Origin of the sequence: Halomonas sp. HAL1 (genome assembly GCF_030544485.1) — a bacterium.
Classification (GTDB): domain Bacteria; phylum Pseudomonadota; class Gammaproteobacteria; order Pseudomonadales; family Halomonadaceae; genus Vreelandella; species Vreelandella arctica.
On record NZ_CP130610.1, the window covers coordinates 2351239 to 2408909 of the forward strand.

Here is a 57671-nt window from a genome sequence, read left to right on the forward strand (position 1 = left end):
TACTCAACTCAATGCCGCTGGTTTAGCAGTTTGGTTTCAAAAGCCGACAATATTAAGCCCGCAAAGAAGCTGATTAGTAAGCTCGGTGCCGTTGATAGTCGGGAAATAGAGATGAAACAGGGAAATAAGGTGACGAGGATATTGGCCTGGACATTTATGTGAGAAGTTCTTGAGAAGCCGCATGATGATGCGAAACCTGCCGTGACATATGGATTCTGTCCGTCACCCGCGCACCGGTTGGCCCGCTATTTACAGTGATTCGGAGCGGGTACGGTTACTTGAACTCGTCCAAGAGGAAACTCATCAAAAGCGAAATAACGTCATGCAGGTGGGGAGGTAATCCCCCCGAAAAATAATCGCGGTGATAAGTGGAATTTTGTACTCTGAACAGACAGGAGATTCCACATGCGAAAATCACGTTTTACCGACAGCCAGATCATGGCGATTCTGAAGCAAGCCGAATCTGGCGTGCCGGTTCCTGAACTTTGCCGCGAGCACGGTATGAGCAGTGCCACGTTTTATAAATGGCGTTCGAAGTATGGCGGTATGGACGCGTCCATGATGAAGCGCCTCAAGGACCTGGAAGACGAAAACCGTCGACTCAAGAAGATGTACGCCGAAGAGCGCTTGAAATCCGAGCTTCGCCAGGAGGCCCTTGAGGGAAAGTGGTAAAGCCATCTCAACGCCGAGAGATGGCAAAAAATGCAGTTGATGCCGATCGCTGCAGTGTACGGCTGGCCTGTGTGGCCTTTGGTATCAGTGAGACCTGTTATCGCTACCGGGCAAAGCTGAGCCATGAGAACGCGGTGATTGCCGACTGGCTGGTGCGTTTAACCCATAACCAGCGTAACTGGGGGTTTGGGCTGTGTTACCTGTATCTGCGCAACGTGAAGGGCTTCGGCTGGAACCATAAGCGCATCTACCGGATTTACCGGGAGCTGGAGCTTAACCTGCGGATCAAGCCCAAGAAGCGACTGGTGCGGAAAAAGCCGGAACCCTTGTCGGTACCGCAGGTTCTGAACGGCTGTTGGTCTATGGACTTCATGCACGACCAGTTGGCAGACGGCCGAACGTATCGATTGTTCAACGTGCTCGATGACTACAACCGGGAAGGTCTGATCATCGATGCAGACTTCTCGCTGCCGGCAGAGCGCGTAATACGCTCTCTCACGCAGTTGATCGAATGGCGCGGCAAGCCAAAAGCCATTCGCTGTGACAACGGCCCGGAATACATCAGCGGTAAGCTCGTTACCTGGGCAAGGCAGGAAGGCATTGAACTTCGATATATCCAGCCGGGGAATCCGCAGCAGAATGCTTATGTTGAACGCTACAACCGAACAGTCCGTTATGATTGGTTGAGCCATTATCTTTTCGACTCGATCGCTGAAGTACAGGATTTTGCCACACGCTGGCTCTGGACGTACAACCACGAGCGACCGAACATGGCATTGGGTGGGATAACACCGAAACAGAAGGTGGCCATGGCGGCCTAACCAACTCTACTTATCGCTTCGGTTATAAATGGGGGGATTACCGGGAGCCTGTTCCTCAAAAACAACAACCGATGCGTGGGAAAACGCACTGGTACATTTCTTTGGAGGTATGCCCGTGATTTCTTCTCCATTCCGTTTGTGGGAAGGTTTTTCTGGGGCCACCGTGCAATCAAATGGCGTGCTGTTTGAAGGCCTCGACCGTAAGCTGTCGCCATTGCCTGAAAGCACAGACGCGCCGGTACATAATCCGTCGCTCAACCTGGCCATGCGCTTTCAGGTCTCCGGTGACTTTGCGATCAATATCACCGCTACGCTGACTGCCGCCAACTCCACCTACTTCCTGTTCCACGGGGTTATCCCGATGGTGCAGGATGAGTGGTACTACGCGCAGAGCACCTTCAAGGCCCAGATCGTCAATGGTGACTGGTGTTACTGGACAATGTATCACCCTGATAATACAGAGTCGGGAAATGCTGCTGCCAGTGTCGGCACCAATGTGATTTACACCTTCAAGCGTGAGGGCACCGAGCTTGTGTTCCTGACCAACGGTGTGGAAGTAACCCGTCAGTCGGATATGTGTCTGTTTGCCGATGGGGTGGTTTATCTAAGCCTGGATGAAGCGAACGTGGGGGCAACGTTCCTTGTCACTCAGATCACCACGACCGGTACCGTGGAAGAGACGCCAGTGCGTAGTGTGCCTAAGACAGCGGGCACCTTGCGTGACAAGGCCGGTAAGTTCCGCATCGGTACTGCGGTGGCCACGTACCCGATGGTGTTCGATGAGCAGTACCGCACGATTCTGGGCAATGAGTTTAACCAGATCACCCCTGAGAACTGCATGAAGTTCCAGTTCATCCAGCCTGCCCGTGGCGTCTACGACTTCTATGAATCAGATAAGCTGATCGACTACGCCGAACGTAATGGCATGGAGGTGCATGGCCACACGGTGGCATGGAACGAAGCGACCCCGCAGTGGCTGTGGGATGGCTGGCTCGATGGGTCCATCACCGCTAGCGAAGTAGGGGAAATCCTCGACGAGCATATCGAGAGGTTGTTTGGCCGCTATAAGGGCCGCATGGTGTCGTTCGATTTGATCAACGAGCCGTTCCTGGACTGGACAGACCAGCTCCGTGATTCCGTCTGGTACCAGGCATTAGGGCGTGGCTACATTGAACGGGCATTACGTAAAGCCCATGAAGTGGATCCGGATGTACTGCTGTTCATTAATGAGTGGGGGTGTGAAGAGGCGGGTGACAAACAGGACTTCCTGTTCAACCTGGTGGTCGAGTTGCAAACCGCCGGCGTGCCCATTCATGGCATTGGCTTGCAGATGCACGAAGACGTGAACGCTGATTACCAGGCGACCTGGCCACGCAATACTTCGTCTGTGACCAAGGCACACTTGAAGTCGGCCATTGCCCGCTTCAAGTCGCTGGGTATCGAGGTACGGGTGTCGGAGCTGGACATTAACCAGTATCAGAACTATGCCGCTACCCCAAAGGCCGTAGCCGATTGGTATGCCCAGTACTTGGAAGCGTGCATCGAAGAGGGTGCGCACTCGTTCACCATGTGGGGCTTCACCGATCGTTGGTCGTCACTTAATGAGTGGTACGACTATTACAACCATGGTAACGGGCTGATTTATGATGCCCAGTATCAACCCAAGCTTTCCTACCAAGCGCTTTCCAATAAATTGGACGAGATGGCAAGTTCTCTTACTGTAGGAAGATTGTTCTTTTGATAATACCCATAGATTTTACCTCAATTAGCTAACACCGAAGCACACAGGTGGTTTTGAGGTAGCGAAGCGTAGACTAAAGTATCCGAGTGATACATCTGCTTAGCTATTCTCAAGCATATATGCACGAAGCTGCCGCTCCTCTCGCATGACATAAAGGACGAGAACCCGCTGCTCATCCTCACGATAAAAAATGCGACACGGTGGAACCGCTACCTCTCGGTATACCGAATTAGGGAGCTCCGGTGGAATCCGCCCGTATTGGGGAAAATTCTCCAAACGTTCGGTCTTATCGAAAACGTATTGTACTAAATGACTTGCGGCAGCAGGATTATCCAGTGCAATGTAATCAGCGATAACATCCAACTCTTGAAGCGCGGGCTCCGTCCAGATTACTTCAGCTATTTACTCATTTTCTCCCTGGCCTCGCTTTGGCTGTAGGTTCTTCCCTCAAGCACAGCACGCTCACCCCGAGAGAGCCCTTCAAGCAGCTCAAGTCGGCGCTGCATAAATTCGTAATCCTGCACATCGACAAGGTAGACGGATGGCTGACCATGCTCCGTGATCAGTACCGGCTCTTTGGAGAGATGCAGGTCTGCCAAGATTTTTGTGGCTTGGCGCTTTAGGTTTGTAACAAGCTCTACTTTCATGGGCTCACCCTGATCCGAACTAATAGTTATACTATAGTATCCCTATTGTGGGTGAGGCAATCAGAGCTAAGGCTGCGCTCACCGGGGTAAATCCATGAGTTTGATCAAGGTGTCCACTGAAACGGAGGAACTACAGCATCCGACAACAGCCACTTGTATTGGGCTTGCTAATAAACCAATTGATACAGTTAATGCCTAGCCAGAAAGGACGAGCACTGCTCTGACAAGAGAATCAGCTCCTCGCCGCAGATCTTCTTAGCGTGAATTAAATTCTTATAAGCTATATATTAATTATTTATCGGCGCTAAAGTTAAATTATGTTTCAGGCGTATCTGATGGTGGAGCTTTCGTTAGTGATAACTTCGTAACTGCGAATAGCACTACGACCGAAATGACTAGCTGGGCGATATACATTTCCTCCGAATGTTCCATGTAATACGAGAGGCTCTTGAATGGTATGTAAAAGGAGATCACTGCCCAACAAGCCACGAAACCTACTATGAGGCGCATGATGCCCGGTTTGGGTTTTAAAAATAATGTCAGTGCGAATAGCGCGACGAGATAAATAATAATCATACTCACCAATGAGTATGCAGCTGCACCTATCAGCATTAAAAAATGTTCATTAGTCATTTGTTCTCCTTCTTGGTGACTAACACGCGAAGCGCACCGGCGCACTTTTAGTGTCCGACAGCCTACACTTTTTAGGAATGAGCGTTATTCGCAACGCCAAGTCGAAATAACATCTGGCCCATATTGCGTCGAAGCTCCGTTATAAGTTGCAACTTTAACCATAGAGGCGCAATGTTCATCAGTAAACCTAAACGCAATCTTTTTACCCCAGGTACTATGCTCAACCGTAATTCCATTTTCGTTTTTGCTAATAATCTCAGCGCGCTGGGTGCCGTTAGGCTCGTCATCATAGTCAGCCGGCCCAATTGCGCAACCACCAATTACAAACATAAAGGAATAGAAGAGAATTCGTAGATAGCGACATTTCTGAATGTTTATTTCTCGAATCATGATCTTACCCGAACTAACTGTCGTTTTCAGAATTTATACGGTTTTTGGCTTCAGCACACGCGGCATACTTGGCTAAGTCTTTACTTTCGAGAACGGTCGAATAGCGCCCTTGGAACAGGGCATCCTCATTGCCCCAGATTGTAAATTCGTAGATTCACCCGGCATCTCGCTGAAGCAGAAGGACGTCGTACATGAAATCCCCGTATTCAGCGACAAAGGCCTGATTGTAACTACTCATTGTTGTCTCCTTTGTTTTTCCTAATGCTAAAAGCGGTGCCTCACGCATCAACCTTCCGTGACTTGCTAGACTTCAGTTTAGTATCAGCATGCTAACAACAACCCCTGAAGCTATACCGAAAACAGCTGGTAGGATTATAGACACAAGTGTGCCGATTTTAGGCTGCAGCCAAAAATAAGAGCCTATCGTAACGAGCGCACCGACCAACCCCAGCGTTTTTGCTAAAATCAACCCTATGAGCGCAGGAATTACCCAACCCCAGGAGCTCGCAGCTTTTACCTCTGCTTTACTCTCTTCTTGCCCATGCCCCATGTAGCTTCTCCTTGAGTACGGCAATCGAATCGTTTTTAAAAACGCTTAGCATGGCCAGGAAGCCTAATTTTTTCAGGTGTTGTATAACCATACATATGTAATCGCAAAAAAAACAAGATACACGATAGAACTCGCTATATAGTAGATGGTCGTTTTCGCCGCCGACCTGGCCATGAATCGGACTGCATCAGCATCGTCTCCAGCAAGCTGACGCATTGCCTCCGCGCTCTTGCTTTGTTTCTTGCCAACTATGAATAGCAAAGTGCCGGTCAGAGCTAATTGCCACAGAAAGAACGGATGCAATTCAAGCGCGAACAGTGCCCACCCAACCAGTCCGGCATACCCGACAAGAAGCGGGAGTGATGGCCAGAAATACCTGTGATAGGTCGTAAGGCGAAATACCTGCATCACACCGAAGTGGCTGAATACCAGGAAAACGATGAATCCGGCGACTTCCATGATCACCTCAAACATCTAACGCCGTTCAGCACGCGCGGTTACGGAATGGAGGCGTAGCCGCAAAGCCGCAAAGCCGCAATGCAGTAACCGTCGCCGTGACTGGCATGGTTAGGCCCTCACCCCAGAACTGAGCCCTCACGCTCAATGAAATCGAGCCATTTCTTGAAATCTTTTTCCGACATTTGTCCCAAGCGTTCAATATCCTTATCAGAATTCACGACCCCAAGCATGTTGAAAAGTGCTGCAAATGCGGTAACTTGATAATAAAAAGATGCCCAAGCAGGACTCTTTAGCAAGTCCTGTTTTGCTGAAATCGGTGCGCCTTCCAGGTATTCGTCCGGAAGAGGAAGACTGGCGGGAACACAGCTCTCGATTCCGTGAAGCAAATCATGACTATGCTCCAGCGCGTACCGAAGCTTCTCCCCCACATAGGAAAGCGGCGGACCGTTTCTTGCTTCGTTTTTCTCATAGGCCGGTCCATTCGTGCTTTTCATGAAGTCATCGATATCCATGTTTGAACCTCTTTCGTTTACTGGCCTAACGTAGAGTTTTGCGGCAATTTTGTAGCCGCGAAGCGGTGAAGAAATTGTCCGGCAAAAGCGAATGGTTAGGCACTGGCTCGGATTTTAACAGGGCGCATTGGTGATCGAGTGATACTCAACATCTGAGGCAAACCACTTTTGGCCAGCATCATCAACGTAAACTGTTTCTCCACTTTCTTTTGCCGGGCTGCTTTGGGGACTTCCTTCGAGTTCAACCACGCTCTGCATAAGCTCTCTATCATAAGTGAAGCTTACAGAACATAGCGATCCATCTCTGAGAAGAATTCCGACGATTTTCGTATCAGCTGGAGATATGAGAGGGATGATTCTTGTAGCCATGCTGCTTTTCCTTTTTATCCGACTGATTACACTACCGGCGGAACTTAGCGATCATAGGGTGATTTAGTAGGCCAGTGCTATTTTGAATTGAACCATTATTTAGCTGCGTATTTGTACATAGAATCTGGCTCATCGACGGTATTGGTTACCATGGCCATTTTTCCAGGTTTTCCCACTTAGAGTCTGTATCAAAGTCGGATTTAAACTTTTTGCAGGCCTCAATTACGGTCGCTTTCATTTGGCTTGGTGAGGGGTTTGGCGGATACTCGAACTTCAACCCATCTTCGTACATAAGTGCTGCCCAAGCATTGCCCTTTCCAATGGTATTCTCAGATCTAAACTCATTAGCCGAAAGGTTCTTAATGACATCGCAGCTATCTAGGATTCCAACAGCAGTTTCAGCAGGAATCGCGTTTCCTTGGAAATTGAGACAAGCAGCCATCCCCAGTGCACATTTTAAGGTCATGAATATCACGCTAATTGCCTAACGCCTCAAATACCGGCTTGGTGAAGTTGGCGACTTTTTTGGAACAAAAAAGGTGACAGGTTTTCCAAGTCCGAGTGCTTTGACTTGTTAGGGGATTCACACAAGTTGCTTGAATTCCCAAAGGTGTCCGTACACGTCCGCAATTTCACGTGCGTACTCCTCAGGAAACCCCTCTTTACGGAGCAAGCGAGCCATATCTTCTTTAGCAAGTGGCTTGCGCATACGGCTGTTTCGCACAAATTCATAAAATCGTTTCCAATCTAAAGGATGCAAAGCGGTTTTATTTGCCAGATTCGTAAAGCGCTTAAACAACTTATGGCTTTGAGGTGGCAGCTTAGGTTCAAGCTTCTCTTTGGCTGGGACCGTCAAGCGATGACGCGTACCTGCTCTCCGATTATATTCGGAGAGCAGAGGGCCAATTAGGGCCTTCGCCTCTTTAACATATGCTTCATAGGTGGGAGGGTCCTGGGGGCTCCAGCGCTCAGCCCTGATTTCAACAGCTATTTCTTTCTTTGAGTCAGGCTGAATGATTAATTGGGCACCCAGTCCCTTGTGTTGCTTGGACTTCTTGAGCCTAAAATTGGCTACGCTGAATCCATCGATGCCCATAGCATCATGCTCGATTTCGACATCAAACCTTTCAGACTTGTCAGCAATAGCGGCTATCTTCTCCAGAAAAAGGGACAACGGTCCGCTCACATTTATGTGAATTGGAGGCAGATAATCGCGCATGAAACCCTTCTCCTAACACCAGTGGTAATGGGCGGCAACGGAGCGCAGCGTAGTTGGCGTCCCGTTGACCATATTGTTACGTGTTGTTCCGACTGTTGAAATAGAAGGCAGTAACACTGCCAATCAATGTACCTGCGAAGGCTAGAAACTCGGGGAAATGCGGATTTTTGATGAGAGCCAGAACGAACACGAAGATAAGAACCAGAAATACGATCCCCATGGCAAGCAACGGCTTGGTTCGTTTATTTAATCGCTCAGTCATCGGTTCAGACTGCCCCAGCCCGCCACAAGTACCGCATGCCAGTCCAACGAATTCTTTTCCCTTCAATTCGTGATATTTCGCACAGGCCAGGCAACTAGAACCATTTAGGCCAGTCTTACAGACACCCGTTTCCTCGCAGTGCCGACAAGGGTACAAATTAGACCTTACTTCCTGCATTCAGATACTTCCTTGCACACGTAACGAGGCTGTAGAAAAACCCGATTTTGAGCCATCTCAACCGGCTGTGATCCTAATTTATTTACCCAGCTAGTCATCTGGCTGGATAATATTAATATCGGCATTCAGCCACTAAAGTGCGCGCCTAAGGCCAGTTAAGAGGACTATTTGGCTCTTATGTAGCAACTTACCCCGCTCTAAGCCCTTCATGAAGCGGCCAAATGACCATAATTCGCTAACTTCTCAATATGGTGCACCAAGCAGTAAAGCTGCCACTGGCCTTGCACCTTTTTCTTACCCCGAAGGCTGAAGCGGTTCAGCCTTTTCGTTGTGCCAATGTTGCCGAAGACGGGCTCTACGACTGACATGCGATGGCTGTACATTTCTTTGCCCTTTGAGCTATCAACTCGGTGCTTCATCCAGTCCGTGTAATTGGGTAAGCGCTTGTTCTCGATAATAAAAGACACTTGTCGCCCTGCTCCGTTGCGGTGGTCGGCAGAGCTTGGGTTCTGCATGCATCGGTATTTCTTTGGGCAGTGCCGACATTGCAGCAAACGCCCTTCAAAGTGTACCCGGATCTTGCCATTATCTGTTTCTCGTTGCCCGCGATAGGACAGCTTTTCACCGGCGGGGCAGATACACGTTAGGTTTACAGGATCAAACTGGAACGCGCTGGCGGGCGTCGTCTCTCGCCAGCCTTTGTCCGGCAGGTTCTGGTGGCGCTTGCCGTATTTGTTTTTCTGGTCGGTGAATTTCGGATCTCGGCTGCGGAACTGGTTATCGGGGATGTAGCCATTAATCCATCGCTCGTGAAGGTACTTCATATTGAGTTTACTCGTCTCATCCATGAGACTCGCCCTTCGGGCCAGCCTGCGGCTGTTCAAATTTATTCCCGATAAATTTATCATTGGCGAAGCCAGTATCGGCGGTGACGACGGTGCCTTTCTGATAAATGTTCTCGGCGATACCCAGCTTCTTAAAACGCGCTTCGACCATTTCCAGTACGGGCTGCAAGGTGTGATGTTCCTGGCCTTCGCCGAAGGCCTGAGCGTCAATGACGATCTGGTGCTTTTTATCCACCGTGGCGACGCCGTTATAGCCCTGGATCGTGCCCTTGCTGGTGGTCATTTTGGCACTTTCGTTATCGGTCAGATTGCTCTTCACTTCCTTGATTCGCTTCCCCCGGCCCATCCTTGGGCTGTGCGTCTTTAGGAAACGATCCACTTTGTTCATGGCGGCATCTAGGGAGAGAATCATCTTGGCTCGGCGAATGTCGCGATCCAGGTCGGCTTCCGTTTCGGCTTCATCACGCGCGTAGTGCTCTAGTAGGTGATGCCGAATCAGGCCTCTCAGTTTCTCCCGCTTCTCGCCCAATTCTTTGAACGTACCCGACCATTCCTTAGAGGCATCGGAGGACATCTTGCAGCCGTCAAAGGCAAAGAGTTCGTTACCCAGCAAGCCTTGTTCGTGGCACACCAGCAGCACTTGTTCGAACAGCGCTTCAATCTCATCGGCATGGCGACTGACGAAGCTGGCCAGTGTGGTGAAATGGGGAACGGTATCGCAGGAAAGGGCTTTGAAAATAATAGTGGTCTCGCAGCACCACTGAATTTCACGACTGGAGGTGATGCTTTTTGAGTAAGCAAACAGGATAATCTTAAGCAGAATAGCCGGATCATAGGCCAGCCGACCGGTCGCATCGTTGCGGTACTTGGGATAGAAAACGAATAAGTCGAGCTTGTGCTCGATCAGGTAGTGCACCGCGTGCTCAAAGGTGCCGGGCTGGGGCTGATCTTGGTAGTTGATCACCACCATGGCATTTTGATCGTAGTTATAAGCCTTGAAGCGCGGCATGCTGACCACTCCTCGTCTGTTTCCTTGATCCTACCAAAACTTAGCCGTCAAAGGGGTTTTTCTACAGCCTCAACGCCTGCAGCATGCGCGGCTTTGGAATGTAGGCGAAGCCGCAATGGAAAAGCCGTCGCCGTGCCTGCGATTGTTAAGCAACATAGAGGGTAACCACGACCCCTGCGACAAAAAACAACAAACTTATTAGTGCAGACCTTATTAACGACTTCGAACTCTCAGCTCGGAGCTCTCCTCGCAGCGTTTGAGCTACCGCTTCAACCTCTTCCTCTTTAAGGGTGGCAAGCTTCTCGTACCTTTCAACGTCAGCCTGCAATTTGGTTGCCATCGAATGGCGCTGCTGAATCTCGCTCTCGATTTCGTTTGTGAGCGCGATAGATTCTTTTAGGGCCTTGGATAGTCTTTCGATTCGCTCGCCAGTCGTTTCCCCTCGCTTTTCTTTTATTTTTCGCTCAACTTTAATCTTCAAATACTCCATCCCCACAGCAAAAGCACCAGCTGCCAAGACCATTGGGAGAAGAGCAAAAAACAATTCTGAGGTTGGAAACGAACTCATTTCTATCCTTACTGCTTAACGCCCGTGTAATGGGCTGGTTTGGAGCGCCAGCGGAAAACCAGTCCCAATTGACGCGCTTTTTACATGCTTATTTCAAGTACATACGCAACTTACCTAATTCGACGCTAAGCATAAACGCGAATGTAGCAATACCACCTATAGCTTTTAGATCTTCATTTGCAGCCTTAGCATAAGATGCTGACAAATCAGGTCTAAATTTAGATACAAACGCGTGAACCTGATTTAAATCTACGCTTGATGGGCTGATGACAGTTATATCATGCGCCAATGTATCTCTAAGCTTCTTAATTTGTTTAAGAGGAGCAATCATATTTCTATAGTGCTGGGCGTCGATATCATATGGACACGTTTTTTCGACCTCTTTTATGAAGCTTGGCCGCAGAAACTGAGTGCAACACCTAAGAATTTTAGTAAGGTGTTGGATTTATGTCCTATTCAGAACTCAGCATCGAAGAACGTGCCACCATACAGGTAAGCCTCAGGCAAGGCATGAGGCTCCGCCAGATTGCTCACATGTTGAGGCGTTCTCCGTCTACCCTCAGCCGTGAAGTACGGCGCAACCAAACTCAGTCAGGTGCCTACTGTGCTCATAGTGCGCAGACGCACCGCTGCGCTCGACGCATGGTTTGTCGCCCAAAACGTAAGCTGCTGTTGGGGAGTGAACGCTTTGAGCTGGTCATTCATATGTTTCGCAACCGCTTGTCTCCAGAACAAATAGCAGGCAAGCTCAAACGCATGATGACGCCCAGTTTTGAAGATGCTTACGTCTGCCGTGAGACGGTCTACAACGCCATTTACGCCTTGCCTGTGGGCCAGCTTAAGAAAGAGTTGATTCACTGCCTGCGCCAAGGCAAATCGACCCGTAAGCCTCGCCGTGGTCAGGTCGATCGCCGTGGCCAAATACCCGACATGGTGAGCATTCACCTTCGTCCACCGGAGATAGAGAAGCGCGAAATGCCAGGCCACTGGGAGGGCGATTTAATCAAAGGTAAGAACAATGCCTCTGCCGTCGGCACGTTAGTTGAACTCAGCAGTGGCTACGTCATCCTCGCCAAATTACATGACGCCACAGCGACCTCAGCTGTTGAGGGATTTAGCGCAGCACTCAACCGAATGCCACTAGCCGCACGCAAGAGCATGACGTATGACCAAGGCCGAGAAATGGCTAAGCATGCACAGATTACCCAAGCAACGGGTGTTGCAATCTACTTTTGTGACCCTCACAGCCCATGGCAACGCGGTAGCAATGAAAACATCAATGGCTTGATACGGCAGTATTTACCGAAAGGGACGGATCTGTCGCACCACACCCAAGAGGAACTTGATGCCATTGCATTACAGCTGAATATGCGGCCTCGAAAGCGCTTTGACTTCAGGTGCCCAGTTGAAGTGCTGGGCGAAATATTGGCGAAACACCAAGAAAGCCCACCAGCCATTCATTAAGTAGCGTTGCACTCAGAGACTGCATCCACCAAGTCTTTAAATACTTGGACTTTTTGCCCAAACATCCGAGATTCAATATCTGGACAAAAACCCGCTAAAAGCAGAGAGAGCTTATGTTCAATAAGAAGAAAGCAAGAAAATAGATGCCCCAGCATTTCTGCGCTTTCTTTAGTTCTGGCTCTTCCCCACTCATTACCTTCCGCAACGAGTTCTAGCAGTTTTTGAGAGTTTTCATCTGGGGTGCCTGGTTGTGAGTACGCTATTTTCTGATACTCATTACCTTTATTTTTGGAGCAACGCTTCAACCATTTAAACAATGTCTGATTCCCTGGGGCATGTAACGCTCCGCTAATGTGCGCCGCCTGCGGCGTCACCATTGAGCGGCTTGTTAGCAGATTCTGCCTGAAGACGCTCCACCAGCCACACCTTGATGATCGATTGGCGGGTAACGCCTATGCGCGCAGCCTCACGATCCAACGACTCGACAACCCAAGCCGGGAAATCGACGTTGATTCGCTTTTGTTCCTGATTAACGCGGCGAGCAGAGGACATATCCAGGTCATCAACAATATCTTCCTGACCTTCCTCAAACTTTTTGTCGAAGTCTTTAGCTTTCATAGAGCTCAACCTCGGCGGGAACGTCTGACTGAAATCAGACGAATACGAGCATCCCTGTATGTGACGACAGCCGACCAGTGCTTTTCACCAATCTTGCCTATCAGCAAAAACCTCTGCTCATCCTCTGATTGAGCGCGGACCTCCAGCAGGTATGGATCTTTCCTCAGCCCTTGGGCAGCAACGAAATCTATACCGTGCTTGTCCAGGTTAGCTTGGCTTTTGGCTTCGTCGAATTCAAACTCATCCATGAGTAAAAATTATTTCTTTTTTTACTCAATCCGCAAGATTTTGAGGGAGCCTTAGCTGCTAACGCCACACTCACCGGTAAATTAGGAGCGCAGCAAGTAATTTATCCGTGTGGAATGATTTGATACTCATTGAGCCTTCTCTACCCCCCGGTGTGCTGAAACAGGGTGTCTGCTGACTGATTTTGAGATCTGAAACCCGACTTCTACACCCAACCAGAAGCCCGTCGCTTTGATTATCCATCCTGCTGGTGTGCATCAACACCCTGAGCGAGTGGGCTTACACCGGCGCTGAACCTGAAACTAACTGGGACTGTAAAGTAACCTGCTGTTTGAATAGGACAGATGCTGGTTAACCGATGAATGTCTAGCGCCCCAGCCCCACCTGCAAGGAGCAACGCGGTCTGGCAGTGGTAAACCACCACGTTAAGAGAGCCTCAATAGGTGTTTGCTGTAAGCCACCAATAGCCAACGATGACAGATGAAGTAGGATCACTGGCTCAAGGACTTGATATTGGCCGCTGACGCGGCCAATAAAAAACACTGCGGTCTATTGACAGAGAGAAGGCTCATAGGTGTTAGCCTTTATTTGCTCGTTACTACAATTAGACGTTCATCAATCGAAGGCCCGCGTGAATAAGTGTATTTCAGTACAAAGCCATCAGATTCAATGGTTTTATTGCTGTTTGCCCAGAACGTTTGTTGAACCTCGCTGGCCTTTTGAGGTGCATACATTTGGATTAGTGCCTCTAGAGCTTTTTCAGCTTCTCGTTTATCTGCATGCAGCCCATATCCAATATTTTTAAACCAATCGTTCCACATCAACTTGATATTCTCGACGCGCCCTGTGTCTGGAATTTCATTTATGAACCATTTGACTGTTTCTGCTTTTCCCTGAATGCACCCGTAGAGCGCGCCCATACCATATGATGCTGGGGTGACTTTTGAATTGCGGCAATTCAGTGCTTGTGTTGCGGCACTTGACTCTGAGGAAAATGATTGAAACCCCGCACCGAAAGCAGTGCCAGATACCAGAATGAAGCCTATAACAGACAACGCTAACTTCCTATATGTTTTCATTAATAAATATCTCTCAGTTAGGAAGGCTGCATGTGGCAATAGTGTTACCGTTGCTAAATGGTGAGTAGATTCTTATTTTCCACCCACGATCAAAGCGGATGTTCTTTTGATCCATCATGTCTGCGACACCTAAACATATTTTCCTTGCTTCTGACGAATTTGTATCTATTGAAACATCTACTGCCTGATTCCAGCCTGAAACATCGCATGGCTTGCTCAAGAGTCCTGTGCCATCGAATACGGAACAGAGCCTATACGCGTTATCAACGGTATCAGCAAAAGTGAGTGGTGCATTTAATGCCAGAGCGGCAATAGCAGCTATCAATACTTTTTTGTTCATCTTCGTTTTCTCCTTTTTTGGGGCTAACGGGGTGGCGCGTCAGCGTTGACGTTGGCTGTAGCGTAGTGTTATGCATTTTCCGAGATCACCGTTGTATTAAAATCCTCATCAGAGGTCCTGAAACTGACACACCATACTCTTTACAAAAACGATGCGTGGCGGTTAACAAGCTAGAGAAAGCAATTATATTAGGCGTCTGCTTTTTATATGCACTTTTCCCTTTAACTGATATTAGGGTGAAAATATCTGGGTTGGCTATTGCGTAGCTTAAGCCGGCAGTAACAACTTCACATGCTCTTTTATCAAAGATATATGGAGCCTTTTCCAACAGATCCCTACATACTCCAAGTTCATATCCATGCAATCTTTCCAGCTCATTCTCAACACAATACCTTTGTATGATAGGAGAAACTTTGGACTCGATTTCTCCAACAGATATTACAGCGCCTTGGTAGTAGAGGGGGGATTTCTCGCTAAATATCTCTTTCCCAGAGTGTCCCGACTCGTCAGCATATATGAAAGCACCTTCATTCCTTTTACTCATAAATACTTTTGTTTCATAAACTTGAACCGAGAATATAATGCTTGAGTTGAGGGGCTTTTGCGGATCAGGCGCAGCCTGCGTAGCAAAAGTCCCGCTCCAACGATTTGTTGGGCATCAATCTCCTCGGTTTTTCCAACGCTGCCATAATGCTCGTAGATTTACGCCGATACCGTAAATATTAGGGCTTAGTTGGATTATTTCTTCCAGGTTTTTCTCGGTCTTTTCTGCTTCTCCTGGCTTCGCCAAGAACATCTCGCCTTCGTAGGTCAAGCCGCCCCTGACTATGACGAGGTCATACCAGCCATGAGGGCTATCGCTTTCCTTATGGGGAACGCAGCTCTCAAGGAAGTTGTTTCGGTGAGCGTAGACAAGAATTTTCGCTATAGGTTGAAAATCCCACATATCCTGCTCTTCGCGAGAGGCTGGGGCAAAGCTCGTAGTACCCGGCTGCACTTCCTTTAATATCGATCTGAGAGTGTCCACTAGACTATCCTTGATACCCAACAGGTATTAGACGGCGCGTCCTATGATTGGATGAACGCGAAAGCATGTTTACTTAGCAAATGTAGCCTACTTTTTCGTGCATAACCACATGATTTTAAATTAAATTAATATTAATTAGGCTCTATTTGCAGAATTCGCATTCTTGCGCATTTTGCCAAGCTCAATAATTTTGTATACATATCCACAATCAGGAGACAGACACCAAATGGATATGCGAAGCAGGCCTCCGAAATTAATGGATCGTGTGAAAACTGTTATGCGGGTAAAGCGCTATAGCCCACGTACTGAAAAAACATAGTGTTACTGGATACGTTACTTCATTCGTTATCATGGGGTGCGACACCCTGCCAGTATGGGCCCTTCTGAAGTCCAAGCTTTTCTGGAGCACCTTGCCGTAGAGCGATATGTGGCTGCGGCTACAAAACCAAGCGCTTAATGCTTTAGTATTTCTGTATCGTCATATCCTTGATATGCCACTGGGTGATATGGGCACCTTTCACGAGCTAAACGCCCGCGTCGATTACCTGTCGTGCTTTCTCACGAAGAGGTTATGCACGTGTTAAATCGAGTGTGGGGGACTATGAATTTGATAGCCATCCCCTGACCTGAGGAAGGAATTTGCCGGTGTGCGCTGCCCTTTGGGCTAATGAGCTAAAACGAAACCACGCTACCGCTACGTCACACCTAGTTTACGAAAACGCTCCAGTTGCAAACGTGTTTGAGTTATTAACCTTACCTTATTCATAAATTTGGATTAGGTCACGTATCAATGAAAAAAAAGTGTTCCCTCTCTGAGGGCAACGGCTCGTTAGTTGCCTTGATCTGGCATCGCTTCGCGATGCTCCCGCGGGTGCCTCATTTGCTCGTTCCTCGCAGATTCGTTACCACGCGCTACAAAATGAGGCTATGCAACTAGTGGTGCCAATTCTTCTCACGTGTACAAAATGCTCTTGCTTCATCACTCGTTGCCACTGGCCTTCCTCCGCAAATCCGATTAGCCTGCTAATTCACTATTAAGGGTTTGGCATGGAAGAGACGACTCCTCGGCAGCGCTTGGCGGGCGTGCTGATTCTGCTTGGTTTGATCGCACAGATTATTGGGTTTACCGGCTGGTTGGGCACCGCTAATGCGGTGAGCTATTTGCTGTGGGCGGCGGTTGTGTTGCTGTGGCGGGATATTCCTAAACGTTCGCGGATTCAGGCGGGCGTATTGATTGCACTAGGCGCGAGCATGCTGTTGGTGGCGCGGTTTGTGTATGACGCTGAGGTGGATTGGCCCGCGATGTTGCAGGGCAATTCGTTTGTGGCGGCGATGCTGGTCGGCGTTAGCTTTATTTCGCTGATTGGTAAGCAAGGGACTAAGGGCGCGTCGGGTAAGCGTGTTACTGGTGCCAGTGGCGTGATGAGTACATGGCTAGGGGTTCACTTCCTGGGTACGATCTTGAATCTCTCTACCGTGTTTATGGTGGGCGATAAGCTGGCACGCCGGGGGCCGTTGACGACGCCGCAACTGCTGGCGCTTAACCGCGGGCTTTCCAGCGCGGCGCTGTGGTCACCGTTTTTTGCTTCCATGGGTGTGGTAATCGCCCTGGTGCCCGAGGTTGAGTACGCGCAGATTGCCGTAGTGGGCTTTCCTATCGCGATGCTGTCGGGGCTTTTAACCACGCTGGAGTTGCGGCGCCGGTTTGATCTTAGCGAGGTGGATGGCTACTCCCTGGCGCCGCGTAGCCTGTTGATGCCGGTGGGTATGGCCGCGCTGGTGATGCTGTTTCACTTTGTGCTCACCCCTACCCTCACCATTGTCAGCATAATCACCTTTCTACTGCCTGGCGTTGCCGTGCTGAGCAACTTGCACCATGGGCCACGCTTTACCCTACGGCGAATTCGTCAACACACCACGACGCGCTTACCCGCCATGCGTGGGGAGATTTCGCTATTTTTAGCCGCAGGGCTTTTGACGATTGGCCTTTCGACGTTGGTCACGGCTGCCGCAGGTAGCGACTGGACGCTGTTCACCCGCTTTGGTACAACCCAGGCGATGATCAGTTTTGCGGCCATTACACTAAGCGCGTTAGCGGGCCTACACCCAATTATTGGCGTGTCGGTGTTGGCGTCGGTACTTAATTTGCAAAACGGGGAGCAGACGCTGTTTGCGTTTGTGGCATTAAGCTCATGGGCGGTGGGCACCAGCGTGGGGCCGCTTTCCGGCATTAATCTTTCATTGCAGGGGCGCTATGGGGTAAGCGGTTATCGCATGATGAAGAATAACCTGCTGTATGCGGCGGTGATGAGCCTGCTTTCGCTGGGGGCGATCGCAGGCGTCAGTTTGCTGGTGACCTAACGAATCAGGTCTCAATGATTTTATTGGGAAACCGGTAGAAGTAGCGATGGCCGCACTCATGGCAAGGTTCCAGGCGTGCAACGGTGGGTAGCATTACCTGTGCATCGCAATGGGTGCAGGCCATTAAACCGGGCGCGGCCATTTCGCCTTCGCAATAGTCGGCGCGGGCGGCTTCTAGGTCTTCCTCAAAGCGTTCGCGTTCCACCACGCTACGGTCGGCAACCGAAAGCAGCGATTCCGCCACGCGGCGGGAGAGCCCATCTATATCGATGCCTAGCCAACTGGCTACCTGCTTGCCGGTATCTGCCATGAAGTAGCGCATATCTTTAAGGTCGCGCTCTACCCAGGCGCGCAGCAGCGCTAGCTCGTCTTTGGTGTACTCTTCAAGCTCCGATTCAAACTCAACCGCGTCGTCCAGATCCTTCTGTAAATTCTCCCAGGTAAGCTCATTGGCGCCCCCCTGCATCCGCTCCAACAAACGTTCGTAACCTTCGCGCAGGCGATTGTCATTCTGTTGTTCACTCATGGTGCCTCTCCTTTTGTCGACGCATGCGGTTTCCTATCATCGGCTTACCGTTCAAGGATACACCTGCATAGGATACAATCGACCTCACTTATCTGACAGATGTCATCTCACATTCACTTTGCGCCCCTTTTGGGCGAATACGCCAAGGCATTAATAAACCGATGGACGCACACTACAGCCCTCGTGATATCGAACGCGACGCCCAGCAGTACTGGGACAAAAATCAGTGCTTCAAAGCCGTAGAGGACGCGAACCGCGAGAAATACTACTGCCTCTCCATGTTCCCCTACCCCAGCGGCAAGCTGCATATGGGCCATGTGCGTAACTATACTATCGGTGACGTTGTGTCGCGTTACCAGCGTATGCAGGGCAAAAATGTCATGCAGCCCATGGGCTGGGATGCCTTCGGTATGCCTGCGGAAAACGCGGCTATTCAGAATCAGGTGCCGCCCGCCAAGTGGACCTACCAAAACATCGACTACATGCGTAATCAGTTGAAGGCGCTTGGTTTTGCCTACGACTGGAGCCGTGAGTTCGCCACCTGCGATACCAGCTACTACCGCTGGGAGCAGTGGTTCTTCACCAAGCTGGTTGAAAAAGGCTTGGTGTATAAGAAGATGTCGACGGTCAACTGGGACCCGGTGGATCAAACCGTGCTCGCCAATGAGCAGGTTATCGACGGCCGCGGGTGGCGCTCCGGTGCGCTGGTTGAGCGCAAAGAGATCCCGCTGTGGTTCTTGAAGATTACCGACTACGCCGATGAACTGCTGGCGGACCTGGATAAAGTTGAGTGGCCTGAGCAGGTCAAAACCATGCAGCGCAACTGGATTGGCAAATCCCGTGGCGTTGAGCTCAGCTTTGATATCAAGACCGCTGAAGGCTCCGATATCAAGGCGAAAGACGGCAGCACCTGCGATCCGTTGGCGGTGTACACCACGCGCCCGGATACGCTGCTAGGCGTGACCTATGTGGCGGTTGCGGCAGGCCACCCACTGGCCAAGCAGGCGGCTGAGCAGAACAGTGAGCTGGCAGCCTTCTGCGATGAGTGTGCCAAAGGCGGCACCTCAGAAGCCGAAATGGCCACCAAAGAGAAAAAAGGCATGCTCACTGGCCATAGGGCGGTTCACCCGCTGACCGGCGATGAAGTGCCGGTTTATGTGGCTAATTTCGTGTTGATGGAATTTGGCACCGGCGCGGTCATGGCGGTGCCCGGCCACGACCAGCGTGACTGGGAGTTTGCCACCAAGTATGGCATTGCGATCAAACCAGTTATCGCCGACGAAAGCGGCCAACCCGCCGATGTTTCTGAAGCCGCCTACGCCGAATACGGCACGGTAGTGAATTCAGGTGAGTTTGATGGGCTCGGTTTTGAACAGGCCTTTGATGCCATTGCTGCCAAATTGGCCGAGCTTGGCCGTGGTGAAGTCAAAACCAACTACCGCCTGCGCGATTGGGGCGTTGCCCGTCAACGCTACTGGGGCGCGCCGATTCCGGTCAAATACGGCCCGGAGGGTCAAACCGTACCGCTGACCGATGACGAACTGCCGGTGTCCCTGCCGATGGAAGTCACCGTCGATGCTTCGGGCTCGCCGCTGAAGAAAATGCCCGCGTTCTCTGACCTGGGCGATGGCTGGACCCGTGAAACCGACACCTTCGACACCTTCATGGAGTCGTCCTGGTACTACGCGCGCTTCTGCTGTGCCGATAACACCGAGGCGATGCTGGACGAGCGCGCCAACTATTGGCTGCCGGTCGATCTCTATATTGGTGGTATCGAGCACGCCATTCTCCACCTGCTGTATGCCCGTTTCTTCCACAAGCTGATGCGTGACTTTGGCTTGGTGGATTCCGACGAACCCTTCCAGCAGCTGCTGACCCAGGGCATGGTCATCGCGGAAACCTTCTACCGCCCTACCGATAACGGCGGCAAGCAGTGGTTTAACCCCGCTGATGTGGAAGTGAAACGCGATGAGAAGGGTCGCCCGCTCAGCGCTATTTTGATGAGCGACGGCGAGCCGGTAGAGATGGGTGGCATCGAGAAGATGTCCAAATCGAAAAACAACGGCGTTGATCCGCAGTCGATGATCGACAAGTTCGGCGCCGATACCGTGCGCCTGTTTATGATGTTTGCCGCACCGCCCGAGCAGTCGTTGGAGTGGTCGGATTCCGGCGTAGAGGGTGCTCACCGTTTCTTGAAGCGCCTATGGCGTCAGGTCAATGAGCATTTGGCGGCTGGTACGCCTGGGCCGCTCAACATTGACGCGCTCAATGATGACCAGAAGGCACTGCGGCGTAAAACCCATGAGACCATCAAGAAGGCCAGCGACGACATTGGCCGCCGCACCACCTTCAATACGGCGATCGCAGCGGTCATGGAGCTCTCCAACGCGATCGGCAAGTTCGACGACACGTCTGAACTGGGTCTCGCGGTTAGCCGTGAAGCGTTGGAAGCCGGTGTATTACTGCTCTCGCCGATTACCCCGCACCTGTGCCACAGCCTATGGGAAGCACTGGGCCATACGGGCCCGGCCATTGAAGCGACTTGGCCTGCCGTGGATGAAACGGCCCTAACCCGCGATAGCATTGAGCTGGTGGTGCAGGTCAACGGTAAACTGCGTGCCCGTCTTGAGGTGCCCGCAAGCGCCGATAAGGCATCGATCGAAAAACTCGCCATGGAACACGAAAACGTGCAGCGCTATCTTGAAGGTAACACCGTGCGTAAAGTGATCGTGGTGCCCGGCAAATTGGTCAACATCGTGGTGAGCGGATGAACCGACGCACATTTTTAACCGCCAGCATCGCCGCCTCAGCGGCGGTGCTGCTTAGCGCCTGCGGGTTTCAGCTACGGGGTACTGAATCACTGCCCACGCTGCCTCCCCTTTCCCTAGAGGGCGACACCAACAGTGCCGTTGCCCAACAGGTCGCTGCGCGCCTTCAACAGTTAGGCACTCAGGTAACGGCTGATGCCCCATGGCGGGTCACCCTGGGTACGCCTGCGTTAATTGAGCGGCGATTGGGTGGTGATGGCCGCGCAAGTCGTGAACATGAGCTGACACTGAGCACTTCGCTTTCGGTACAAGAGCGGGCATCCAATGCCTATCACCTCAATAACGCGACCCTGACGACGAGCACGCGTATTCGCGTTAGCGACGATGATCTCCTGAACCGTGAAACGCTGATGATGGAAGCCGAGCAAACGCTTGCTCGACAATTGTCTCAGCAAATCATCGAACGCCTTGCTTACATTGAGGGCATGCAGTGAAGGTATTTGCTGATCAGCTACCCGCTGCGTTAGCAAAAAAGCTGCCCCGCGTGGTTATCGTGGCGGGGGATGAGCCCTTACAACATCGCGATGCCTGCGATGCTGTAAGGAAAGCAGCTCGCCAAGCAGGCGTTGAAGAGCGTGAAGTACTCAATGTAGAGCCCAACTTTGCTTGGGGCCGGTTGATGGAGATGTCCAGCAACCTCTCATTGTTTGCGACCAGCAAGCTCATGGAATTGCGTTTGGGCAATCACAAGCTAGGGCAAGAAGGCAGTAGAGCACTAGCGCAGTATGCCGAAACACTGGATAACAGCGATGATATCTTGCTTATCAGTATGGGCAAATTAGACGCCAAGCAGCAGAAAAGTGCCTGGTTCAAAACGCTGGATAAGCAAGGGTTATTCGTACCGGTCTGGCCTGTCGATGTTTCCCGGTTGGGTTACTGGCTGAGGGATCGCGCTTCACTCCACGGCTTACAAATTGACCTGGATGCAGCTCGCCTGCTGGGTGAGCGCACAGAGGGTAACCTACTGGCCGCCGACCAGGAGCTGCAGAAACTAGCGCTGATTCACCCGCAGGGCACGCGCTTGAATGTGGAAAGCATTGCCCAAGGCGTTGAAGACAGCACACGCTTCGATGTTTTCAATTTGGCCGATGCCTGCCTAAAAGGCGAACCTAGCCGCGCATCGCGTATCGTCAATGGATTGCGTAGTGAAGGGGTCGAGGCCCCCATCGTGCTTTGGGCACTGACCCGGGAGCTGCGCACTCTCCTCTCGCTGCATCAGCATCTGGATCAAGGGCAAAGCTTTGAACATGCCTGCAAAAGCCAAAAGCCGATGATTTTTGATAAGCGACGTCCGGCCTATCAAAAAGCGATTGGCCGCCTGCCAATGAAGCGCCTGCATAAATTGCTGTTAATGGCACAGCGGCTCGATTTAGCCGTTAAAGGCGCTGCAACAATACCGCTGTGGCCAGGCCTAAATGATTTGGCAATGACCATGGCCGGTGGTCGTGGGCTGCTTTCTGAATCCGCCTGGACCTATCGCATTAGTGCAAATAATTAGTACTTTGCACATTAGACTTAAAAATTGAACCAATTGTTTCTATACTCACTCCACACCCCCCGACTAGTCTATAAGGAAGAAGACGATGAAAACATTGCGTGCATACCTCTCCACCCTCCTGATTGCGGCGCTTGTTATTACCAGCCTGCCCGTTGCAGCGGCTCCCACTGCGCCTCAATCCATTGATTTAGTCTCTACCCAATCTGTTTTGTCAGCTGATCGTGCTGGCGCTGACCGTGAGCGTATTAACGAGGTCCTGGCCCGCGCCGATGTGCAGGATCAACTGCTAAAACAGGGTGTTGACCTGAACGAAGTAGATGCCCGCGTTGCTGCCTTAAGCGATTCTGAAGCAAAGCAAATGGCTGACCAGCTCGAGATGATGCCTGCCGGTGCCGGTGGTGGCGTTATCGGTGCCCTCTTTGCCGTCTTTATCATTCTGTTGATTACCGATATTCTCGGCCTGACCGACGTTTATCCGTTTACGCGTTGATAGGCAGCTGATGACCACTAAGTCTACTAATATGCTTTCTAACGCCCGCTTCGCGGGCGTTTTTATTATGTTGCTACTGCTGAGCGGCTGCGCACGAAACCCGGTACTGCTACAAAGTACCTATCAAGCGCTTCCGCCCCATGCAGAAATCACCAGCGTACCGTTTTACGCCCAAACGGAGTTTCAGTGCGGCCCTGCCACGCTGGCGATGGTTCTCAACCATCAGGATGTCGAAACAGACGTTGAGCAACTGATCCCCCAGGTGTTCTTGCCTGAACGCGACGGCAGCGTACAGCCAGAAATGCTGGCGACTGTGCGACGCTATGATCAACTCGCTTATCCCATTCGCGGCACCATGGATGCGCTGTTAGGCCATCTGGCAGCAGGCGATCCGGTGGTGGTGATGCAAAACTTATCACTCCCTATCTACCCGATGTGGCACTACGCGGTGGCCATTGGCTACGACCTGCCTAGTGAAACGCTTATTCTGCGCAGTGGCGAAATTGAACGCCATACGATGTCGTTTAGCCGTTTCGACGCCACCTGGGCGCGCACTGAACGCTGGGGATTTGTCGTTGCCGAGCCCGGCACGCTACCTGCGGGTATCACCGCCCGTAACGCCCTTGAAGCCATCAGTGCCTACGAAGAAACGAACGGCCCCCAGGCTGCATTATCAAGCTGGCAAACGTTTAACGAGCACCACCCTACCAATGCTATCGGACAATTTGCGCTAGGCAACGCGCTGTACGCTGACCAACAACCAGAGAAAGCTCGCAACGCCTTTGAACGAGCAACGAAGCTTGATGAAAAAATGGGCGCTGCCTGGCTAAATCTAGGCCTTTTACTGCTTCAGCAAGAAGAACCCGTCGCTGCTCGAAAAGCGTTGGAACAGGCCGCCTCGCTGACGGGTAGCTGGCAGGAAAAAGCCCGCTTAGCCATAGAAAGCATGAATACACAATAAATATCAAAGACCTATAAAATTTACTAATAATAACGAGCACAAGTATGATCCTGCGATTAGTAAAGTTGTTGGATAGCATACCTTGCGAGTGAGTGCTTAAGTTACATAAGGGTAAGCCTTCAAGTTGTTCATTGGACTACCTAACCATTGACGGGAGAGGTGCCATGCAGAACTGTCCTTTGAAACGTAAGTGCTCTATTAATGGTTGTGTATATTTACTATACGAGCTGGCTCGTTTGCGACATTTTGCAAAGAGAGACGTCATCACTAACAGCTCGTTGATTGCGTCATGACGATTCTTCATCATTTGCGCCAGCCTCGCGGATGTTTGGCATTCCTTTTCGCCGTCATCTTCTGCACCTTGTCGGCAATCATGGGCAGCTATGTATACAACACTTGTCAAAAAGCCAGTGCCAACTACACCAAACTGGTGAGTGATATTATGCTGGCCCAGCAAGCGACACCTCAATTACGAGAAGCGTTGGAAGAAGGAAGGAGTCGTCAGCCTAACAACGAACATATTGAATACATTGATCACTTCATTTCAACTTCCAAGCAGCATTTAAATAGCATACAGACCAACATTGAGCAAAATCGCTTTCTCACTTCTAACGTTAACTACCTTATTAATCATTTTAGCGAGCTTGATAATCGTCTTTCTGACCTGAACCAGCAGGCCCGTGAAGTCCATCAGCATCCAGAGCTAATTGAACCGTTGCAGCGTGGTGCAATGAATGTTGGCGGCTCCCTGGCATGGCTTTATGACCAACTATTGGAAGAAGTCTACACAATATCCTCGCAACAAAGCTTGGTGATGCAGCGGCTCTCAATTGCTATCAATGTGCTACTGGTAGTCATAATCGGCGCGGCAATTACGCTTTGTATGGCGGTTATCCATCTACACCGACAACGCAACGTAATGCATCAGTTAATGCTCACCGATGAATTAACTGGGCTGTATAACCGGCGCCATTTGGTCAATGTAGCCTTCGCAGTGCTGACTCAAGCGCAGCGTGATAAAACGCCGCTTAGCCTGCTGTTGTTAGATCTAGATCACTTCAAGCAAATAAACGACACCTATGGGCATCCTACTGGCGATGAGGTGCTACGCCAGGTCAGCAAAAAACTGCGTCAACTAAGTCGCCCCTCCGATACATTAGCGAGAATTGGTGGCGAAGAATTTTGTTTGTTAATGCCCAACACATCCACCCATGATGCACTACAGGTGGCGGATCGGCTGCGCCGAGAAATTGAAGTTAGCGAGCTGGGTGACCTAAATTTACATGCCAACCCGACCATTAGCATTGGCGTAACGACGGGTTATGACGGCTCACTTACGTTTGAGCAGCTGTATTCATTTGCTGATAAAGCGCTCTACCAAGCCAAGTCGCTGGGTCGCAACCGTGTTGAAAGCTTGTTACCACCCATCGTCAAGGCTTCAGAAAACGCTGAAAAAGCAAAAAACTACAGCCATTCTCTCATCAGCTAACAGCGTATTACCAAACTAGAAAGAAATGAAAGCTGAGGTTAAAAAACACGATTCAAGCCATTTTGAGCGGCCACCCGATATGCTTCTGCCATGGTGGGGTAATTGAAAGTAGTGTTAACGAAATACTTTAGCGTATTGGCGTCGCCCTTCTGTTGCATGATCGCTTGGCCGATATGCAGAATCTCAGACGCCTGATCGCCAAAACAGTGAATCCCGAGTATTTCCAGGGTGTCCTGGTGGAAAAGTATTTTAAGCATCCCCACGGTATCACCGGTAATCTGTGCTCGGGCAGTATCTTTGAAAAAGGCTTTGCCTACTTCGTAGGGCACTTTTGCTTCGGTTAACTCACGCTCATTCGGGCCAAACGAGCTAATTTCGGGGATGGTATAAATCCCGGTGGGAACATCACTGACAAAGCGATACTCTTTATCGAGCAGCTCGTTGCATGAATTAAGGCCTTGATCGTAGGCGGCACTCGCCAAACTTGGCCAACCGATAACATCGCCTGCTGCATAAATATGGGGCACCTCGGTGCGGTAGTGCTCATCAACACTGAGCTGGCCCCGCCCATTGGCATTCAAGCCAATGTTTTCAAGCCCAAGGCTATCGGTATTACCCGTACGACCGTTGGCCCATAAAAACGCATCCGCGCGGATTTTCTTGCCTGACTTGAGGCGCACGACGACGCCTGATTCATCGCCCTCAACACTCTCATACTCTTCATTATGGCGAACCAACACACCGTGCTTACGCAAGTGATAGGAGAGCGCATCGCTGATTTCATCGTCCAGGAATGACAGTAGGCTGTCACGGTTATTGATTAAATCAACCTTGACGCCTAACCCAGAAAAGATTGACGCGTACTCACAACCGATTACCCCTGCCCCGAAAATCACTAGGGTACGTGGCGTATGCGAAAGGCTCAAAATGGTATCGGAGCAGTAAATGCGCGGATGCCGAAAGTTAATGTCCGCCGGGCGATAGGGACGTGAACCGGTAGCAATGACGATTTTTTTGGCCACCAGCTCTTCCATGCCTTCTTGGCGGTCATGAACGATCAGCGTATGTTCATCTTTAAAGCGGGCAACACCGTGGAAGAGGTCAATCCGGTTACGCGCATAAAATGTCGTGCGCATCTCTACCTGCTTGTCGATGGTGCCACGTGAACGCTCCATCACTTTCGGAAAGGAGAACCAGCGCGGCTCACCGATATCGCGGAACATGCGGTTTGTATTGAACGCCATGATCTGCTTGACCTGATGGCGCAACGCTTTGGAGGGAATGGTGCCCCAGTGAGTACAGTTACCGCCTACTTGAGCCTGCTTCTCAATAATCGCTACCCGTTTGCCATGCTTGGCAGCGTTAATGGCAGCGCTTTCACCCGCAGGCCCTGTACCGATTACCACGACATCGTAATTGTGAACCGCCATACTCTCTGCGTCTCCTTCCTATTCGGGTTAACCCATTCTCGTCAAACTATCGCCGACAAACGATCCAAGGCTGATAGTCCCAGGCAAACAGTCCAAGACAAACAGGCACTTGTGGCATAAACGTTAAGAAGGCGCAGTTCACATGAACATGCGCCTCTTCGTTATCTATATGGCTTATTAACGACGGGTGGCGTCATAGCCTAGGTCAGCGCCGCGACTTTCGTCACTACGGCGCCGCTCGCTGCCACGCTTGCGGTTCTCTTCTTCGCACACTTCGTCTTTACCGCCACAAATATCACAGCCGTCTTTCATGCCTATTTGATTCAAACCACCGCATGAACCTGCAATAGGTTTACGACCCATGATGACACCCACGGCCATGACACCCATAATCAGTGCCATAAAGCCGAATACCAGTAACCAAATCGCCATATCAACCTCCCAGCATGTCACTGCTTAGCTTTCTATTATTGACCTAACCGGCCATCACCTCTATCTACAGCATTCAGGCCGATTAGTGCCTCACAATCTTTGTTTGTTAAGCCTATTGTACCTCAGTGGGCTGTTGTTATCAGCGCGGCGCACTTCTCATTAACAATACCTATCAGTAACACAAACGGGGCTGACCAAAAGGCCAGCCCCGTTCATTGTTACCGCAGTAATCTCGCTTCATAACCTATTGCGATTATGAAGATTGATTAACCACCGAAATCATCCAATAGGATATTTTCTGGCTCAACGCCCATATCAAGCAGCAGCTTAATTACCGAGGCGTTCATCATCGGCGGACCACACATGTAGTACTCGCAATCTTCAGGTGCCGGATGGTTCTTCAGATAGTTTTCGTACAGTACGTTATGGATAAAGCCTGTCGGCCCTTCCCAGTTATCTTCCGGCTGTGGATCAGAAAGCGCCAAGTGCCACTCGAAGTTCGGGAACTCTTCGGCTAACTGGTCATACTCTTCGTTATAGAAGGTCTCACGCCAAGAGCGTGCACCGTACCAGAAGGTAATCTTGCGATCAGACTTCAAGCGCTTCAACTGATCAAAGATATGACTACGCATTGGCGCCATACCCGCACCACCACCGATAAAGATCATTTCGGCGTCAGTATCGCGAGCAAAGAACTCACCAAACGGCCCCATTACGGTCACCTTGTCGCCTTCTTTAAGATTGAAGACGTAGGTCGACATCAGGCCGGGCGGATGATTAGTGCCAGGAGGCGGCGTCGCAATACGGATGTTGAACTTGAGGATACCCTTCTCATCTGGGTAGTTCGCCATGGAGTAGGCGCGAATCACTTCCTCATTGTTCTTATGGGAAATTTTGAACATATCAAATTTTTCCCAATCACCCCGGTACTCCTCTTCAATATCAAAATCAGAGAATTTGACATCATAAGGGGGAGCAACGAGCTGAACGTAGCCACCAGCGCGGAAGGCAACTTCTTCGCCTTCAGGCAGTTTCAGATTCAGCTCTTTGATAAAGGTGGCAACGTTGGGATTGGCAATAACTTCACATTCCCACTTCTTCACCCCAAACACTTCTTCAGGCACTTCGACTTTCATGTCCTGCTTCACAGGTACCTGACAAGAGAGGCGCCAGCCTTCTTTCTTCTCACGCATAGTGAAGTGCGACTCTTCCGTGGGCAGAATAGAGCCACCGCCCTCTTCTACACGGCACTTACACTGAGCACAAGAACCACCGCCACCACAGGCGGAAGAGAGAAAAATACCGTTAGCAGCAAGTGTATTAAGCAGCTTGCCACCAGCCTGGGTTTTCAAAGTGTGTTCGGGGTCGCCATTGACCTCAATGGTCACGTCCCCGCTACTCACAAGCTTGCTGCGCGCTGCCAGAATGATCGCCGTCAAGCTAATAACGATGACCGTGAACATGACAACACCGAGCAAGATGACTGTTGTATCAACCATGTCGGTTTCCTATTGCTGGAGGTTTCTATTACCCAGCGGTGTCTGACACCGCTGGGAAAAACCGGCTCCGATTAAAGCTGAATGCCCGAGAAGGACATAAAGCCCAACGACATTAGCCCCACGGTGATGAAAGTAATGCCCAGCCCTTGAAGGCCACTCGGCACATCGCTGTACTTCAGCCTTTCACGGATACCCGCCAGGGCGGCAATGGCCAACGCCCAGCCGGTGCCTGCACCAAAGCCATATACCACGGCCTCACCAAAGTTATAACTACGCTCTACCATGAACAGTACGCCACCCAGGATGGCGCAGTTAACGGTAATCAATGGCAGGAATACACCCAGCGCGTTGTAGAGCGACGGCACATACTTATCAAGGAACATCTCCATGATCTGTACGAGAGCAGCAATAACACCGATGTAGGAGAGCAGCCCAAGGAACGACAGGTCAATGTTTTCAGCACCACTGATACCAGTCCACGTTAGCGCACCTTCTTGTAGCAAGTAGGTGAATACTAAGTTGTTAACCGGCACCGTTACGGTTAATACAACGATTACCGCTATACCCAGGCCAATCGCTGAGGAGACTTTTTTGGACACTGCCAAGAAAGTACACATCCCCAAAAAGAAGGCCAGCGCCATGTTTTCAACAAACACCGAAGCAACAAAAAGACTCAGATAATGTTCCATGTTACACGGCCTCCTTGGGCTTGGTGTTTTCCTTCATTTTGAACTCATTATCTTCTACCTGTTCCGGGTTAACGGCACGCATCACCCAGATTAGTAGACCAATAATAAAGAACGCTGAAGGCGGCAATAACAGCAAGCCATTGGGAACGTACCAACCACCATTTTGAACGGTCTGAAGGATAGTGATACCAAAGATGCTGCCTGAACCGAGTAGCTCACGGAAGAAGCCAACCACCATAAGCACAAAACCATACCCAAGGCCGTTGCCAACACCGTCTAAAAATGACATTCCCGGCGTGTTGGACATCGCAAAACCTTCTGCACGTCCCATGACGATACAGTTAGTAATGATCAAGCCAACAAATACGGAAAGCTGCTTAGACATCTCATAGGCATACGCTTTCAAAATCTGATCTACCACAATTACCAGCGAGGCAATGATGGTCATCTGCACGATGATACGAATCGATGAAGGAATATGATTCCTAATCAACGATACGAACAGGTTTGAAAACGACGTTACAAAAATAACCGCCAATGCCATCACCAGCGACACACTCATGCTGGTCGTTACCGCTAGTGCCGAACAAATCCCTAGGATCTGTAGCGCAATAGGGTTGTTATGGAAAATCGGCGCTGTTAAAACACCTTTTGCATTTACGTCCGCCATGATCAGGCCCCCTCAACGTCTTCGAAGTCGGTATCGGTCTCTTCGGCGTCTTCCGGCTCAGTACCGCTGCGGAATTTAGCCAAATAGGGACCGAAAGCTTCTTCGCTTAACCAGAACTGCAGCATGTTAGTCACGCCGTTACTGGTTAGCGTAGCACCAGATAGTGCGTCTACTTCGTATTCGCCGCTAGCACCGCCCTTGGTCAGGTGGATCTCCGGTGAGAGGTCGCCCTCTTCATCGTAAATCTTTTTACCTTCCCACTGAGCCTGCCAGCGAGGATTGTTTACTTCAGCACCCAGGCCTGGCGTTTCACTGTGCTCATAGTAGGTGATACTGACGATCGTATTGCCATCACCCTCTACTGCCAGGAAACCGCGCATTAAGCCCCACAGACCTTGACCACGAATAGGGAGTACGATCTGTTCCGGATCATCTTCGCCACCAATCAAATATACGGTGGCGTAGTTTTCGACCCGCGATAGACCTGCGATGTCCTGGTCACCGGATAGCGTGCGACCCGACGCAGGGTCACGGGCAGCTTCAAAGCTATCGTAGGTATCAGGATCAAACTCATCAGAATACTCACCGGTATCCAGGTCAACGACCCGAGCGGTGATCTCTTCGCTAAACACCTCTTCAACGTCCATGCCAGGCTCATACAGCTTGGCGACGTTCAAGATATTGGTTTTACGATCAAGCTCCTGGTTGAGCTGTTGGGCGGGTCGCAGTGCGACCGCCGCAGTCGAGACAATGACGGAGCACACGATACAGAGTGCAAACGCCACAATCAGGACTTTCTTGATGGAGTTGTTACCTTGTGCCATTAGGCAGTCTCCTCGGCCGGTACGCCGGTTCGCTTAACGCGACGCTTGATGTTGGCCTGGACGAAGAAATGGTCAATCAGCGGTGCAAACAGGTTAGCAAATAAGATAGCCAACATGATGCCTTCCGGGAAAGCCGGGTTCACAACGCGAATCAATACGGTCATCACACCAATCAGCGCACCAAATATCAAACGGCCTTGGTTGGTCATCGATGCTGACACCGGGTCAGTGGCCATGAACACCATACCGAAAGCGAAACCACCGATTACCAGGTGCCAGTACCACGGCATGGCAAACATCGCATTGGAGTCGGAGCCGATGAGATTAAAGAGTGTGCTGGTAGCCACCATGCCCAAAAATACGCCAAGCATGATTCGCCACGAGGCAATCCGCGTCCACAGCAGCACTGCAGCACCAATAAAGATCGCAAGCGTCGATACCTCACCCACAGAACCGGGAACAAAGCCAAGGAAGGCGTCCCACCAGCTGAAAGTATCCGTTAACGCGGCCATACCCTCTTGGAACGCCAGCGAGAGTGCAGTAGCACCGGTGTAACCGTCAGCGGCAACCCATACAGCGTCACCGGAAATCTGCGCGGGGTAGGCAAAATAAAGAAATGCACGGCCAGTCAGCGCGGGGTTCAAGAAGTTCTTACCCGTACCACCGAAGATCTCTTTGCCGATTACCACACCAAAGGTGATACCCAGCGCAACTTGCCACAACGGAATGGTCGCGGGCAGTATCAATGCAAATAGCACTGAGGTAACGAAGAACCCTTCGTTAACTTCGTGACCACGCTTAATGGCAAACAACACTTCCCAGAAACCACCCACCACAAAGGTGACTAAGTAGATTGGCAAGAAGTAAGTCGCGCCGAGGACAAAGTTAGCCCATAAGCTGCTGGCATCATGACCTGACGCCAATGTCATCATAATTGCTTCGCGCCAGCCACCCATTGATGCGTAGCCTGCATCGATGGCCGTGTTTGCTTGCCAACCCGCGTTCCACATACCAAAGAACATTGCTGGGAAGGTACACAGCCACACGGTAATCATGATGCGTTTAAGGTCGATACCGTCACGCACGTGAGCGGTGGTTTTAGCAACGCTTGGCGGTGAATAAAAAATGGTATCTACCGCTTCAAAGAGCGGATAGAACTTTTCGTACTTTCCGCCTTTGTGGAAATGCGGCTCGATATTTTGGAGTGTTTGTTGAATACCCATCATCAGGCCTCTTTCTCGATCATGGTGAGATTGTCACGCAGGATGGGGCCATATTCGTATTTGCCGGGGCAAACGTACGTACACAGCGCCAGATCCTCTTCGTCCAGCTCCAAACACCCAAGCTGCATGGCAACCTCAATGTCGCCCACGATCAGCGAACGCAGTAACTGAGTTGGCATGATATCCAGCGGCATCACCGTTTCATATGAGCCAACGGGCACCATCGCGCGCTCTGAACCATTGGTTGATGTGGTGGGTGCGTAGTTACGCAAGCCTTTAATTCTGGAAAGATAGATCCCCAGGACAGAATGTCGATCTGCGCCCAGTGATAGCCACCCAAGTAAGATGCGCTTATTACCTTCTTCAATCAGACTAAACTGATTGCTAAAGCGTCCCAGATAGGTAAGTTTGCCTTCCGCGGTAAAGCCAGAAAATACAGAACCAGAAATGACACGGGTGTCATCGGGTTTGATGACTTCTTCTGCCAGGAGTTCATCCGTGCTAGCGCCGATACGGGTACGTACCAAGCGAGGGTTTTCAGCACGCGGGCCACCAATGGCAACCACGCGGCTCATATCCAGTTTCCCTTCTACAAAGAGCTTACCGAACGCGATAACGTCCTGATAGCCGATGTGCCACACCTGTTTGTGCAGAGCGACGGGAGAAAGGTAATGAATATGGGTACCCACTAGCCCGGCTGGGTGCGGCCCGGCAAAGCTTTCGGTTTTGACGCCTTCCACCTCACCGCCCGGAATAGAGGCGTTTTCCCCTGTACAAAGAAAGACGTTGCCCTCGGTCAGGCGCGCTAACACCTTGAGGCCATCTTCAAATGCTTGCGGCTGCTCATTAATGATCAGTGCAGGATCAGGGCTTAAAGGATGGGTATCTACGGCTGTTACAAAAATATCGGCCGGAGTGCTATCGATTGCCGGTGTACGCGAGAAAGGACGCGTGCGTAGCGCCGTCCAGAGTCCCGACGCCACCAGTTGGTCAACAACGACCTGGCGTTCAAGCTGCGTTAAGGCATTACGGTCATGAGCAGCGAATTCAATCGCCTCCTCAGTCTCGTCGACTTTGATCACAACAGATAGTAAACGACGTTTTTCGCCACGGTTTATTGCAAGCACTTCACCAGAAGCGGGCGCTGTATAGCGCACACCATCAATTTTCTTGTCGGTGAAGAGCAATTGGCCTAGTTTGACCTTATCCCCTTCCTGAACTTCCATCGTCGGCTTCATGCCAACGTAGTCGGTACCCAGGATTGCCACGTGGCGCACAGGCCGCGCATCTTCAATACGCTGCTCGGGCGCTCCCGCGATGGGGAGATCCAGGCCTTTTTTGACTTCGATCATAGTCTCGCCCAGTTGTTGGATCGGATATACGAAGGTATGGGGTTCGAATGCTTATTTTCTGCTCAGCGAATTGTTATTTTCTGCTCAGATTGTTACCAGTCCGGCCCAAGCAGCACTTGAACCACCCCGAAAAATCCATCGTATTATAAAGATAAGCGCGTCCAATGACCACATCCCTGATGATCTCCAAAAGTGCTATATACATTGGCAAACGGAAGGCATAGAGACAAAAAAACGCCACCCGAAGGTGGCGCTGCATCATTATTTCGCTTGATAGCCCCCGCAGAGAAGCTAATTTAGCAATATTATTATTTAGCTATTTAGCGCGGCAGCTTTAAGAACCGCACATTAGACATCTGTTGTAAAATACGCACGACTTGGCAGCTATAGCCAAATTCGTTGTCGTACCACATATAGACAACCGCATGATGACCGTTGGCGATAGTCGCTTTGGCGTCAACAATGCCAGCATGACGATTGCCTACAAAGTCCGACGAGACCACTTCTGCCGAGTCAACGAAGTCAATTTGCTTTTGATAAGCAGAATCAATCGACATGCGACGCAAGTAGTCGTTTAGCGCAGCCGCATCAGTCGTTTTGTCCAGTGTCAGGTTAAGAATGGCCATGGAAACATTGGGGATCGGCACGCGAATTGCGTTACCGGTTAGCTTACCCTCAAGCTCAGGCAGTGCTTTGGAGACAGCTTTAGCCGCGCCCGTCTCGGTTAACACCATGTTCAACGCCGCGCTGCGGCCACGACGGTCGCCTTTGTGGTAGTTATCGATCAGGTTTTGGTCATTAGTGTAAGCATGCACGGTCTCAACGTGACCGTTTACCACACCATACTCATCGTTAAGCACCTTCAATACCGGCACGATCGCGTTGGTGGTACATGATGCAGCTGAAACAATAAGATCGTTATCGCCAATCGATTCGTGATTAATACCGTAAACGATATTTTTGATATCGCCTTTACCCGGCGCGGTCAGCAGCGCTTTGGCAGCACCTTTGCACTTCAAGTGCTGGCCCAAGCCCTCTTCATCACGCCAAATACCGGTATTATCAACGATAACGGCATTGTTGATGTCGTAGGTGGTGTAGTCGATCTCACTCGGTGAATCGGCATAGATAACCTGAATGACATTGCCATTTACGGTTAGCGTGCGCGCTTCTGCATCAACCATGATGGTGCCATCAAACGGCCCGTGTACGGAATCGCGGCGCAGCAGGCTGGCACGTTTTTCAAGGTCCTTTGCCACATCGCCACGGCCACGTACAACAATAGCCCGTAGGCGTAGCAGGTTGCCGCCACCGGCTTTTTCAACCATCACCCGAGCCAATAACCGACCAATACGGCCAAAACCATAAAGCACTACATCTTGTGGCTCACCGGTGCTGGCACCTGGCTGATAACCATCAATAATTTCGTGCAGTTCTTTGCGCAGAAAGGCTTCAACATCGCCCCCGCCCTGGCGCTTAAACATTACCCCCAACTTGCCCACATCGACATGCGCAGGGCCAAGATTTAACTCAACCATGCTTTTAAGAATCGGGTAGGTATCTTCAACGGAGAGCTCAGTTCCCTCCAGTTTGCGTACAAAGCGGTGGTCTTTGAGAATACGGATGACTGACCGTTTGATGAGCGAGCGTCCGAACATGGTGGCAACAACATTATTCTGACGATAGAGCTGCCCTACCAATGGGATCATCTGCTCCGCCAAGGCTTCGTTGCCTTGCCATTCTTGAAAAACGTTTTCGAGCGCTTGCTGACTCACGGGCGGCCTCATCAGGTAGTGGAAACAGGAAGTGGAAACGGGGTCGTAAACTAATAATTCGGTTTATTATCCGGGGCAAGCGCAGTCGTCGCAATGAAAGGATAGTCGCACAACATGTAGGGGTATTACAGAAACGCCAATCTCACTACAAAACCACTTTCATAACAGATTAACCCGCTACCTAAAGCCGCGGCACTCTAACTGAAACGGGTGATCGTGTATGATCTGTTTTCCGTTTCAGCGCAAAACGATATCTTGCTTATGCCGACTTTCTCTCTGCTCGAACCGCCCCAGCCTCAAGGGACTCGCGATACGCTCTACTGGACATCGCCGCCGGGCAGCGCGACTGCTCTGGCACTCTCTCGCGTTGCCAAGCACGCCCCGCTATTGGTGATTACGCCCAATACGGCCAGTGCGCAGCGCCTGGAACAAGATCTGTACTTTTATAGCGATGTACCCGTACTGCCCTTCCCCGATTGGGAAACGCTACCCTACGATAGCTTTTCGCCCCACCAGGACATTGTCTCAGCGAGGCTACGCACCCTGCGCCAGCTCCAAGATGGCGTGCGTGGCATTGTATTGGTGCCGATCAATACGCTGATGCAGCGCTTACCGCCGGTTGAGTACATCGCCGGGCGGGTAATGACGCTCAAAACCGGTGAGCGTTTGAATCGCGAAACGTTCCGGGAATCGCTTTCGCGAGCGGGTTATCGCGCCGTGGAAACGGTGTATGAACCAGGCGAATACGCCATGCGTGGGGCATTGATCGACCTATTTGCAATGGGCATGGACGAACCGATCCGCATCGATCTGTTTGACGATGAGATCGACACACTGCGTCACTTCGACCCCGGCAGTCAGCGCTCAACCGATAAACTTGAGTCGCTAGAGTTGCTCCCCGCCCACGAGTACTCGCTGAGCCGAAGTGCCATCGCCTGCTTTCGTGAGCAGTTTGAAACCCTATTTGATGTCGATCCGCGCCAGTGCCCTCTCTATAACGATGCATTAAAGGGCATTCCCTCTCCGGGGCTTGAGCACTATCTGCCGCTGTTTTTTGAGCAGACCGCTTCGCTGTTTGAGCACCTAACCGACGACACCCGGGTCGCCCTACTGCCTGGTGTGCTTAATGCGGCCGAACAGCACTGGCAGTCTATTGATGCACGCTACGTTAACTTGGGTGTTGATCCTACACGGCCACTGCTACCACCTCACCGGGCGTTTTTCCCGGTCAGTGATGTTTTTTCGTCTATAAAAGCACGCCCGCGCATAGAGCTAACTGAAGACAGCGAGCAGCGCCATGCGCATCTGCCTGAAGCAGCACCATTGCCTACGCTGTCGATTAATGCCCGCGCTAAGCAGCCACTTGGCGAGCTTACGGCGTTTTTGAAGTCTCACGCCGAAACCCGGGTGCTGTTTGTAGCGGAATCACGGGGCCGCCGCGAAGCGCTGGAAGAGATATTGGCGCCGCTTAAGCTTTCGCTCCCACATACCGATAGCTTTCACGACTTCCTCGCCAGCGATCACACCTACGCCATTACCGAAGGCTTGGTGGACAGCGGCCTGTGGCTGAACAACCCAAGCGTTGCAGTGATCAGTGAGACAGAGCTATTTGGCGATGTGGTACGCCAGAGCAGGCGGCGTGAAAAAGCTACCGATGATAACGAGCTTGCGGTCCGCCATCTCTCAGAACTACGCGAAGGCGCGCCGGTGGTTCACCAGGCACATGGCGTTGGCCGCTACATAGGGCTGGAAACATTGGAGGCCGGCGGTCAGGCCAACGAGTTTTTAGCGCTCTCCTACGCCGATGGCGCCAAACTTTATGTGCCGGTCGACAGCCTACATATGATCTCCCGCTACAGCGGTGCCGGTGATGAACTGGCGCCGCTGCATAAGCTGGGTTCCGATCAGTGGGAAAAAGCCCGTCGCAAAGCCGCCGAGAAGATTCGCGATACCGCCGCTGAACTTTTGGATGTTTACGCTCGAAGGGAAGCTCAACAGGGCGTGGTTTACGAAACGCCAGGCGATGAGTATGTTCGCTTTGCGAGCAACTTCCCCTTCGAGGAGACTCCCGATCAGCACGCAGCCATTGAAGCGGTGATCAGCGACATGACGTCGCCGCAGCCCATGGATCGTGTGGTATGTGGTGACGTAGGCTTCGGCAAAACCGAAGTGGCCATGCGCGCGGCATTTATCGCCGTACAATCAGGTCGCCAAGTAGTGGTCCTGGTGCCTACCACGCTGCTGGCGCGCCAGCATTTCGAGAATTTCCGCGATCGCTTTGCCGACACCGCCGTCAATATTGGCCTGATCTCCCGCTTTACTAGCGGCAAAGAGGTCACTCAAACATTAGAGAGTGTTAAAAGCGGCCAAACCGATATAGTGATTGGCACCCATAAACTGCTCTCTAAAAGCGTTGAGCTACCCAAAATGGGACTCCTCATCATTGATGAAGAGCACCGCTTTGGGGTAGCGCAAAAAGAGAAGCTCAAAACGCTGCGCGCTGAAGTCGATATTTTGACACTAACGGCGACGCCTATTCCGCGGACGCTAAACATGGCGATGAGTGGCATCCGGGATTTGTCGATTATCGCTACCCCGCCCGCCCGTCGCCTGTCGGTTAAAACCTTCGTTCAACAGCATGATGCCAGCATCATTAAAGAAGCTCTGCTACGTGAGATACTGCGCGGTGGGCAGGTGTATGTGCTGCATAACGAAGTCAAAACCATTGAGAACAGTGCCGAAAAAATCCGTGAGCTGATTCCTGAAGCGCGGGTAGCGGTTGCCCACGGCCAACTGCCTGAGCGCAGCCTCGAACGCATCATGTCGGACTTCTATCATCGCCGTTTTAATGTGCTGGTATGCTCAACCATTATTGAAACCGGTATTGATGTGCCTAGCGCTAACACCATCATTATCGAACGCGCTGACAAGTTTGGCTTGGCACAACTTCACCAGCTGCGGGGCCGAGTTGGCCGTAGCCACCACCAGGCTTATGCTTACCTGCTGACACCGCCACCTAAAGCGATGACCCGTGATGCCATCAAACGACTGGAAGCCATTAGCGCTTCGGATGACTTAGGCGCTGGCTTCACCCTGGCCAGCCACGACATGGAAATACGCGGGGCGGGCGAACTACTGGGTGATGAACAGAGCGGCCAGATGGAAACCATTGGCTATACACTGTACATGGAGATGCTTGACCGGGCAGTGAAGGCCATTCGCGCGGGTAAAACACCCAATATCGATGCACCCTTCAATACTGGCGTGGAAATTAGCCTTAACCTGCCTGCATTGATCCCCAATGACTATATTCATGATGTGCAGCAACGTCTGGTGATATATAAGCGAATTGCCAATACTCAAAGCGATGGCGAGCTCAAAGAGCTGCAGGTTGAGCTTATTGATCGTTTTGGCTTACTGCCTGCACCGCTCAAGAATCTTATCCGTCAGACCAAGCTTCGCCATCGTGCAGAGCAGCTGGGGATCAGCAAGATTGAAGCAGGCGAGAGCCGTGGGCGTGTACTGTTTGATAGCTCGACTCAAGTAGATCCTCTGACCCTGGTGACGCTCATTCAGACCTCTCCGAAGCACTACCGCTTGGACGGCTCTGACACATTAAGATTTGAATTGCCTATGGAAAGCGTCGACAAGCGCTTCCAACAGCTTGAAAACCTACTTAGCACGCTTAATCAAAAAGTAGCGGCGGCGTGACGCTTGGGGCAAACTTGACAGTAGCCATGCCCTAGTTAACCCACCTCGTGGATTAACATCAGTGGCCCAACGACGCGCATCAGCAGTGAATTAACATATTAGGAATGACCATGAACATTCGCGACACCTTTACCCTCTGGGGCCCCACCAGCTTGGCAGTGCTACTCGCCGCAAGCTTGGCGAGCCCTGCTTTTGCGCAATCTGCTGCCGAGCAGGCCGACAGCCAAACCCAAGAGTTAGCTCAAGAGCAGGAGCAGAAGCAGGAGCAGGAGCAGGAGCAGGAGCAGGAGCAGGAGAAGAACCAGAACCAAGAGCAGCAGCAAGCACAGGAAATCAGCATTGACGCTGTCGACAGCGCCGCTCAGGTTGCTGACCAAGATGAACTGCCTCGTGGTCACTTCCGCCTACCCGAAAGCGGTGACATTATTGGTGAGAACTACACGGTTGTGGTCGAAGACCCCAAACAGACGCTGATTGATATCGCCCGTCGTCATAACATTGGCTATGAAGAAATTCGCATGGCCAACCCCGATGTCAGCTTGTGGGTGCCTGGCGTGGGTACCGAGGTAGTGATTCCCGCTAAGTACATTCTGCCGCCTGCCCCACGCGAAGGGGTGGTGGTGAACCTTTCAGAGCTACGTCTCTACTATTACCCTGCTGATAAACCCGGCATCGTTGAAACCTACCCGGTCAGCGTGGGACGTGAAGAGTTCGCAACGCCTGTGGGCATTACCCGCACCACCGTTAAAGTTAAAGACCCTGCCTGGGCGCCCCCCTCCTCCATGCGTCGTGAAGCAGCTGAACGTGGTGAACCAGCGCCGTCCGTGGTACCAGCAGGTCCTGACAACCCATTGGGCGAGCATGCGATTCTATTGGCCATGCCGAGCTATCTAATACATGGCACCAACCGCCCTGATGGCGTCGGTATGCGCGTTAGCCGCGGCTGTATCCGTATGTACCCTGAGGATATCAAATCGCTTTACGAGCGCTTACCGAGCGGTACGCAGGTTAATTTGATGGATGCGCCATTTAAAGCAGGCTGGGCTTCCGACGGCACGCTGTTTGTGCAGTCATTTCCGCAGCTGGAAGAGAACGTGGAAGGCTTTGAACCTCTGTTAAATGCCGTAGAGCGCGTCACTGAGCTGACTGACAATGACATTGAAATAGATGCCGAACAGATACAGCGGGCCGTTGAAGCCCCCGATGGCCGCTTTATTGCCCTGCATGGCCCACAAGCGCCAGCACCGGCGCCAGAGCCCGAACCTGTTGAGCTGATTAACGAAGTTGAGCTCAGCGCTGCAACTAATGGCGAAGAAGAAACTTAATACGCTGATACGGCAGTAACAAAAAACCCCGCCGAGGCGGGGTTTTTTGCGTAGCTAGCGGCAAAAACTACTTGCCTAATATCTTTACCAACTACGACTTGCATACAGCAACCGCTGAAAGAGCCTATTGACTCCCCAGCAGCTCCAAGCAGAATTACTTCTGCATGGAACGCTGGAACATGCGGTTCATTTCTTCACGGTTCTGCTCAGACATCTGCAGAGCAGCCTGCGCATCGCGCTGGGCTTGGTTTGCAGTGTTCATAGCTTGTGAAGCCATGCTGCGTGCTTCTGCAGCGTCAGCCTGTGCAGATTCTGCAGTCATGCGGACTTCTTCCAGCGCGCCGGTAGAAGCACAACCAGCAAGAATTGCCAGAGAAGCGGCAGCAGCAGTCATCTTCAGAGTAGTTTTCAAAGTCATAATGTTCTCCTTGAGTCGTCCTTGGGTACTACATTAAGGGTATGACAAAAATAAGGCTACGCACTTTACTAACGTACTTAGCTTAAATTTGTCTACCTGCGGTGCAGGTTCTTTACAGTGACTTGTTTTGCGATGCTCGCAAGTCAAACGCTGTTTTATAATAGACTACAGCGGTTGTCTATAGCCACTTGTTTAAAACCTCGAACTTCCTTCAACGGCATTAGCTTAACGGATCACTACACGGGTGCCAACACCCACTAGCGATGCCAAGCGATCAATTTGCTCGTTGGTAACGGCGACACACCCTTGAGTCCAATGATAGCGACCATGAATATCGGGGTCCGCGCTACCCAAGCCATGAATCCCAATCGCCCCACCCAGGGCAGTATTTTGCGGTGGTTGACCGTTACGTCGGTAGTAGTCGAAGTAATCTTCATAATCGGTTTGGGAATAAATACCTTTTTCAAGCGCCATGCGTGCATGGGCTGGCGTTGGGAAATCAATCCCCATAAACGTACGCCACTGGCTTTCGTAATTAAAACGATTGATACGAAACTCACCCTTAGGCGTCACGTTATCGCCACGAACGCGCTGAGTCTTCGCCCCTGCACGCCCTAGGGATATGGGTGCATAGCGCTCCAAAAGCGTATTACCACGGAACACACTGAGTGTAGCCTCTTGATCATCAATCAGTACCCACAGCTCATTGCTATGGCGCGGCACATGGGCGCGCGTAAGCATTGTTTCGATAAGGTCAGAGGGAGCAGCCTGGTTAGGTGCAGTGACAGCAGCGCTAGCAACCGCTGGCAAGCTCAGCACCATAGCTAAAAATCGACGGCGATTGATTAAAAACATGACAGCTCTCGAAACATAGTAGCCTGTGGTTGACCAACTAAACGCATAGGGTGGCTGTTATACCTTATTCCCACATCCGCCGTAAGTAATTTCGTCATAGTATCGCTTTGGGTCGTCCCGAAGCGATGATGTACTCGCCAGTGGCACATACTCATTAAACGCCCTGCAACTCTTCCATACTCGCCATCATGTGGCGTATTTCAGAATTATGCCCTTCAGCTAGCGAATCAAAGAACTCTGCTTCGGGTTCAATTCTCGAACGTGCGGCACGATGCTTGTACAACGCCTGCAAACGCTCATGGGCGGTGGTGGCTGTTTTCATGGCATCTTCTATGGAGCCTGTAACGGTTTGCTCCGCAATTCGATCCAGTTCTGGTGGTTCGGGAAATTCGCTCGACTCGTCGAACCACGTCTCCAGCACCTCAGAATGATCCGTACCGTCATGGAACAAGTCTTCAAGACCCGTTTTCATCTTCAATTCACGGCTGGCGAGATAATCTAATCCCATTTTTAAGCGTTCATTGTCGGCTTTATCAGCGGCCTCGCTGTATTGACGCGCCATTCGCGCGTGAAAGCCTGCCGCCCATTCGACTAAATCTTTAACTTGGTTATAGCGCATCATGATCTCCTTTTCGTGGTGCTTACTTGACCAGCGGGTAAAATCGAGCCTTTTACCACTCCAGGCTGGTTTCACGCAGAGCACTTATTTCGCGCTTTGCGGCCTGAAGGTTATCCAGCAATTGCTGAGGCAAACTCGCTTGACTATCCACCTTAATCATAGCGGGATTATGAGTAGTACGCCGCGCAGCACCTTCATCGCTATGTAGGCGTTCAAGCTGACCCGTCAGCCAATTCAACCAACTTTCCGGCTGAGCGTTTAAGTCGCGCAGGCGCTGTAGCTCTGCCAAAGCCGGGCCTTGCTGAGATAACAATACATGCCAGCGATGCTCTGGCAAGCGAGCATGCTCTGTGACTTCCCGTAAAAGCGACTCTAACGCCAGCTCAAAGAGCGCCAACGCGCCCTCCTCCAGTGCCATCTGCCGCGAGGGGGCATGCTCATCCTCCCCCGCTGGCATAATGGCTAACAGCTCCGCTTGGTAGAGTAACTGATTGGTCCGCGAGCGTGCATTCACTTGCGCTTATCCTCCACGTGCCATTTGCCAGCCTCAAACATGGCCTTCCAGCCGGTGGCTTTGCCCTCTTCGTCAGTCATTACAAACTGCTCTTTCGTCTTACGCGAATAACGGATTTGAGCGGGGCGACCATCGGGGTCTTCGCTAGGCGCTTTGAGAATAAAATGGTACTTCTCAGGCAGCTCTTCGGCATGCGCTTTCAGCTCTTTCACCAGCGGCGGCCGCGTTTCGCGATTTTTAGGAAATTTGCTCGCCGCCAAAAATAGGCCACTCGCGCCATCGCGCAGCACGTAATGGTCGTCCACTTTTTGACACGCCAGCTCCGGCATCGGGATTGGATCCATTTTTGGCGGTGCCACTTCGCCACTCTTCAATAATTTGCGAGTGTTTTTACACTCGCTATTGGTGCAGCCAAAATACTTACCGAAGCGACCTGATTTCAACTGCATCTCAGAGCCACACTTATCGCACTCGATCACAGGACCGTCATAGCCCTTAATCTTGAATTTACCGCTTTCCACTTCGTAGCCATCACAGTCAGGGCTGTTGCCACAAATGTGCAGTTTGCGCGTTTCATCAATCAGGTAGTTGTCCATTGCCGTGCCACACTTGGTGCAGCGACGCTTAGCACGCAGTGCATTAGTTTCGGCCTCTTCGCCCGCGTCTTCCGCTACCGCTTCTTCACCTGGGATCAGGTCGATGGTGGTCTTGCAGCGCTCTTTTGGCGGCAAATTGTAGCCGCTACAGCCCAGGAACACGCCTGTTGAAGCGGTGCGAATTTGCATATGGCGGCCACATTTCGGGCAGTCAATATTGGTGGGCACCGGCTGATTGGGCCGCATACCATCTTCGCTCTCCGCCTTGGCTAGCTCTTCACGAAACTCGCCGTAGAAAGCATCTAGCAAAGCCTGCCAGTTACGCTCGCCTTCGGCGACTTCATCAAGACTATCTTCCATGCGTGCAGTGAAAGAGAAATCCATCAAATCAGGGAAGGACTCTTTCAGCCGCTCGGTAACGATATCGCCAAGCTTCTCGGCATAAAAGCGGCGGTTTTCAAGCTTCACATAGCCGCGATCCTGAATCGTGGAGATAATCGATGCATAGGTAGAAGGACGACCAATCCCCTGCTTCTCAAGCTCTTTCACCAAGCTTGCTTCGGTGTAACGCGGTGCAGGTTTGGTAAAGTGCTGCTGAGGATCGAGTGCTTCCAACGCCATCGGCGTGCCTTTAGGCAAGTCAGGCAGGGTCTGATCTTCATTTTTACCGCTGGGCTTCATCACCCGCGTATAACCATCAAATTTAAGCACGCGCCCTTTAGCACGCAGCTCATACCCATCAACCTCGACGCTAAGCGTGCTGGACAGGTACTCAGCAGGCGTCATCTGGCAAGCCACAAACTGGCGCCAGATTAGCTCGTAGAGGCGCTCTGCATCGCGCTCCATGCCGGACAGGTCTGATGCTTTGCGTTCAACGCTGGAGGGGCGAATCGCTTCGTGGGCTTCTTGAGCACTCTCTTTGCTGCTGTAACGATTAGGTGCTTCAGGCAGATAGCGTTCGCCAAACTCTTCGCCGATATAACTGCGCACGCCTTCCACTGCATCTTTTGAAAGATTGGTGGAGTCAGTACGCATATAGGTGATATAGCCCGCTTCATACAGACGCTGGGCCATGGTCATGGTCTTCTTAACAGAAAACCCTAACCGGCCACTCGCGGCCTGCTGTAGCGTAGAGGTAATAAAGGGCGCTGTCGGCTTGGAACTGGTGGGCTTATCTTCCCGCGAAGTAATCGCAAGTTTGGCTTTTCTAAGCTGCTCAATGCGCGCCAGGGTGTCTTTTTCAGACGTGGGCCTAAAGGCTTTGCCATCCTGACGAGCCAGGGCAAAACGCACCAGCTCACCCTCGGGGGAGGCCAAATCCGCATGCACATCCCAGAACTCTTCGGGAATAAAGGCGCGAATTTCTCGCTCGCGCTCAACAATTAGACGTACCGCGACTGACTGTACACGGCCAGCCGATAAGCCGCGTGCTACTTTCGCCCACAGCAAAGGCGAAAGCATAAAGCCCACCACGCGATCCAGGAAACGCCTAGCTTGCTGTGCTTCCACCCGGGGAATATTTAGCGCGCCCGGCGCTTTGAACGCGTCCTGAATGGCATTTTTGGTAATTTCGTTAAACACCACGCGCTTATAGCGACTGTCGTCTCCACCGATAGTCTCACGCAGGTGCCAGGCAATGGCTTCCCCCTCGCGATCCAAATCCGTTGCGAGATAGACAGCGTCGGCTTTCTCAGCCAACTTTTTCAGCTCAGCCACCACTTTCTCTTTGCCTGGCAGCACTTCATAGCGCGCTTCCCAGCCATTATTGGGGTCAATGCCCATCCGCCGAATCAGCTGATCCTGGCTCTTACGCTTCTTATATTCCACCTTCTCTTCCGCCGACATCTTGCGTGTCGCTGCGGCTTGGCGCGCGCGCTCCTTAGGGTCGGAGGCAGCCTTACCTGAGCCGCTGGTCGGCAGGTCACGAATGTGACCCACGCTCGACTTCACGATGAAATCGTTGCCGAGATATTTGTTAATCGTCTTCGCTTTAGCCGGCGACTCGACGATGACCAGTGACTTGCCCATAGTGCTCCACTTTCCTAATGCACGGGCTGTCTAGCACGTGCTCTAAATTCGGTGCCGTATCGCCGGGATGAAACAGCCCATTAACAAAGATACGGATGAAAAAATGCGCCTACCCTACCCCAGCCCTTGGCTAAGCGCCAGTAGCAACCAAGCCGTAGGAAGAATCCGTAGATTTCAGACAAAGAGTAGCTAGACACTAGACTGCCACTGGCATTACGGCAACCCAAAAGGCACACAGACAAACAAAGCGCCCCCACCATATAGGCGGGGGCGCTGTAAGCTAACGCACTGTTTTAGCGTTTGTCAGAAGGCTTACTACCGCCGTTAGCACTGTCAGATTTCACTGTTGACTTGGTGCTTTCCTCATCGGTTGCAGAGGGTGTAGTGGCTTTTCCCTCTGCTTTGTCAGGCACAGCCGAGGACTCAACAGAGGTTAGCTTAGCTGCTTTTGGATTAGCTTCTTCTGCATTAGCTTTTGCCTGACTAGCTCCTTCCGATTTAACAGCTTCCTGCTTGGGTTTGATAGCTTCTGATTTAGCAGCTTTCGGTTTGGTAGCTTCTGGTTTAATACCTTCTTTATCAGCTTTACCAACCACACCAGTCTTGGCGGTTTGTGACTTTGCTGGTGTTTTCGCCTTTGTCTTGGCAGCGTTAGGAGAAGCAGGTGTTTCCTTTTTGCTAGTCCGTGCCTGATCAAAAAGCGCCTTTATCTGAACAAAGCGATTTGCAGCATGCTCCGTAAGCTCGCCACTGGCGGCAAACACGTGCTCAAGATGGCTAATATAACCATCGATATCGTCGTTGCTATTACCCTTGAGCAAAATAGGCAGTGCATTCAGTGCTTGCTCACGATCCAGCTTCAAGATAAAGAACTGCTCGCGCACTAGGCGTTTAAATTCACTCAGCTCTATGCCTGGCTCAAGCTCGGCACGGGAGGCGCGTAACCGCTTAAAGTTACGCTCATCCGTGGCTGGAGCACCGCCGAGCACGTAGATCAGCGAGCGCATAACCGCTTCATGCGCACCGCCGTGGGTAATCTTCTCACGCAGCGCTTCCTGACGCTGCTCCATGAAGCGGCGGTGCTCGGGCTCAGCCCCGGGGCGGCGGCGATGCACATGGGCATCGCCATAAAGGCCCACGGCGGCCTGCAACAGCGGCTGGCCGTAAATATCCATAAACATTTTTTCGGTGCTACTATCGCGTAAGTCGCGCACTGCATTGAGGCTTGCAACCAACTGGTCAGAGCCCATGGTTTCAAGTGCTTTAAACAGATTATCTTGAGACACAGGGTGACGATTTTTACGCACCGCTTCTGCCATTACCGGTAACGGCACGGAAAGCGGGTTACGGTCGGAAAGCAGTTTGTAGCCCAGCCGGATCGGGTGCATACGACGAATAAAGCGGGCAGCTTCCGGCGTCATAATAGCTTTTAGCCAGGGCTGCATAAATATCCGATACAGCCCCAAATTAATTTCTGATATACGCGCCACGGTGGCAAAGCGACGATCATCCTCAGGCTTGTGCATCACTGCCTGATCTAACTCTTCAAAGTTACGCGGCATAAATTCGAGCAGATAATCACGCTCGAACAGGTCAGCATCTGCGCCCTTTTCCGCCGGGGATATGGAGGTTTCGTACAGCCCAGACGGTAGTACGTCGATGTAATCCATATTGGCAGTGAATTCGGTATGCTCTTTGCGCGACACGCTACCCGAAACAAATATACCTAGGTGGCCGGTAGTATCATGCTGGCAATAGACGATAGTTTGCTCGTTGGCGATGATGTCATCTGTGTTTTCATATAAATCACGAATCCAGCCCAACGCTTGCGGCGGCGGGGTAATATCGTCCCCACGAGAACAGAACACCACGATCGGTGAGCGCACATTCCGTAGGTCGATTCGGCGCCCATCACGAGTCACCAACTGCGCGGTAGAAAGTCGATTGCCAACAAACAGATTATCGACAATATATTGAATTTCTTCACCGCCCAACAGGACGTGACCGCCCCACCAGCGTTCAAAGTCGAGGTATCGGCCTGCTTCTGTATCGATGTTATCGTAAAGGTGATACTGTTTTTTCCAGTAGGTATTAGCCGGGTTGAGGCGCTCAAAATTCTGCACCAGCCACGCCCCGTCAAACAGGCCATTGCCAATATCGCTAGTGAGTGCCGTAATCCAACTACCCCCGGTCATACCGCCCGTATAACGCATTGGGGCTTTACCATGCTCGCCCGCCCAATAAGAAAGCGGCGCACCGGCAATAAGGATCGGCCCAAACACATCTGGCTCTAGTGCGGCCGCCATCATGATTTGCCAGCCTGCTTGGCAATTGCCCACCACCATTGGCTTTTCGGTGGTTTCGGGGTGAAGCTCGATTACATGGCGTAGAAATGCAATTTCTGAATCAACTACATCCTCGACGGTTTGACCCGGCTCAGGAAAAGGTAAAAAACCAATAAAGTAGCAGGGATGCCCCGCTTTTAGCGCCACCCCCAACTCGCTGTCTGGCTTAAAGCCACCAATCCCTGGCCCATGCCCCGCTCGCGGGTCGATCACTACAAAAGGACGTTTTTGTAGGTCAGTTTCAGTCCCTTCATGGGGCAGTACGCGCAGCAGTTCATAGTTAGTTGGCTGCGGTAGCGTCCGTCCATCCATCAGCACTTCGGTATCAAACCCCAACACACTGGGCTTGGTTTGCTCCATATGCTCAAGGTACTGATTACCACGCTCGCGCATAACGTCCAGGTACAAAACGCTACGCTCCATGCTATCGCGCCAGTAACCGAAAGCCGCCCGTCCAAACCCAAATGGGTCGAACAAGGAAGCGATCGTTTCACTACTTGGCAACGCTGTGGAACCATTTTGTTGCTTTAGCCAGGCGTCAGTAAAAGCGCTGGTGGAGAGCAAAGGATTGGCGAGAAAGTTCATAGGTTCTCCCATTGGGATGATGCGCCGGCATCAAACCGGGCAGCAATCAGGATGCTGCAATGCAATATAGTTTAGGCCACTACGTGCGTGACGTCGATCTTTACCCCTAATAATTACGACTAATGGGGTGACATAGCTCTCTTTAAGCAGCGCCAAAGATTCAGTGTTAGCATGCGTTGCGCTGACGATAAAGCCTGTATTTGGCATTAGTCCTAGCGACATTAAAGGGTGTTCACTATGAGGTTGCTATGTCATCCCCTACTCTGCTCAATCGCCTTACATTTCGGCAACTACAGGTCTTCCAGGCGGTGCACCGGCAACGCTCTTATTCTCGCGCAGCTGAGCAGCTGGGACTTACTCAGCCCGCGGTGAGCGCACAAATACGCCAGCTTGAGCTGGCACTGGGTCAGCCGCTTTTTAACTACGCGGGCAAAACGCTCCACACACTTCCCGCCGCCGACACGCTCGCCCATTCGACACGAGAAATTTTTGGTCAGCTTTCACGTCTGGAAATGAACCTATCGGACATTAACGGCAAAATAAGCGGCGAACTTAATATTGCGGCAGTATCCTCGGCTCAATATGTGGTGCCTTACTTACTCGCCCGCTTCCGTGCTCACTACCCAGAGGTGCACGTTCGCTTAAAGGTATGCAACCGCAGCCAAGCCCTAGAGCGGTTGACTGAGCAGCAGGACGATCTCGTTATTATGGCGATGGTGCCAGAGGATGATCGCTTAGTAGTGATGCCAATTCTTGATAATGAATTAATCGCGGTGGTTTGGCCGGAACACCCCTTGCTTTCCATGCCAGAGCCCTCTCTGGCAGACTTTGCACGCCACTACGTATTGATGCGCGAGCCAGGCTCTGGCGTGCGCAATGCCTTTGAACAAATGGCCGCCAATCAGCAGGTCGCCCTTCCCCACTGTATTGAGCTGGGCACCAATGAAGCAATTAAAGGCGGAGTCATGGCCCACTTAGGCGTTGCCGTTCTCCCCCGCTTGGCGGTACAGCTTGAACTTGAGCAAGGGTTACTTTTTGAGCTTGGGCTTCCCGATTTCCCGATCCACCGATCCTGGTGCACGGTGTATGCGCGGAAACGTTTTCCCACACCGGTGGCAGAGCTTTTCTTAAGCTTTATCCGTGAGCACTTACCCGATTATCGCCGCCACTTTCAAGCGCCTTCAAGCCCGTTACCGAGCCACGGCGTCGCTTGCCTGCCAATGCTTGCGCCCTAGGGTCATGCGGTGTCCTGTTGACAGTGAGATATGTTACATTAGTAGCTATTAGCACGATGAAATATCGGATTCACTTCGTATTAATTAATCAGGTATCAATTGGCAGGTCTTGTAAGGGCTTAACGCCCGCAAACGTACTTGGCCTACCGCACAAAAGAGAGGCTCTGTCCCTATGAGCAATATCCCTCCGCAACGCGTGTCTAGCGGTGAAAAATTCCGTAATGAACATGGCATGTCGGTGATCAAGGATGGCATGAAGCAGCGCAAAGCGCAGGCAGAAGCCCCTTCTCTTGAACGCAAGCCCAAGTGGCTGCGCGCACAGATCCCTGGAGGGGAGCGCTTTGAGGCGGTCAAGAAAAACGTCGCCACTCACCGACTGAGCACCGTTTGCGCTGAATCTCATTGCCCCAATATGGGCGAGTGCTGGAGCAACGGTACGGCGACCATCATGCTTATGGGGTCAGTATGCACCCGCGCCTGTCGATTCTGCGCGGTAGATACCGGCAACCCACAAGGCTGGCTCGATCATGAAGAACCTGAAAACACCGCGAAGTCTGTGGAGTTAATGGGCCTTCGTTACATCGTGCTCACCTCGGTAGACCGTGACGATCTCGACGATGGCGGTGCATCGCACTATGCCAACTGTATTAGTGCCATTAAAGCGCGCACGCCTGAAGTAGTCGTGGAAGCCTTAACGCCTGACTTCGATGGCGAGCTGAGTGCTATTGAGCGCGTTGTTGATTCTGGGTTACAAGTATTTGCCCAAAATGTTGAAACCGTTGAACGATTAACAGGCCGTGTACGCGATCGGCGAGCCGGTTATCGTAAAACGCTTGATGTGCTTGCCCATGCCAAGCGCTACCGTCCTGACATCATCACCAAAACCAGTTTGATGCTGGGGCTGGGGGAAACTGACGAAGAGATTTTGCAGACTTTTGATGATCTGCGTGAAATCGGTGTCGATATCGTCACGCTTGGTCAATATCTGCGTCCAACCAAAAATCACTTGTCGGTAGAGCGCTGGGTAACGCCAGAAGAGTTTGACCGCTACCGCGTGATCGGTTTGGAGAAAGGCTTTATGGAAGTGCCTTCGGGCCCGCTGGTGCGCTCCAGCTATCGCGCTGATCGCGTGTTTGAAAAGAACAACCTGGGGCTCGCCTCACCCGCTGCAATTCCTGGTCAGGAACAAGAAGCGAATCCCAACATTATTCCAGCGCTAAACGTAGGATAGGCCTAACTCTAGCGCTATAGAGTTTGCTGAAACGGGGAGCCAGTGGCTCCCTTTTTACAGGGGCGAGCTATCTACACTGACTAATTCACGATTTAGCCGTTTGGCTAGCGCTTTCGCCAACTGCTCTCCGACCCGATGATCACTTGGCAGTGCCGTAAAATCGGCCAACCTCACCATGGGCATACCTGCATAACCGCAGGGGTTAATTCGTAAAAAAGGCGCTAGATCGCCATCGACATTTAATGCCACGCCATGAAAGCTTGCACCACGCCGAATACGTAGACCTAATGAGGCAATTTTGGCCTCACCCGCCGCTGTCATGACATAGACCCCTGGCGCATCGGGGCGCGCACGCGCGCTTACCCCATAGCTGCTTAAAACATCAATTACCGCATTCTCCAATGCAGTAACTAAATCGCGCACGCCAATTTTACCTCGTCGTACATCCAGCAACGGATACAGCACCACTTGCCCAGGGCCGTGGTAGGTCACCTGCCCGCCCCTATCCGTATGCACTACCGGAATATCGCCGGGCAAAAGCAAATGCTCTGGCTTGCCTGCCTGCCCTTGAGTAAACACAGGATCGTGCTCGACCAACCAGAACTGATCAGGGGTATTGGCATCGCGCGTATCGGTCAGCGCACGCATTGCCTCCCAAACAGGAAGATAGGGTTGGCGCCCTAAGTAATGCAGCCTGATTGGCACGGCGTCGCTCACGCTTACACCACCATATGGACACGGCCGGTGGCTTTTAGCGCCTCAAACAGCCCTTTAATGTGCTGCTCTCCGGTCGCTCTAATCACCACACGAACCGATTGGAAACGACCATTACGGCTATCAACTACCTGCATTGTCGTAGCGTCGAAATCAGGCGCATGGCGCACAATGACCTGGCACACACAAGCAGGAAAGTCTTCAGCAGCATCGCCGACGACCTTTAACGAGTAATCACAAGGAAAAGTGATTTTAGGCGGCTCTTGAACCGCTGGTTGGCGCAAATCACGCAGTCCCTGTGGCGTACCTTTTTTCATAGCAACCCCATCATTGCAAAAAAGAAAACCAACGGCTTAAACCTAATCAATATTTAGTCGGTAAAGTTGCTGATTAGGCCACTAAAAAAGCGCTGCACCTGATCAAACAAACGCTTAAAGAGACCGCCCTCTTCAATGTTTTCCAGGGCCACCAGTCGCCGTTCACCGACCACCTCGTCGCCCAGATGAACTTCAAGGGTGCCGACCTCGTCACCAATAGCAATCGGGGCCTGTAGATCTGGATTCAGATTAAGGCGCGCACGCAGCTCTTCATTACGGTTACGCGGCAAGGTCATAAAGACCTCTTCATCGACGCCCACGCGTAATTCGTTAATGTCGCCACCCCACACACGCGGCGTTGCCAGAACAGCACCACGCTCGTAGAGCTTCATGGTTTCAAAAAAGCGAAAACCATAGCTGAGCAGCTTTTGCGTTTCCTGAGCACGCGCTTCATCAGAGGTGGTGCCCATCACAACCGAAATCAAGCGCATATCATCACGCTTAGCCGATGAGACTAGGCAGAAACCCGCCTCCGTTGTCCAGCCGGTTTTTAGGCCATCGACCGAAGGATCGCGCCACAGCAGACGGTTACGGTTAGGCTGGTCGATGCCGCCATAAGAGAAAGTGCGCTGAGAGTAGATTTCATAGTGGTCGGGGTAATCATTAATAATATGCTGGGATAAGCGCGCCATATCGTGGGCAGTTGAGTAGTGATTATCCCCCGGCAACCCCGTGGCATTTTGGAAATTTGTATTATTCATGCCCAGCCGAGTCGCATGTTGGTTCATCAGATCGGCAAAGGGCGTTTCTCCACCCGCTAAATGCTCAGCCATGGCGACACTGGCATCGTTACCCGACACAATAATGATTCCATGAAGAAGGTCATCTACTGAAACTTGATCACCCACTTCGATAAACATTTTAGAGCCGCCGGTACGCCACGCGTTCTCACTAATATTAATCATGTCAGTCAGATTAATAGTGCCGCGATCAAGCTCACGCTCAACCAAATAGGCCGTCATCAGCTTGGTCAAACTCGCTGGTGGAAGGCGTTCATCCGAATTATGCTCCGCCAATATGCGACCGCTGTTGGCATCCATGAGTATCCACGAACTCGCCGCTAACTGAGGGGCCGCAGGAATAATGGTTTGCGGCTGCGGAATAACCGGCTGAGGAACTTGCTGTGCGCTGGCAGGAATAGCAGCCGTCGCCATTGCAGCAAAAAGGCACAGGCGTGCAGAGCGACCAATGGATGTAAACACGTTCATAACGTCAGTCTCACTTACTTGAAAGCTTACTTGTAAAGCTTTTTAAAAACAGGGCGGCGCGTAAAACGCGCCACAAGAAATAAATAGGGTGCTAATTATCGCACAACAAAGACCTGGGGGAACCCTGCTTGACGCAGCGTTTCACGTGCTTGCGTCTCCTGCCCAGGCCTAATGGGGCCTACTTGCACACGGTAGACGTCGGCATCACTCATAATACGTACGTCATGGGGCTGTTCAACCTGCAAACGCTGTTGCAACTGCTGTGCGCCTTCCGGGTTACCGAGAGCAGCAATTTGTAGGTAAACGGCGTCACCTGTTCCGCCTTGGCTTGGCGTTGGCTGAGATATCGATGCTTGTGAGGGCGCAGCAGGCATTGAAGAATTAGATACCGAAACATTAGACGCCATTTGCCGGGCAACAACCGACGGAGCGCTTGAAGCAACTTGCCTCGGCTCCGGAGCGCTTGCCTGCTGGGACGAACCACTCCCCCCTCGACCACGCTCGGCTAGCCACTGTTCAGGGTTGATCGCTTCAACTTTAACGGCGCCGGTGCCATTGTCGAGAAAACCCAATCGTGCCGCTGCCGCATACGAGAGATCTATTTCACGGTCACTATGAAACGGACCGCGATCATTGACCCTGACAATTACTGATTGCCCGTTATCCAAGCTGGTTACCCGAGCAAACGTGGGTAAGGGCAGCGAACGGTGAGCTGCCGACATTTTATACATGTCGTAAATTTCGCCATTTGAGGTCGCATAGCCATGGAATTTTTCACCGTACCAAGAGGCCGTACCACGTTTTTCATAGCCTGTGGCATCGGGCAGCACATGGTAGGTTTTACCCCACACCTCATAGGTTGAGCGGTTGCCGCCTCGAGAGGGCTGCTCAACGCGCGGCTCTGCATCGGGCACTTTGGTAACATCCGGCGGCTCAAGTGGGTAGGCATCTCCACTCATGGCATAACGACCGTCACTCGTAGCGACCGATGAACTGGGGGCAGCGGCTTGATTGGCCGAGCTAGGCACATCAATACGCTGGGTATCGTTGCTAGCACAGCCACTGACCAGCGCCAGCAAGGCGATTACCCCGCCAGCACGCCTGGTTATCGTCAGTTTGCTATTCATACCTCGTCCTCATGCAGCTTATCGTGCAGTGCGGCGATCTCTTCTGCCAACTCGGCTACAGCCATGGCATACAGGTGACTATGGTTATAGCGAGTAATCACATAAAAATTATACTCGCCAAACCGATAGTGAATCTCGCCATCAGCGAACTCAAGTGCCAATGGCACGACCAACAATTCACTATCAAGAGACTCATTAGGCGTCAGTCCATGCACGGCAAGTTGAGCAACACTCACTGCAGGAGGCGACGTTTGGTTAAACGAGAGTTCCTGTAATAGCTCCTTAGGCAATTCGTCTGGCCCAGTGGCCTGGTGATAAATATCAGCCCCTGGTTTCCAGTTATGCTCGGCAAAGTAATTAGCGACACTACCAATCGCATCGACTGGGTTTTCCCACAGATCGCGACGGCCATCGTCATCAAAATCTACTGCATAGGCTTGGTAACTGGTGGGGATAAACTGCGGATAGCCCATGGCACCTGCATAAGAGCCGCGTAGCCCAGTAGGGTCAACCTGCTGCTCATACGCTATACGTAAAAATGCTGCCAGCTCACCCCGAAAAAAAGCGCCTCTCACCGGGTGATGAAACGCCAGCGTGGCTAGCGAATCCAATACACGGTGCTGGCCTTTATGACGGCCGTAGTAAGTTTCAACGCCAATAATAGCGGTAATTATTTCAGCGGGAACACCATAGGTACTTTCGGCTCGCGCCAAGGCGTCAGCATGCGCATCGATAAATTCAACGCCCTCCTCAATGCGCTGCTGGGTCATGAAAATAGCGCGATACTCATGCCACTTTAAACGTCGCTCGGCGGCCCCTTCCATAGCGTCCAATACACTTTGGGTATAATTAGCCTGCCCGAGCGCCTCTTCCAGCCACGTTTGTGGCACCCCTTGCTCAACTAGCTCTTCCATCAGCGCTTGGCTGTCAGCATTTTGCTGAGGTGCAAAGTGCTGTGGTGCAGCTTGCTGGCCACCCTCAGAAGGCTCATCAGCAATTGATATGGGCGTTACCCAGCACATCATGGCTGCCAAACAATAGCGGCTCGTCTTCCCTTGAACCTTGTTCATTAACTCTCCACTCCTGAGCTCTTTATCCCAAAACGATTAATTCCAGAATCATCTATTCCTGAGTTCTCCATTGCCGAGCAACACAGGCGTCTGAACTATATGTTTGGGCTGGGCAACTTTGCTAGCGCGACAGCAGCCGACGATGAGCATGTATGGACATGAGAATACCGAAACCCGCCAACAAGGTCACGCTTGAGGTGCCGCCAAAGCTAACCAACGGTAGCGGCACACCCACGACAGGCAGAATGCCACTCACCATGCCCATATTGACAAATACATAGATAAAAAAGGTGAGGATGATACTGCCTGCGACTAAGCGACCAAAGGTATCCTGGGCAGCGCTTGCCATCCATACTCCACGGCTCACGATTAATAGATACAGACACAACAGCACCAGCATACCCACTAAACCAAACTCTTCGCCTAAAACGGCAATAATGAAATCCGTATGCCGCTCTGGCAAAAACTCTAACTGGGACTGGGTACCCTGCAGCCACCCTTTCCCCCACAATCCACCGCTACCGATGGCGGTGGTTGACTGAATGATATTCCAGCCAGAACCCAGTGGGTCGCTTTCAGGGTTCAAAAAAGTCAACACGCGCTGACGCTGGTAGTTATGCATATTCATCCATAACACCGGCACCCCGGCAGCCCCCAACGCCGTAATAAACCCGATCAACCGCCACGACAAACCTGCCAGCAGAACCACGATAAGAGCAGCACTGGCTACTAGCAATGAGGTTCCCAAGTCAGGCTGAATAGCCGTCAGCACGACGGGTACGCCAATGATAACCCCACACACCAGTATATCGCGCAGACGCGGCGGCAACTCACAGCGATTAAGATAGGCCGCCACCATTAACGGGGCTGCCAGTTTCATCATTTCCGAGGGTTGAAAGCGTATGACGCCAGGAATGACCAACCAGCGTTTAGCGCCCATACCCACATCACCGAATACATCAACGGCAACCAGCATGGCAACCCCGATGCCATAGGCTAGCGGAGCGAAGCGCAAAAAAGTTGAAGGTGAAAACTGGGCAATGATCACCATTACCACCAGAGCGATGCAAAACCGTACGCCCTGAGCAATCACGGCATCAATGGATTGCCCAGAAGCGCTATAAAGAACGATCAAACCACTGCCCATCAATACCATTAGCAAGCCAAGCAGCCAGGGGTCTAGATGGATTCGCTCCCAAATACTTTTACGCCGGGCGATGCCGCTTTCGGGCGGGCGAACAGGGTAACCACGCATAGAACGCGCTAGATAATGCCAAGGCATGGGTTAGTTACCCTCCACGTTGGCGTTATCTTCTTCTAACACTTCGCGTACTTCTTCTACGTCCGGCGCTTCATCCTCAAGTAACCAGGCATCCGTCATAGCACGCGCCAAATGAGCCGCGTGTGTACTGCCGCCGCCTGCGTTTTCAACAATAACGGATACCGCAATCTGAGGGTCTTCCAGCGGTGCAAAGGCCATAAACAGCGCGTGGTCACGGAGCCGCTCCGCTAACTCATCAGCGTTATAGCGTTGGTCCTGGCCCAGCGAAAACACCTGTGCAGTGCCTGACTTGCCGCCCATGCGGTACTCAAGGCCCACGCCAGTTCGACGCGCTGTCCCTTCGGTGCCACTAATCACCTTCTCCATACCGCTGAACACCCGGTTCCACCAGTTATCATTGGCTAACTGAATGTCATCCAAGGTATCGGGCAGGTCACGGGGGACAGGGGAATCGCCAATCTGACGCGCCAAGCGCGGCTTCACCCAGTGGCCGCGATTGGCCAGCGTTGCAGTGGCGCTGGCTAGCTGCAAAGGCGTCACCTGCCAGTAGCCTTGCCCAATCCCCACGGAAAGGGTCTCACCGGGATACCAAGGCTGGTTAAAGCGTCCTCGTTTCCAATCACGCGAGGGCATCAATGCGCTGCTTTCTCCTTGCACGTCATGGGCGACACGCTGACCAAAACCAAAATTACTCATCTGTTCATGGAGATTATCGATACCTAAATCATGTGCCAAG

At 51.6% G+C, this 57671-nt stretch carries 59 protein-coding genes and 1 pseudogene (2 of these 60 only partly in view); 16 read left to right on the forward strand and 44 right to left on the reverse strand.

Annotation, left to right across the window (positions count from 1 at the left end):
- The 3 genes and pseudogenes from rlmF to Q3Y66_RS11020 form a co-directional block, all read left to right on the forward strand.
- Nucleotides 1-162 (forward strand): annotated as a pseudogene (rlmF, locus tag Q3Y66_RS11010) (23S rRNA (adenine(1618)-N(6))-methyltransferase RlmF) (it extends 782 nt beyond the left edge of the window).
- 243 nt (nt 163-405) lie between these two features.
- Nucleotides 406-1493, forward strand: a protein-coding gene (locus tag Q3Y66_RS11015) for an IS3 family transposase (RefSeq protein ID WP_085942797.1) whose coding sequence is annotated in 2 segments (ribosomal slippage) — nt 406-661 and nt 661-1493 — 1089 coding nt in all. Because the reading frame shifts where the segments join, the coding sequence is not laid out codon by codon here.
- Nucleotides 1494-1608: 115 nt separating this feature from the next.
- Nucleotides 1609-3234: an endo-1,4-beta-xylanase gene (locus Q3Y66_RS11020; protein WP_035586118.1), complete on the forward strand. Its 1626-nt coding sequence runs from the start codon at nt 1609-1611 to the stop codon at nt 3232-3234.
- Nucleotides 3235-3333: 99 nt separating this feature from the next.
- On the opposite strand, the gene Q3Y66_RS11025 is transcribed toward Q3Y66_RS11020, so the two are convergent.
- From Q3Y66_RS11025 to Q3Y66_RS11090, 14 genes are all read right to left on the reverse strand, one after another.
- Nucleotides 3334-3636, reverse strand: coding sequence for a type II toxin-antitoxin system RelE/ParE family toxin (locus Q3Y66_RS11025; RefSeq protein WP_083832182.1), 303 nt, complete (start codon nt 3634-3636; stop codon nt 3334-3336).
- Entirely contained in the window at nt 3633-3881 is a 249-nt protein-coding gene (locus Q3Y66_RS11030; protein WP_008956288.1) for a type II toxin-antitoxin system Phd/YefM family antitoxin, read from the reverse strand. The genes Q3Y66_RS11025 and Q3Y66_RS11030 overlap by 4 nt, the downstream gene beginning before the upstream one ends.
- Before the next feature lie 315 nt (nt 3882-4196).
- On the reverse strand, nt 4197-4514 hold the full coding sequence (locus tag Q3Y66_RS11035; protein WP_008956287.1) for a hypothetical protein: 318 nt from the start codon (nt 4512-4514) through the stop codon (nt 4197-4199).
- An 84-nt stretch (nt 4515-4598) separates the two neighbouring features.
- A complete protein-coding gene (locus tag Q3Y66_RS11040; protein ID WP_139041503.1) occupies nt 4599-4904 on the reverse strand; it encodes a hypothetical protein in 306 nt (101 codons plus the stop codon).
- Between the two features lie 622 nt (nt 4905-5526).
- Entirely contained in the window at nt 5527-5928 is a 402-nt protein-coding gene (locus Q3Y66_RS11045; protein WP_008956284.1) for a hypothetical protein, read from the reverse strand.
- Between the two features lie 101 nt (nt 5929-6029).
- Nucleotides 6030-6425, reverse strand: coding sequence for a hypothetical protein (locus Q3Y66_RS11050; RefSeq protein WP_008956283.1), 396 nt, complete (start codon nt 6423-6425; stop codon nt 6030-6032).
- A gap of 114 nt (nt 6426-6539) precedes the next feature.
- On the reverse strand, nt 6540-6794 hold the full coding sequence (locus Q3Y66_RS11055; protein ID WP_008956282.1) for a hypothetical protein: 255 nt from the start codon (nt 6792-6794) through the stop codon (nt 6540-6542).
- 145 nt (nt 6795-6939) lie between these two features.
- Nucleotides 6940-7260 (reverse strand): hypothetical protein, encoded by a 321-nt coding sequence (locus Q3Y66_RS11060; protein WP_139041502.1) that lies wholly within the window; start codon nt 7258-7260, stop codon nt 6940-6942.
- 117 nt (nt 7261-7377) lie between these two features.
- The gene (locus tag Q3Y66_RS11065; RefSeq protein WP_008956280.1) at nt 7378-8013 is read right to left on the reverse strand and encodes a hypothetical protein; all 636 of its coding nucleotides are present in this window, start codon (nt 8011-8013) and stop codon (nt 7378-7380) included.
- A 76-nt stretch (nt 8014-8089) separates the two neighbouring features.
- Nucleotides 8090-8452 carry an OadG family protein gene (locus Q3Y66_RS11070; protein ID WP_008956279.1) on the reverse strand — a complete coding sequence of 121 codons (363 nt, stop codon included), beginning with the start codon at nt 8450-8452 and terminating at the stop codon, nt 8090-8092.
- Between the two features lie 206 nt (nt 8453-8658).
- The gene (locus Q3Y66_RS11075; RefSeq protein ID WP_238528433.1) at nt 8659-9300 is read right to left on the reverse strand and encodes a transposase; all 642 of its coding nucleotides are present in this window, start codon (nt 9298-9300) and stop codon (nt 8659-8661) included.
- Complete coding sequence (locus tag Q3Y66_RS11080; RefSeq protein WP_238528432.1) at nt 9293-10306, reverse strand: transposase; 1014 nt, start codon at nt 10304-10306, stop codon at nt 9293-9295. Before Q3Y66_RS11080 ends, Q3Y66_RS11075 begins: the two co-directional genes overlap by 8 nt.
- Before the next feature lie 145 nt (nt 10307-10451).
- Complete coding sequence (locus Q3Y66_RS11085; protein ID WP_008956278.1) at nt 10452-10874, reverse strand: hypothetical protein; 423 nt, start codon at nt 10872-10874, stop codon at nt 10452-10454.
- An 88-nt stretch (nt 10875-10962) separates the two neighbouring features.
- A complete protein-coding gene (locus Q3Y66_RS11090) occupies nt 10963-11205 on the reverse strand; it encodes a hypothetical protein (protein WP_303319480.1) in 243 nt (80 codons plus the stop codon).
- Nucleotides 11206-11321: 116 nt separating this feature from the next.
- Between Q3Y66_RS11090 and Q3Y66_RS11095 the strand changes: the two genes are divergently transcribed.
- Nucleotides 11322-12338: an IS30 family transposase gene (locus tag Q3Y66_RS11095; protein WP_303319481.1), complete on the forward strand. Its 1017-nt coding sequence runs from the start codon at nt 11322-11324 to the stop codon at nt 12336-12338.
- Here Q3Y66_RS11095 and Q3Y66_RS11100 read toward each other — a convergent pair.
- The 7 genes from Q3Y66_RS11100 to Q3Y66_RS11130 form a co-directional block, all read right to left on the reverse strand.
- Nucleotides 12335-12715, reverse strand: coding sequence for a hypothetical protein (locus Q3Y66_RS11100; protein ID WP_303319482.1), 381 nt, complete (start codon nt 12713-12715; stop codon nt 12335-12337). The genes Q3Y66_RS11095 and Q3Y66_RS11100 overlap by 4 nt on opposite strands.
- A complete protein-coding gene (locus Q3Y66_RS11105) occupies nt 12687-12956 on the reverse strand; it encodes a hypothetical protein (RefSeq protein ID WP_008956573.1) in 270 nt (89 codons plus the stop codon). Before Q3Y66_RS11105 ends, Q3Y66_RS11100 begins: the two co-directional genes overlap by 29 nt.
- Nucleotides 12957-12961: 5 nt before the next feature.
- Complete coding sequence (locus Q3Y66_RS11110; protein WP_008956574.1) at nt 12962-13204, reverse strand: BrnT family toxin; 243 nt, start codon at nt 13202-13204, stop codon at nt 12962-12964.
- 582 nt (nt 13205-13786) lie between these two features.
- A complete protein-coding gene (locus tag Q3Y66_RS11115; RefSeq protein WP_202945530.1) occupies nt 13787-14281 on the reverse strand; it encodes a hypothetical protein in 495 nt (164 codons plus the stop codon).
- Between the two features lie 13 nt (nt 14282-14294).
- Nucleotides 14295-14621: a hypothetical protein gene (locus Q3Y66_RS11120; protein WP_008956576.1), complete on the reverse strand. Its 327-nt coding sequence runs from the start codon at nt 14619-14621 to the stop codon at nt 14295-14297.
- 85 nt (nt 14622-14706) lie between these two features.
- Nucleotides 14707-15165: a hypothetical protein gene (locus Q3Y66_RS11125; RefSeq protein ID WP_008956577.1), complete on the reverse strand. Its 459-nt coding sequence runs from the start codon at nt 15163-15165 to the stop codon at nt 14707-14709.
- A 114-nt stretch (nt 15166-15279) separates the two neighbouring features.
- On the reverse strand, nt 15280-15567 hold the full coding sequence (locus Q3Y66_RS11130) for a hypothetical protein (RefSeq protein WP_139041511.1): 288 nt from the start codon (nt 15565-15567) through the stop codon (nt 15280-15282).
- 409 nt (nt 15568-15976) lie between these two features.
- On the opposite strand from Q3Y66_RS11130, the gene Q3Y66_RS20965 reads away from it, so the two are divergent.
- Both Q3Y66_RS20965 and Q3Y66_RS11135 read left to right on the forward strand, forming a co-directional pair.
- Nucleotides 15977-16105, forward strand: coding sequence for a phage integrase N-terminal SAM-like domain-containing protein (locus Q3Y66_RS20965; protein WP_368411727.1), 129 nt, complete (start codon nt 15977-15979; stop codon nt 16103-16105).
- 590 nt (nt 16106-16695) lie between these two features.
- A complete protein-coding gene (locus tag Q3Y66_RS11135; protein ID WP_008956579.1) occupies nt 16696-18009 on the forward strand; it encodes a hypothetical protein in 1314 nt (437 codons plus the stop codon).
- A gap of 4 nt (nt 18010-18013) precedes the next feature.
- On the opposite strand, the gene Q3Y66_RS11140 is transcribed toward Q3Y66_RS11135, so the two are convergent.
- Nucleotides 18014-18535, reverse strand: a complete 522-nt coding sequence (locus Q3Y66_RS11140; protein ID WP_008956580.1) for a zinc ribbon-containing protein — start codon at nt 18533-18535, stop codon at nt 18014-18016.
- 161 nt (nt 18536-18696) lie between these two features.
- Between Q3Y66_RS11140 and leuS the strand changes: the two genes are divergently transcribed.
- From leuS to Q3Y66_RS11170, 6 genes are all read left to right on the forward strand, one after another.
- Nucleotides 18697-21306, forward strand: a complete 2610-nt coding sequence (gene leuS, locus Q3Y66_RS11145) for a leucine--tRNA ligase (protein WP_008956581.1) — start codon at nt 18697-18699, stop codon at nt 21304-21306.
- Nucleotides 21303-21797, forward strand: coding sequence for a twin-arginine translocation signal domain-containing protein (locus Q3Y66_RS11150; protein WP_008956582.1), 495 nt, complete (start codon nt 21303-21305; stop codon nt 21795-21797). The genes leuS and Q3Y66_RS11150 overlap by 4 nt, the downstream gene beginning before the upstream one ends.
- On the forward strand, nt 21794-22861 hold the full coding sequence (gene holA / locus Q3Y66_RS11155; protein WP_008956583.1) for a DNA polymerase III subunit delta: 1068 nt from the start codon (nt 21794-21796) through the stop codon (nt 22859-22861). Before Q3Y66_RS11150 ends, holA begins: the two co-directional genes overlap by 4 nt.
- Nucleotides 22862-22946: 85 nt before the next feature.
- Nucleotides 22947-23351 (forward strand): PA2779 family protein, encoded by a 405-nt coding sequence (locus tag Q3Y66_RS11160; RefSeq protein WP_008956584.1) that lies wholly within the window; start codon nt 22947-22949, stop codon nt 23349-23351.
- 10 nt (nt 23352-23361) lie between these two features.
- The gene (locus Q3Y66_RS11165; RefSeq protein ID WP_035586222.1) at nt 23362-24312 is read left to right on the forward strand and encodes a PA2778 family cysteine peptidase; all 951 of its coding nucleotides are present in this window, start codon (nt 23362-23364) and stop codon (nt 24310-24312) included.
- A 289-nt stretch (nt 24313-24601) separates the two neighbouring features.
- Nucleotides 24602-25801 carry a GGDEF domain-containing protein gene (locus Q3Y66_RS11170; protein ID WP_008956586.1) on the forward strand — a complete coding sequence of 400 codons (1200 nt, stop codon included), beginning with the start codon at nt 24602-24604 and terminating at the stop codon, nt 25799-25801.
- Nucleotides 25802-25839: 38 nt separating this feature from the next.
- Here Q3Y66_RS11170 and sthA read toward each other — a convergent pair whose 3' ends face one another.
- The 9 genes from sthA to Q3Y66_RS11215 form a co-directional block, all read right to left on the reverse strand.
- Complete coding sequence (gene sthA / locus Q3Y66_RS11175) at nt 25840-27231, reverse strand: Si-specific NAD(P)(+) transhydrogenase (protein WP_008956587.1); 1392 nt, start codon at nt 27229-27231, stop codon at nt 25840-25842.
- A 177-nt stretch (nt 27232-27408) separates the two neighbouring features.
- Nucleotides 27409-27663: a (Na+)-NQR maturation NqrM gene (gene nqrM / locus Q3Y66_RS11180; protein ID WP_008956588.1), complete on the reverse strand. Its 255-nt coding sequence runs from the start codon at nt 27661-27663 to the stop codon at nt 27409-27411.
- 266 nt (nt 27664-27929) lie between these two features.
- Nucleotides 27930-29162, reverse strand: a complete 1233-nt coding sequence (nqrF, locus tag Q3Y66_RS11185) for an NADH:ubiquinone reductase (Na(+)-transporting) subunit F (protein WP_008956589.1) — start codon at nt 29160-29162, stop codon at nt 27930-27932.
- A gap of 71 nt (nt 29163-29233) precedes the next feature.
- Nucleotides 29234-29851 carry an NADH:ubiquinone reductase (Na(+)-transporting) subunit E gene (nqrE, locus tag Q3Y66_RS11190; RefSeq protein ID WP_008956590.1) on the reverse strand — a complete coding sequence of 206 codons (618 nt, stop codon included), beginning with the start codon at nt 29849-29851 and terminating at the stop codon, nt 29234-29236.
- Nucleotide 29852: 1 nt separating this feature from the next.
- The gene (locus tag Q3Y66_RS11195) at nt 29853-30521 is read right to left on the reverse strand and encodes an NADH:ubiquinone reductase (Na(+)-transporting) subunit D (RefSeq protein WP_008956591.1); all 669 of its coding nucleotides are present in this window, start codon (nt 30519-30521) and stop codon (nt 29853-29855) included.
- 2 nt (nt 30522-30523) lie between these two features.
- Complete coding sequence (locus Q3Y66_RS11200; protein WP_008956592.1) at nt 30524-31345, reverse strand: Na(+)-translocating NADH-quinone reductase subunit C; 822 nt, start codon at nt 31343-31345, stop codon at nt 30524-30526.
- The gene (locus Q3Y66_RS11205; protein ID WP_008956593.1) at nt 31345-32571 is read right to left on the reverse strand and encodes an NADH:ubiquinone reductase (Na(+)-transporting) subunit B; all 1227 of its coding nucleotides are present in this window, start codon (nt 32569-32571) and stop codon (nt 31345-31347) included. Before Q3Y66_RS11205 ends, Q3Y66_RS11200 begins: the two co-directional genes overlap by 1 nt.
- Nucleotides 32571-33920 carry a Na(+)-translocating NADH-quinone reductase subunit A gene (locus tag Q3Y66_RS11210; protein ID WP_008956594.1) on the reverse strand — a complete coding sequence of 450 codons (1350 nt, stop codon included), beginning with the start codon at nt 33918-33920 and terminating at the stop codon, nt 32571-32573. Before Q3Y66_RS11210 ends, Q3Y66_RS11205 begins: the two co-directional genes overlap by 1 nt.
- 320 nt (nt 33921-34240) lie before the next feature.
- Entirely contained in the window at nt 34241-35695 is a 1455-nt protein-coding gene (locus tag Q3Y66_RS11215) for a glyceraldehyde-3-phosphate dehydrogenase (RefSeq protein WP_035586224.1), read from the reverse strand.
- A 261-nt stretch (nt 35696-35956) separates the two neighbouring features.
- On the opposite strand from Q3Y66_RS11215, the gene mfd reads away from it, so the two are divergent.
- Together mfd and Q3Y66_RS11225 are read left to right on the forward strand one after the other, a co-directional pair.
- Complete coding sequence (mfd, locus tag Q3Y66_RS11220) at nt 35957-39406, forward strand: transcription-repair coupling factor (protein WP_193365446.1); 3450 nt, start codon at nt 35957-35959, stop codon at nt 39404-39406.
- A 110-nt stretch (nt 39407-39516) separates the two neighbouring features.
- Complete coding sequence (locus Q3Y66_RS11225; RefSeq protein ID WP_008956597.1) at nt 39517-40731, forward strand: L,D-transpeptidase family protein; 1215 nt, start codon at nt 39517-39519, stop codon at nt 40729-40731.
- A gap of 154 nt (nt 40732-40885) precedes the next feature.
- Here the strand turns inward: Q3Y66_RS11225 and Q3Y66_RS11230 are convergent, their stop codons facing one another.
- The 6 genes from Q3Y66_RS11230 to Q3Y66_RS11255 form a co-directional block, all read right to left on the reverse strand.
- Nucleotides 40886-41149: an Lpp/OprI family alanine-zipper lipoprotein gene (locus Q3Y66_RS11230; protein ID WP_008956598.1), complete on the reverse strand. Its 264-nt coding sequence runs from the start codon at nt 41147-41149 to the stop codon at nt 40886-40888.
- 225 nt (nt 41150-41374) lie between these two features.
- Complete coding sequence (locus Q3Y66_RS11235) at nt 41375-42004, reverse strand: murein L,D-transpeptidase family protein (protein WP_008956599.1); 630 nt, start codon at nt 42002-42004, stop codon at nt 41375-41377.
- A 154-nt stretch (nt 42005-42158) separates the two neighbouring features.
- Nucleotides 42159-42698, reverse strand: a complete 540-nt coding sequence (locus Q3Y66_RS11240; protein ID WP_368411714.1) for a 2-hydroxyacyl-CoA dehydratase — start codon at nt 42696-42698, stop codon at nt 42159-42161.
- The gene (locus Q3Y66_RS11245) at nt 42676-43137 is read right to left on the reverse strand and encodes a DUF6586 family protein (RefSeq protein WP_008956601.1); all 462 of its coding nucleotides are present in this window, start codon (nt 43135-43137) and stop codon (nt 42676-42678) included. The genes Q3Y66_RS11240 and Q3Y66_RS11245 overlap by 23 nt, the downstream gene beginning before the upstream one ends.
- Nucleotides 43134-45761, reverse strand: a complete 2628-nt coding sequence (topA, locus tag Q3Y66_RS11250) for a type I DNA topoisomerase (protein ID WP_008956602.1) — start codon at nt 45759-45761, stop codon at nt 43134-43136. The genes Q3Y66_RS11245 and topA overlap by 4 nt, the downstream gene beginning before the upstream one ends.
- Before the next feature lie 293 nt (nt 45762-46054).
- Nucleotides 46055-48691: a DUF3141 domain-containing protein gene (locus tag Q3Y66_RS11255; protein WP_008956603.1), complete on the reverse strand. Its 2637-nt coding sequence runs from the start codon at nt 48689-48691 to the stop codon at nt 46055-46057.
- A 248-nt stretch (nt 48692-48939) separates the two neighbouring features.
- Here Q3Y66_RS11255 and Q3Y66_RS11260 point away from each other — a divergent pair, with 248 nt between their 5' ends.
- Nucleotides 48940-49926 carry a LysR family transcriptional regulator gene (locus Q3Y66_RS11260; protein ID WP_008956604.1) on the forward strand — a complete coding sequence of 329 codons (987 nt, stop codon included), beginning with the start codon at nt 48940-48942 and terminating at the stop codon, nt 49924-49926.
- A gap of 172 nt (nt 49927-50098) precedes the next feature.
- Nucleotides 50099-51157 carry a lipoyl synthase gene (lipA, locus tag Q3Y66_RS11265; RefSeq protein WP_008956605.1) on the forward strand — a complete coding sequence of 353 codons (1059 nt, stop codon included), beginning with the start codon at nt 50099-50101 and terminating at the stop codon, nt 51155-51157.
- A gap of 54 nt (nt 51158-51211) precedes the next feature.
- Here lipA and lipB read toward each other — a convergent pair whose 3' ends face one another.
- The 7 genes from lipB to mrdA all read right to left on the reverse strand — a co-directional run.
- Entirely contained in the window at nt 51212-51874 is a 663-nt protein-coding gene (lipB, locus tag Q3Y66_RS11270) for a lipoyl(octanoyl) transferase LipB (protein WP_035586226.1), read from the reverse strand.
- Between the two features lie 2 nt (nt 51875-51876).
- A complete protein-coding gene (locus Q3Y66_RS11275; protein WP_008956607.1) occupies nt 51877-52188 on the reverse strand; it encodes a YbeD family protein in 312 nt (103 codons plus the stop codon).
- A 53-nt stretch (nt 52189-52241) separates the two neighbouring features.
- Nucleotides 52242-53456 carry a D-alanyl-D-alanine carboxypeptidase family protein gene (locus tag Q3Y66_RS11280; RefSeq protein ID WP_008956608.1) on the reverse strand — a complete coding sequence of 405 codons (1215 nt, stop codon included), beginning with the start codon at nt 53454-53456 and terminating at the stop codon, nt 52242-52244.
- Between the two features lie 95 nt (nt 53457-53551).
- Entirely contained in the window at nt 53552-54583 is a 1032-nt protein-coding gene (locus tag Q3Y66_RS11285) for a septal ring lytic transglycosylase RlpA family protein (RefSeq protein WP_008956609.1), read from the reverse strand.
- Nucleotides 54580-55653: a lytic murein transglycosylase B gene (mltB, locus tag Q3Y66_RS11290; RefSeq protein ID WP_008956610.1), complete on the reverse strand. Its 1074-nt coding sequence runs from the start codon at nt 55651-55653 to the stop codon at nt 54580-54582. Before mltB ends, Q3Y66_RS11285 begins: the two co-directional genes overlap by 4 nt.
- Nucleotides 55654-55774: 121 nt before the next feature.
- Nucleotides 55775-56935: a rod shape-determining protein RodA gene (rodA, locus tag Q3Y66_RS11295; RefSeq protein WP_008956611.1), complete on the reverse strand. Its 1161-nt coding sequence runs from the start codon at nt 56933-56935 to the stop codon at nt 55775-55777.
- Between the two features lie 3 nt (nt 56936-56938).
- Nucleotides 56939-57671, reverse strand: the 3' end of a protein-coding gene (gene mrdA / locus Q3Y66_RS11300; RefSeq protein ID WP_008956612.1) for a penicillin-binding protein 2. Its footprint extends 1175 nt past the window's final position; the window shows 733 of its 1908 coding nt (coding positions 1176-1908); the start codon falls outside the window, past its right edge — the gene reads right to left on this strand; its stop codon occupies nt 56939-56941.

Coding starts and splice junctions, on each gene's coding strand:
- Q3Y66_RS11030 (WP_008956288.1), bottom strand. CDS start 3,881: ATGAAAGTAGAGCTTGTTACAAACCTAAAGCGCCAAGCCACAAAAATC.
- Q3Y66_RS11035 (WP_008956287.1), bottom strand. CDS start 4,514: ATGACTAATGAACATTTTTTAATGCTGATAGGTGCAGCTGCATACTCA.
- Q3Y66_RS11040 (WP_139041503.1), bottom strand. CDS start 4,904: ATGATTCGAGAAATAAACATTCAGAAATGTCGCTATCTACGAATTCTC.
- Q3Y66_RS11045 (WP_008956284.1), bottom strand. CDS start 5,928: ATGTTTGAGGTGATCATGGAAGTCGCCGGATTCATCGTTTTCCTGGTA.
- Q3Y66_RS11050 (WP_008956283.1), bottom strand. CDS start 6,425: ATGGATATCGATGACTTCATGAAAAGCACGAATGGACCGGCCTATGAG.
- Q3Y66_RS11055 (WP_008956282.1), bottom strand. CDS start 6,794: ATGGCTACAAGAATCATCCCTCTCATATCTCCAGCTGATACGAAAATC.
- Q3Y66_RS11060 (WP_139041502.1), bottom strand. CDS start 7,260: ATGACCTTAAAATGTGCACTGGGGATGGCTGCTTGTCTCAATTTCCAA.
- Q3Y66_RS11065 (WP_008956280.1), bottom strand. CDS start 8,013: ATGCGCGATTATCTGCCTCCAATTCACATAAATGTGAGCGGACCGTTG.
- Q3Y66_RS11070 (WP_008956279.1), bottom strand. CDS start 8,452: ATGCAGGAAGTAAGGTCTAATTTGTACCCTTGTCGGCACTGCGAGGAA.
- Q3Y66_RS11075 (WP_238528433.1), bottom strand. CDS start 9,300: ATGGATGAGACGAGTAAACTCAATATGAAGTACCTTCACGAGCGATGG.
- Q3Y66_RS11080 (WP_238528432.1), bottom strand. CDS start 10,306: ATGCCGCGCTTCAAGGCTTATAACTACGATCAAAATGCCATGGTGGTG.
- Q3Y66_RS11085 (WP_008956278.1), bottom strand. CDS start 10,874: ATGAGTTCGTTTCCAACCTCAGAATTGTTTTTTGCTCTTCTCCCAATG.
- Q3Y66_RS11090 (WP_303319480.1), bottom strand. CDS start 11,205: ATGATTGCTCCTCTTAAACAAATTAAGAAGCTTAGAGATACATTGGCG.
- Q3Y66_RS11095 (WP_303319481.1), top strand. CDS start 11,322: ATGTCCTATTCAGAACTCAGCATCGAAGAACGTGCCACCATACAGGTA.
- Q3Y66_RS11100 (WP_303319482.1), bottom strand. CDS start 12,715: ATGGTGACGCCGCAGGCGGCGCACATTAGCGGAGCGTTACATGCCCCA.
- Q3Y66_RS11105 (WP_008956573.1), bottom strand. CDS start 12,956: ATGAAAGCTAAAGACTTCGACAAAAAGTTTGAGGAAGGTCAGGAAGAT.
- Q3Y66_RS11110 (WP_008956574.1), bottom strand. CDS start 13,204: ATGGATGAGTTTGAATTCGACGAAGCCAAAAGCCAAGCTAACCTGGAC.
- Q3Y66_RS11115 (WP_202945530.1), bottom strand. CDS start 14,281: ATGAAAACATATAGGAAGTTAGCGTTGTCTGTTATAGGCTTCATTCTG.
- Q3Y66_RS11120 (WP_008956576.1), bottom strand. CDS start 14,621: ATGAACAAAAAAGTATTGATAGCTGCTATTGCCGCTCTGGCATTAAAT.
- Q3Y66_RS11125 (WP_008956577.1), bottom strand. CDS start 15,165: ATGAGTAAAAGGAATGAAGGTGCTTTCATATATGCTGACGAGTCGGGA.
- Q3Y66_RS11130 (WP_139041511.1), bottom strand. CDS start 15,567: ATGTGGGATTTTCAACCTATAGCGAAAATTCTTGTCTACGCTCACCGA.
- Q3Y66_RS11135 (WP_008956579.1), top strand. CDS start 16,696: ATGGAAGAGACGACTCCTCGGCAGCGCTTGGCGGGCGTGCTGATTCTG.
- Q3Y66_RS11140 (WP_008956580.1), bottom strand. CDS start 18,535: ATGAGTGAACAACAGAATGACAATCGCCTGCGCGAAGGTTACGAACGT.
- leuS (WP_008956581.1), top strand. CDS start 18,697: ATGGACGCACACTACAGCCCTCGTGATATCGAACGCGACGCCCAGCAG.
- Q3Y66_RS11150 (WP_008956582.1), top strand. CDS start 21,303: ATGAACCGACGCACATTTTTAACCGCCAGCATCGCCGCCTCAGCGGCG.
- Q3Y66_RS11160 (WP_008956584.1), top strand. CDS start 22,947: ATGAAAACATTGCGTGCATACCTCTCCACCCTCCTGATTGCGGCGCTT.
- Q3Y66_RS11165 (WP_035586222.1), top strand. CDS start 23,362: ATGACCACTAAGTCTACTAATATGCTTTCTAACGCCCGCTTCGCGGGC.
- Q3Y66_RS11170 (WP_008956586.1), top strand. CDS start 24,602: ATGACGATTCTTCATCATTTGCGCCAGCCTCGCGGATGTTTGGCATTC.
- sthA (WP_008956587.1), bottom strand. CDS start 27,231: ATGGCGGTTCACAATTACGATGTCGTGGTAATCGGTACAGGGCCTGCG.
- nqrM (WP_008956588.1), bottom strand. CDS start 27,663: ATGGCGATTTGGTTACTGGTATTCGGCTTTATGGCACTGATTATGGGT.
- nqrF (WP_008956589.1), bottom strand. CDS start 29,162: ATGGTTGATACAACAGTCATCTTGCTCGGTGTTGTCATGTTCACGGTC.
- nqrE (WP_008956590.1), bottom strand. CDS start 29,851: ATGGAACATTATCTGAGTCTTTTTGTTGCTTCGGTGTTTGTTGAAAAC.
- Q3Y66_RS11195 (WP_008956591.1), bottom strand. CDS start 30,521: ATGGCGGACGTAAATGCAAAAGGTGTTTTAACAGCGCCGATTTTCCAT.
- Q3Y66_RS11200 (WP_008956592.1), bottom strand. CDS start 31,345: ATGGCACAAGGTAACAACTCCATCAAGAAAGTCCTGATTGTGGCGTTT.
- Q3Y66_RS11205 (WP_008956593.1), bottom strand. CDS start 32,571: ATGATGGGTATTCAACAAACACTCCAAAATATCGAGCCGCATTTCCAC.
- Q3Y66_RS11210 (WP_008956594.1), bottom strand. CDS start 33,920: ATGATCGAAGTCAAAAAAGGCCTGGATCTCCCCATCGCGGGAGCGCCC.
- mfd (WP_193365446.1), top strand. CDS start 35,957: ATGCCGACTTTCTCTCTGCTCGAACCGCCCCAGCCTCAAGGGACTCGC.
- Q3Y66_RS11225 (WP_008956597.1), top strand. CDS start 39,517: ATGAACATTCGCGACACCTTTACCCTCTGGGGCCCCACCAGCTTGGCA.
- Q3Y66_RS11230 (WP_008956598.1), bottom strand. CDS start 41,149: ATGACTTTGAAAACTACTCTGAAGATGACTGCTGCTGCCGCTTCTCTG.
- Q3Y66_RS11235 (WP_008956599.1), bottom strand. CDS start 42,004: ATGTTTTTAATCAATCGCCGTCGATTTTTAGCTATGGTGCTGAGCTTG.
- topA (WP_008956602.1), bottom strand. CDS start 45,761: ATGGGCAAGTCACTGGTCATCGTCGAGTCGCCGGCTAAAGCGAAGACG.
- Q3Y66_RS11255 (WP_008956603.1), bottom strand. CDS start 48,691: ATGAACTTTCTCGCCAATCCTTTGCTCTCCACCAGCGCTTTTACTGAC.
- Q3Y66_RS11260 (WP_008956604.1), top strand. CDS start 48,940: ATGTCATCCCCTACTCTGCTCAATCGCCTTACATTTCGGCAACTACAG.
- lipA (WP_008956605.1), top strand. CDS start 50,099: ATGAGCAATATCCCTCCGCAACGCGTGTCTAGCGGTGAAAAATTCCGT.
- Q3Y66_RS11275 (WP_008956607.1), bottom strand. CDS start 52,188: ATGAAAAAAGGTACGCCACAGGGACTGCGTGATTTGCGCCAACCAGCG.
- Q3Y66_RS11280 (WP_008956608.1), bottom strand. CDS start 53,456: ATGAACGTGTTTACATCCATTGGTCGCTCTGCACGCCTGTGCCTTTTT.
- Q3Y66_RS11285 (WP_008956609.1), bottom strand. CDS start 54,583: ATGAATAGCAAACTGACGATAACCAGGCGTGCTGGCGGGGTAATCGCC.
- mltB (WP_008956610.1), bottom strand. CDS start 55,653: ATGAACAAGGTTCAAGGGAAGACGAGCCGCTATTGTTTGGCAGCCATG.
- rodA (WP_008956611.1), bottom strand. CDS start 56,935: ATGCCTTGGCATTATCTAGCGCGTTCTATGCGTGGTTACCCTGTTCGC.